57 protein-coding genes (1 of these 57 only partly in view) are annotated in these 56,673 nt (G+C 60.3%); 28 read left to right on the top strand and 29 right to left on the bottom strand.

Going from position 1 to position 56,673, the window contains the following annotated elements:
• A protein-coding gene (locus tag AC27VO_RS13160; RefSeq protein ID WP_488667167.1) for a superoxide dismutase crosses the window boundary here: on the bottom strand, positions 1–572 show its 5' portion. The gene continues 13 nt to the left of window position 1, outside the view; 572 of the gene's 585 nt are visible here — the first part of the coding sequence; the start codon lies at positions 570–572; its stop codon lies beyond the left edge, outside the window.
• A gap of 223 nt (positions 573–795) precedes the next feature.
• Positions 796–2,112 (bottom strand): exodeoxyribonuclease VII large subunit, encoded by a 1,317-nt coding sequence (gene xseA / locus AC27VO_RS13155; protein ID WP_488667166.1) that lies wholly within the window; start codon positions 2,110–2,112, stop codon positions 796–798.
• Positions 2,113–2,290: 178 nt separating this feature from the next.
• Between xseA and AC27VO_RS13150 the strand changes: the two genes are divergently transcribed.
• The 6 genes from AC27VO_RS13150 to adk all read left to right on the top strand — a co-directional run bounded on the left by AC27VO_RS13150 (position 2,291) and on the right by adk (position 6,440).
• A complete protein-coding gene (locus AC27VO_RS13150; protein WP_488667165.1) occupies positions 2,291–2,923 on the top strand; it encodes a MotA/TolQ/ExbB proton channel family protein in 633 nt (210 codons plus the stop codon).
• Between the two features lie 21 nt (positions 2,924–2,944).
• Positions 2,945–3,373: an ExbD/TolR family protein gene (locus AC27VO_RS13145; protein ID WP_488667209.1), complete on the top strand. Its 429-nt coding sequence runs from the start codon at positions 2,945–2,947 to the stop codon at positions 3,371–3,373.
• Positions 3,374–3,382: 9 nt separating this feature from the next.
• A complete protein-coding gene (lpxK, locus tag AC27VO_RS13140) occupies positions 3,383–4,408 on the top strand; it encodes a tetraacyldisaccharide 4'-kinase (protein WP_488667164.1) in 1,026 nt (341 codons plus the stop codon).
• A 22-nt stretch (positions 4,409–4,430) separates the two neighbouring features.
• Positions 4,431–4,613, top strand: coding sequence for a Trm112 family protein (locus tag AC27VO_RS13135; protein ID WP_488667163.1), 183 nt, complete (start codon positions 4,431–4,433; stop codon positions 4,611–4,613).
• A gap of 5 nt (positions 4,614–4,618) precedes the next feature.
• On the top strand, positions 4,619–5,380 hold the full coding sequence (gene kdsB, locus AC27VO_RS13130) for a 3-deoxy-manno-octulosonate cytidylyltransferase (protein ID WP_488667162.1): 762 nt from the start codon (positions 4,619–4,621) through the stop codon (positions 5,378–5,380).
• A 403-nt stretch (positions 5,381–5,783) separates the two neighbouring features.
• Positions 5,784–6,440, top strand: a complete 657-nt coding sequence (gene adk / locus AC27VO_RS13125; RefSeq protein WP_488667161.1) for an adenylate kinase — start codon at positions 5,784–5,786, stop codon at positions 6,438–6,440.
• A gap of 110 nt (positions 6,441–6,550) precedes the next feature.
• On the opposite strand, the gene AC27VO_RS13120 is transcribed toward adk, so the two are convergent.
• Positions 6,551–7,501 (bottom strand): asparaginase, encoded by a 951-nt coding sequence (locus AC27VO_RS13120; protein ID WP_488667160.1) that lies wholly within the window; start codon positions 7,499–7,501, stop codon positions 6,551–6,553.
• A gap of 79 nt (positions 7,502–7,580) precedes the next feature.
• On the opposite strand from AC27VO_RS13120, the gene lexA reads away from it, so the two are divergent.
• The 4 genes from lexA to AC27VO_RS13100 all read left to right on the top strand — a co-directional run bounded on the left by lexA (position 7,581) and on the right by AC27VO_RS13100 (position 10,161).
• On the top strand, positions 7,581–8,252 hold the full coding sequence (gene lexA / locus AC27VO_RS13115) for a transcriptional repressor LexA (RefSeq protein ID WP_488667159.1): 672 nt from the start codon (positions 7,581–7,583) through the stop codon (positions 8,250–8,252).
• A gap of 100 nt (positions 8,253–8,352) precedes the next feature.
• On the top strand, positions 8,353–8,619 hold the full coding sequence (locus AC27VO_RS13110) for a hypothetical protein (RefSeq protein WP_488667158.1): 267 nt from the start codon (positions 8,353–8,355) through the stop codon (positions 8,617–8,619).
• A 90-nt stretch (positions 8,620–8,709) separates the two neighbouring features.
• Positions 8,710–8,928: a hypothetical protein gene (locus AC27VO_RS13105; RefSeq protein WP_488667157.1), complete on the top strand. Its 219-nt coding sequence runs from the start codon at positions 8,710–8,712 to the stop codon at positions 8,926–8,928.
• Between the two features lie 231 nt (positions 8,929–9,159).
• A complete protein-coding gene (locus AC27VO_RS13100) occupies positions 9,160–10,161 on the top strand; it encodes a D-2-hydroxyacid dehydrogenase family protein (RefSeq protein WP_488667156.1) in 1,002 nt (333 codons plus the stop codon).
• 32 nt (positions 10,162–10,193) lie between these two features.
• On the opposite strand, the gene AC27VO_RS13095 is transcribed toward AC27VO_RS13100, so the two are convergent.
• From AC27VO_RS13095 to AC27VO_RS13085, 3 genes are read right to left on the bottom strand one after another with little or no spacing between them, the layout of a single operon-like run.
• Positions 10,194–10,649 carry a hypothetical protein gene (locus tag AC27VO_RS13095; RefSeq protein WP_488667155.1) on the bottom strand — a complete coding sequence of 152 codons (456 nt, stop codon included), beginning with the start codon at positions 10,647–10,649 and terminating at the stop codon, positions 10,194–10,196.
• A gap of 3 nt (positions 10,650–10,652) precedes the next feature.
• Entirely contained in the window at positions 10,653–11,087 is a 435-nt protein-coding gene (locus AC27VO_RS13090) for a DNA polymerase III subunit chi (protein WP_488667208.1), read from the bottom strand.
• Positions 11,088–11,098: 11 nt separating this feature from the next.
• Entirely contained in the window at positions 11,099–12,661 is a 1,563-nt protein-coding gene (locus AC27VO_RS13085; protein WP_488667154.1) for a leucyl aminopeptidase, read from the bottom strand.
• Between the two features lie 24 nt (positions 12,662–12,685).
• Between AC27VO_RS13085 and lptF the strand changes: the two genes are divergently transcribed.
• From lptF to AC27VO_RS13050, 7 genes are all read left to right on the top strand, one after another.
• Positions 12,686–13,780, top strand: a complete 1,095-nt coding sequence (gene lptF / locus AC27VO_RS13080) for an LPS export ABC transporter permease LptF (protein WP_488667153.1) — start codon at positions 12,686–12,688, stop codon at positions 13,778–13,780.
• Complete coding sequence (gene lptG / locus AC27VO_RS13075; protein WP_488667152.1) at positions 13,777–14,907, top strand: LPS export ABC transporter permease LptG; 1,131 nt, start codon at positions 13,777–13,779, stop codon at positions 14,905–14,907. Before lptF ends, lptG begins: the two co-directional genes overlap by 4 nt.
• Before the next feature lie 5 nt (positions 14,908–14,912).
• Positions 14,913–15,287, top strand: a complete 375-nt coding sequence (locus AC27VO_RS13070) for a sirohydrochlorin chelatase (RefSeq protein WP_488667151.1) — start codon at positions 14,913–14,915, stop codon at positions 15,285–15,287.
• 61 nt (positions 15,288–15,348) lie between these two features.
• The gene (locus AC27VO_RS13065) at positions 15,349–16,290 is read left to right on the top strand and encodes a CysB family HTH-type transcriptional regulator (RefSeq protein WP_488667150.1); all 942 of its coding nucleotides are present in this window, start codon (positions 15,349–15,351) and stop codon (positions 16,288–16,290) included.
• Positions 16,291–16,339: 49 nt separating this feature from the next.
• Entirely contained in the window at positions 16,340–17,500 is a 1,161-nt protein-coding gene (locus AC27VO_RS13060; RefSeq protein ID WP_488667149.1) for a pyridoxal phosphate-dependent aminotransferase, read from the top strand.
• Between the two features lie 344 nt (positions 17,501–17,844).
• Positions 17,845–19,179, top strand: a complete 1,335-nt coding sequence (locus tag AC27VO_RS13055) for a GntP family permease (protein ID WP_488667148.1) — start codon at positions 17,845–17,847, stop codon at positions 19,177–19,179.
• A gap of 25 nt (positions 19,180–19,204) precedes the next feature.
• Positions 19,205–20,347, top strand: a complete 1,143-nt coding sequence (locus tag AC27VO_RS13050) for a glycerate kinase (protein ID WP_488667147.1) — start codon at positions 19,205–19,207, stop codon at positions 20,345–20,347.
• Between the two features lie 237 nt (positions 20,348–20,584).
• Here the strand turns inward: AC27VO_RS13050 and AC27VO_RS13045 are convergent, their stop codons facing one another.
• Genes AC27VO_RS13045 through AC27VO_RS13035 form a run of 3 tightly spaced genes read right to left on the bottom strand, consistent with a single transcriptional unit; the run spans position 20,585 to position 24,883 of the window.
• On the bottom strand, positions 20,585–22,135 hold the full coding sequence (locus AC27VO_RS13045; protein ID WP_488667146.1) for a DHA2 family efflux MFS transporter permease subunit: 1,551 nt from the start codon (positions 22,133–22,135) through the stop codon (positions 20,585–20,587).
• A gap of 7 nt (positions 22,136–22,142) precedes the next feature.
• On the bottom strand, positions 22,143–23,333 hold the full coding sequence (locus AC27VO_RS13040) for an EmrA/EmrK family multidrug efflux transporter periplasmic adaptor subunit (protein WP_488667145.1): 1,191 nt from the start codon (positions 23,331–23,333) through the stop codon (positions 22,143–22,145).
• Between the two features lie 56 nt (positions 23,334–23,389).
• Positions 23,390–24,883, bottom strand: a complete 1,494-nt coding sequence (locus tag AC27VO_RS13035; RefSeq protein ID WP_488667144.1) for an efflux transporter outer membrane subunit — start codon at positions 24,881–24,883, stop codon at positions 23,390–23,392.
• Between the two features lie 109 nt (positions 24,884–24,992).
• On the opposite strand from AC27VO_RS13035, the gene AC27VO_RS13030 reads away from it, so the two are divergent.
• On the top strand, positions 24,993–25,631 hold the full coding sequence (locus tag AC27VO_RS13030; RefSeq protein ID WP_488667143.1) for a TetR/AcrR family transcriptional regulator: 639 nt from the start codon (positions 24,993–24,995) through the stop codon (positions 25,629–25,631).
• A 129-nt stretch (positions 25,632–25,760) separates the two neighbouring features.
• Here AC27VO_RS13030 and rng read toward each other — a convergent pair whose 3' ends face one another.
• From rng to AC27VO_RS12995, 7 genes are all read right to left on the bottom strand, one after another.
• Positions 25,761–27,248 carry a ribonuclease G gene (gene rng / locus AC27VO_RS13025; protein ID WP_488667142.1) on the bottom strand — a complete coding sequence of 496 codons (1,488 nt, stop codon included), beginning with the start codon at positions 27,246–27,248 and terminating at the stop codon, positions 25,761–25,763.
• Between the two features lie 64 nt (positions 27,249–27,312).
• On the bottom strand, positions 27,313–27,927 hold the full coding sequence (locus AC27VO_RS13020; protein WP_488667141.1) for a Maf family protein: 615 nt from the start codon (positions 27,925–27,927) through the stop codon (positions 27,313–27,315).
• A 161-nt stretch (positions 27,928–28,088) separates the two neighbouring features.
• Entirely contained in the window at positions 28,089–28,556 is a 468-nt protein-coding gene (rlmH, locus tag AC27VO_RS13015) for a 23S rRNA (pseudouridine(1915)-N(3))-methyltransferase RlmH (RefSeq protein ID WP_219161980.1), read from the bottom strand.
• A 6-nt stretch (positions 28,557–28,562) separates the two neighbouring features.
• Positions 28,563–29,249, bottom strand: a complete 687-nt coding sequence (gene rsfS / locus AC27VO_RS13010; protein WP_488667140.1) for a ribosome silencing factor — start codon at positions 29,247–29,249, stop codon at positions 28,563–28,565.
• Positions 29,250–29,442: 193 nt separating this feature from the next.
• Positions 29,443–30,384, bottom strand: coding sequence for an oxygen-dependent coproporphyrinogen oxidase (hemF, locus tag AC27VO_RS13005; protein ID WP_488667139.1), 942 nt, complete (start codon positions 30,382–30,384; stop codon positions 29,443–29,445).
• Between the two features lie 10 nt (positions 30,385–30,394).
• Entirely contained in the window at positions 30,395–31,681 is a 1,287-nt protein-coding gene (gene purD / locus AC27VO_RS13000; RefSeq protein ID WP_488667138.1) for a phosphoribosylamine--glycine ligase, read from the bottom strand.
• The gene (locus AC27VO_RS12995) at positions 31,678–32,397 is read right to left on the bottom strand and encodes a YebC/PmpR family DNA-binding transcriptional regulator (RefSeq protein ID WP_488667137.1); all 720 of its coding nucleotides are present in this window, start codon (positions 32,395–32,397) and stop codon (positions 31,678–31,680) included. Before AC27VO_RS12995 ends, purD begins: the two co-directional genes overlap by 4 nt.
• A gap of 81 nt (positions 32,398–32,478) precedes the next feature.
• Here AC27VO_RS12995 and AC27VO_RS12990 point away from each other — a divergent pair, with 81 nt between their 5' ends.
• From AC27VO_RS12990 to upp, 3 genes are all read left to right on the top strand, one after another.
• Positions 32,479–33,990 carry a helicase HerA-like C-terminal domain-containing protein gene (locus AC27VO_RS12990; protein ID WP_488667136.1) on the top strand — a complete coding sequence of 504 codons (1,512 nt, stop codon included), beginning with the start codon at positions 32,479–32,481 and terminating at the stop codon, positions 33,988–33,990.
• A 79-nt stretch (positions 33,991–34,069) separates the two neighbouring features.
• Positions 34,070–34,930: an enoyl-CoA hydratase-related protein gene (locus tag AC27VO_RS12985; protein WP_488667135.1), complete on the top strand. Its 861-nt coding sequence runs from the start codon at positions 34,070–34,072 to the stop codon at positions 34,928–34,930.
• 232 nt (positions 34,931–35,162) lie between these two features.
• Positions 35,163–35,795, top strand: a complete 633-nt coding sequence (gene upp, locus AC27VO_RS12980; RefSeq protein ID WP_488667134.1) for a uracil phosphoribosyltransferase — start codon at positions 35,163–35,165, stop codon at positions 35,793–35,795.
• A gap of 260 nt (positions 35,796–36,055) precedes the next feature.
• Here the strand turns inward: upp and AC27VO_RS12975 are convergent, their stop codons facing one another.
• Complete coding sequence (locus AC27VO_RS12975) at positions 36,056–37,972, bottom strand: tetratricopeptide repeat protein (protein WP_488667133.1); 1,917 nt, start codon at positions 37,970–37,972, stop codon at positions 36,056–36,058.
• Positions 37,973–38,252: 280 nt separating this feature from the next.
• Between AC27VO_RS12975 and AC27VO_RS12970 the strand changes: the two genes are divergently transcribed.
• The 3 genes from AC27VO_RS12970 (at position 38,253) to AC27VO_RS12960 (ending at position 43,713) form a co-directional block, all read left to right on the top strand.
• Positions 38,253–38,957: a response regulator transcription factor gene (locus AC27VO_RS12970; RefSeq protein WP_488667132.1), complete on the top strand. Its 705-nt coding sequence runs from the start codon at positions 38,253–38,255 to the stop codon at positions 38,955–38,957.
• The gene (locus AC27VO_RS12965) at positions 38,954–40,858 is read left to right on the top strand and encodes a sensor histidine kinase (protein WP_488667131.1); all 1,905 of its coding nucleotides are present in this window, start codon (positions 38,954–38,956) and stop codon (positions 40,856–40,858) included. The genes AC27VO_RS12970 and AC27VO_RS12965 overlap by 4 nt, the downstream gene beginning before the upstream one ends.
• 200 nt (positions 40,859–41,058) lie before the next feature.
• The gene (locus AC27VO_RS12960; protein ID WP_488667130.1) at positions 41,059–43,713 is read left to right on the top strand and encodes a bifunctional diguanylate cyclase/phosphodiesterase; all 2,655 of its coding nucleotides are present in this window, start codon (positions 41,059–41,061) and stop codon (positions 43,711–43,713) included.
• A gap of 162 nt (positions 43,714–43,875) precedes the next feature.
• Here AC27VO_RS12960 and AC27VO_RS12955 read toward each other — a convergent pair whose 3' ends face one another.
• Positions 43,876–44,580: a YebC/PmpR family DNA-binding transcriptional regulator gene (locus AC27VO_RS12955; RefSeq protein WP_488667129.1), complete on the bottom strand. Its 705-nt coding sequence runs from the start codon at positions 44,578–44,580 to the stop codon at positions 43,876–43,878.
• 171 nt (positions 44,581–44,751) lie between these two features.
• Here AC27VO_RS12955 and AC27VO_RS12950 point away from each other — a divergent pair, with 171 nt between their 5' ends.
• Positions 44,752–45,861 carry a PQQ-dependent sugar dehydrogenase gene (locus AC27VO_RS12950; RefSeq protein WP_488667128.1) on the top strand — a complete coding sequence of 370 codons (1,110 nt, stop codon included), beginning with the start codon at positions 44,752–44,754 and terminating at the stop codon, positions 45,859–45,861.
• A 573-nt stretch (positions 45,862–46,434) separates the two neighbouring features.
• Here the strand turns inward: AC27VO_RS12950 and AC27VO_RS12945 are convergent.
• From AC27VO_RS12945 to rpiA, 4 genes are all read right to left on the bottom strand, one after another.
• Complete coding sequence (locus tag AC27VO_RS12945; RefSeq protein ID WP_488667207.1) at positions 46,435–47,007, bottom strand: RES family NAD+ phosphorylase; 573 nt, start codon at positions 47,005–47,007, stop codon at positions 46,435–46,437.
• A 15-nt stretch (positions 47,008–47,022) separates the two neighbouring features.
• On the bottom strand, positions 47,023–47,484 hold the full coding sequence (locus tag AC27VO_RS12940) for a hypothetical protein (RefSeq protein WP_488667127.1): 462 nt from the start codon (positions 47,482–47,484) through the stop codon (positions 47,023–47,025).
• Positions 47,485–47,703: 219 nt separating this feature from the next.
• On the bottom strand, positions 47,704–48,933 hold the full coding sequence (locus AC27VO_RS12935) for a nucleoside recognition domain-containing protein (RefSeq protein ID WP_488667126.1): 1,230 nt from the start codon (positions 48,931–48,933) through the stop codon (positions 47,704–47,706).
• 173 nt (positions 48,934–49,106) lie between these two features.
• A complete protein-coding gene (rpiA, locus tag AC27VO_RS12930) occupies positions 49,107–49,799 on the bottom strand; it encodes a ribose-5-phosphate isomerase RpiA (RefSeq protein WP_488667125.1) in 693 nt (230 codons plus the stop codon).
• A gap of 36 nt (positions 49,800–49,835) precedes the next feature.
• Between rpiA and AC27VO_RS12925 the strand changes: the two genes are divergently transcribed.
• On the top strand, positions 49,836–50,882 hold the full coding sequence (locus AC27VO_RS12925; RefSeq protein ID WP_488667124.1) for a quinone-dependent dihydroorotate dehydrogenase: 1,047 nt from the start codon (positions 49,836–49,838) through the stop codon (positions 50,880–50,882).
• A 145-nt stretch (positions 50,883–51,027) separates the two neighbouring features.
• Here the strand turns inward: AC27VO_RS12925 and AC27VO_RS12920 are convergent, their stop codons facing one another.
• From AC27VO_RS12920 to AC27VO_RS12905, 4 genes are all read right to left on the bottom strand, one after another.
• The gene (locus AC27VO_RS12920; protein ID WP_488667123.1) at positions 51,028–51,405 is read right to left on the bottom strand and encodes a hypothetical protein; all 378 of its coding nucleotides are present in this window, start codon (positions 51,403–51,405) and stop codon (positions 51,028–51,030) included.
• Positions 51,402–51,797 (bottom strand): phage holin family protein, encoded by a 396-nt coding sequence (locus AC27VO_RS12915; protein WP_488667122.1) that lies wholly within the window; start codon positions 51,795–51,797, stop codon positions 51,402–51,404. The genes AC27VO_RS12920 and AC27VO_RS12915 overlap by 4 nt, the downstream gene beginning before the upstream one ends.
• 51 nt (positions 51,798–51,848) lie before the next feature.
• On the bottom strand, positions 51,849–52,154 hold the full coding sequence (locus AC27VO_RS12910; RefSeq protein ID WP_488667121.1) for a glycine zipper domain-containing protein: 306 nt from the start codon (positions 52,152–52,154) through the stop codon (positions 51,849–51,851).
• Positions 52,155–52,281: 127 nt separating this feature from the next.
• Positions 52,282–53,391, bottom strand: coding sequence for an NAD(P)/FAD-dependent oxidoreductase (locus AC27VO_RS12905; RefSeq protein ID WP_488667120.1), 1,110 nt, complete (start codon positions 53,389–53,391; stop codon positions 52,282–52,284).
• A gap of 704 nt (positions 53,392–54,095) precedes the next feature.
• Between AC27VO_RS12905 and AC27VO_RS12900 the strand changes: the two genes are divergently transcribed.
• Positions 54,096–54,272 (top strand): hypothetical protein, encoded by a 177-nt coding sequence (locus AC27VO_RS12900; RefSeq protein WP_488667119.1) that lies wholly within the window; start codon positions 54,096–54,098, stop codon positions 54,270–54,272.
• Between the two features lie 272 nt (positions 54,273–54,544).
• On the opposite strand, the gene AC27VO_RS12895 is transcribed toward AC27VO_RS12900, so the two are convergent.
• Both AC27VO_RS12895 and AC27VO_RS12890 read right to left on the bottom strand, forming a co-directional pair.
• Positions 54,545–54,706, bottom strand: coding sequence for a hypothetical protein (locus AC27VO_RS12895; RefSeq protein WP_488667118.1), 162 nt, complete (start codon positions 54,704–54,706; stop codon positions 54,545–54,547).
• A gap of 13 nt (positions 54,707–54,719) precedes the next feature.
• Positions 54,720–54,881 carry a hypothetical protein gene (locus AC27VO_RS12890; RefSeq protein ID WP_488667117.1) on the bottom strand — a complete coding sequence of 54 codons (162 nt, stop codon included), beginning with the start codon at positions 54,879–54,881 and terminating at the stop codon, positions 54,720–54,722.
• A gap of 634 nt (positions 54,882–55,515) precedes the next feature.
• Between AC27VO_RS12890 and AC27VO_RS12885 the strand changes: the two genes are divergently transcribed.
• The gene (locus AC27VO_RS12885; RefSeq protein ID WP_488667206.1) at positions 55,516–55,731 is read left to right on the top strand and encodes a helix-turn-helix transcriptional regulator; all 216 of its coding nucleotides are present in this window, start codon (positions 55,516–55,518) and stop codon (positions 55,729–55,731) included.
• A gap of 122 nt (positions 55,732–55,853) precedes the next feature.
• On the opposite strand, the gene AC27VO_RS12880 is transcribed toward AC27VO_RS12885, so the two are convergent.
• A partial coding sequence (locus tag AC27VO_RS12880) for an HNH endonuclease family protein (RefSeq protein WP_488667116.1) occupies positions 55,854–56,673 on the bottom strand: 820 nt, incomplete at its 5' end.

Below are 56,673 nucleotides of genomic sequence, written 5' to 3'. Positions count from 1 at the left end.
TTGCTTTCGGCAAACTTCCAGTTCACCAGCTTGTCAAAGAATGTTTCGACAAACTTGGGACGTGCATTGCGGTAGTCGATGTAGTACGCGTGTTCCCACACGTCCACAGTCAGCAGGGCCTTGTCGGCGGTGGTCAGGGGGGTGCCAGCAGCGCCCATGTTGACGATGTCCACCGAGCCATCGGCCTTCTTGACCAGCCATGTCCAGCCGGAGCCAAAGTTGCCCACGGCGGAAGCCACGAACGCCTTCTTGAACTCGGCGTAGGAGCCCCACTTCTTGTTGATGGCGTCCGCCAGCGCGCCTGTAGGTTCTGCGCCGCCGTTGGGGGTCATGCAGTTCCAGAAGAAGGTGTGGTTCCAGATCTGTGCAGCCTGGTTGTAGATGCCACCGGAAGACTTCTTGATGACATCTTCCAGTTCCATGTTTTCGAATTCGGTACCCACTTGCAGCTCATTGAGCTTGACCACGTATGCGTTGTGGTGCTTGCCGTGGTGGAACTCCAGCGTTTCTTGGCTGTAGTGGGGAGCCAGCGCGTCGATGGCATAAGGCAATGCAGGCAGAGTGCGTTCCATGATGAATCCTCGTGGGTGGGTATAAAAATAGTTAGAAGCCCCGCACCGCACCGTGGCGGCGTGGCTGGCCATCCAAGCGTGTAGTTTGACGTGGCGCAAACCCCATGCTGTGTCAGCCATTGTAGGAAGAACGCAGGCAGATTGCAGCTAAAAACCTCAAGCCTTTTGCTATCAAAGGCAAAGCAACTGCGCAAAACGCTGCGGCCATCCGCCGCACGCCCGGCTACAGCAGCTTGGGCTGCGTCACGCTCACATCCAGCTGGCCGTCAGCCAGCACCGCTTTCAACGGGGTGCCCACGGGTGCCTGCCGGGCGCTGGTGACCACCTGCCCGTTGGGCGTGGTCAGCACGCTGTAGCCACGCTCGAGCACGCGCTGCGGATTCAGCAGCTCCAGGCGTACCCGCCACTGCTGCAGGCTTTGCTGCTGCTGGCTCAAGCGCCGCTGGGTTTTTTGAACGAAATCAGCCTGTAGCGCTTGATACACCTGCGCTTGCCGCTGCATTTTCATGAGTAATCCGTGCCGCGCTTGCTGACCCAGCTGTGCCAGGTGCAAACGCTGCTGCGCCATCTGCTGGCTGGGGCGCCCCAGGCGGTTGGCCGCCGCATCCAGGCGCTGACCTTGCCGATCCACCTGGCGCAGCAACGCATCCTGGATGCGGGAGTGCATGGCATCCAGACCGTCGAGCCACGCCTGGCGCGGCTGCGCCACCAGTTCAGCGGCCGCCGTGGGCGTGGGCGCGCGCAGGTCGGCACAAAAATCGGCAATGGTGAAATCGGTCTCGTGCCCCACCCCGCTGATCAGCGGCACCGGGCTTTGCACGATGGTGCGCGCAACCTGCTCGTCATTGAAGGCCCACAGGTCTTCCATGGAGCCGCCACCGCGCACCAGCAAGATCACGTCCACCGCAGGCACACCGGGCTCGCCCTGGCGCGCGGCCATGCCATACAGCTGCTGCAGCGCACGCACGATGGATGCCGGCGCCTCTGCGCCCTGCACCAACGCTGGCGCAATCAGCACCGGAATGTGCGGCACACGGCGGCGCAGTGCGGTGGCCACATCGTGCAAGGCGGCAGCCCCCAGCGACGTCACCACGCCAATGCCGCGCGGCATGACGGGCAGCGCGCGCTTGCGCTCGGGATCAAACAGCCCCTCGCCCTCGAGCTGCGCCTTCAGGCGCAAAAACTGCTCAAACCAGGCCCCTTGCCCGGCGCGCTGCAGGCTCTCCACAATCAGTTGCAGATCACCGCGCTGCTCATACACCCCCAGCTTGCCGCGCACTTCCACCAGCTCGCCGTCGCGCGGCGTGAAGTCCATGGCCATGGCAGCGCGGCGAAACATGGCACAGCGCAACTGGCCCGCGGCATCCTTGATGCTGAAGTAACAGTGGCCGCTGCCCGCACGGGAAAAGCCCGTGATCTCGCCGCGCACCGTCACTGGGTTGAAGCGCGCCTCCAGGCTGTCGGCAATGGCACGGCACAGCGCGCCGACATCCCACACGCGGGGTTTGCCCATGGAGGGGGTGGAATCAAAAAAAGACATGGATCAATAGCGCCACTCAAACAAGCACAGAAAGCCACAGCGCCCCACCAGCGCCTGCGCTGAAGCTGTGCCGCAGGCCGATTGCGCGCAAATCCAACGGTACAAACCGGGCGCAGCGCAGGCGCTGCGTAATAATGCGAGGCTGCAGACTCACAACACAAGCACGGGAGAAACGAAGTTGCTGTCGATCATACAGGCCGCTGGCTGGCCCATCTGGCCCCTTATTGCATGTTCCATCTTCGCTCTGGCACTGATTTTTGAGCGTTTTATTTCCCTCAAGACAGCCCGTGTTGCCCCACCCAAGTTGCTCGACGAAGCCATCTCTGTCTCCAAAGACCGCCTGCCCGGCAACGATGTGATTCAGCAGCTGGCCCAAAACAGCGCCCTGGGCGAAGTGCTGGCCAGCGGCATGCAACAGCTGACGGCCTACCCCCAAAGCAGCGAAGAAGACCTGCGCGCACGCATGGAGTCCACCGGCCGCGCCGTGGCCCACCGTCTGGAGAAATACCTGAGCGCCCTGGCCACCATCGCCTCGGCCGCCCCCTTGCTGGGGCTGCTGGGCACGGTGATCGGCATGATCGAGATTTTCGGCTCCCAGTCGGGCGCTGGTGCCATGGGCACGGGCAACCCCGGTCAGCTGGCGCACGGTATCTCGATTGCGCTGTACAACACCGCGTTTGGCCTGATCGTGGCCATTCCGGCGCTGATCTTCTGGAAGTACTTCCGCGCCCGTGTGGATGCCTATTTGCTGCAACTGGAGCTGGCCGGTGAGCAGTTTGTGCGCCACCTCAGCCGTCTGCGCAGCAAATAAAAAGCAAGGCGCACCATGGCCATGAATTTTCGCCCCCGCCGCGCTGAAGAGCCCGAGATCAATCTGATCCCGTTCATCGACGTGCTGCTGGTGGTGCTCATCTTCCTGATGCTCAGCACCACCTACAGCAAGTTCACCGAGCTGCAGCTGACACTGCCCACGGCCGATGCCGAGCAGATGCGCGATCGCCCCAAAGAGGTGATCGTCTCCATCGCGGCCGATGGCCGCTATGCGATCGATAAAAACCCGCTGGATGACCGCTCGGTCGATGCGATTGCCAGCGCACTGTCGGGCGCAGCACCCGCTGGTGGCAACAGCATTGTCATCATCAGCGCCGATGCCGCCGCCCCGCACCAGTCTGTGGTCTCGGCCATGGAAGCCGCGCGCCGCGCCGGGCTGACGCAAATCACCTTTGCCACGCAGTCTGCCGCCACCGCTGGCAAGAAATAAAGACCGCCCATGAGCAGCGCCCCCGCCCACCAGGGCACCGGCTCTGACCGCTTTCGCCAGCTCTGGCGCAGCCGCAGCCCCGCCGCTTGCGCCCTGCTGCCGTTGGCGGCGCTGTATGGCGCACTGTCCGGGCTGCAGCGCAAGCTCTACCAGTGGGGCCTGAAAAAAGCCCAGCACCCGGGCGTGCCCGTCATCGTGGTGGGCAATGTGATTGCTGGCGGCGCGGGCAAAACCCCGGTCACGCTGGCCACGGTGGCCCACCTGCAGGCACGCGGGCTGCAAGTGGGCATCATCTCGCGCGGCTACGGCCGCAGCAGCGACGATTGCCGGCAAGCCACACCCCAATCGCTGCCGCAAGATGTGGGCGACGAGCCCCTGCTCATGGCCCGCGCCAGCGGCGTGCCCGTGTTTGTGGCGCGCCAGCGCATCGATGCCGCGCGCGCCCTGCTGGCCGCCTACCCCGCCACCAATGTCCTGGTCTGCGACGACGGCCTGCAGCACCACGCCCTGGCACGCGATCTGGAGATTTGCGTTTTCAACAACGAAGGCATTGGCAACGGCTGGCTGCTGCCCGCCGGCCCGCTGCGCGAGGCGTGGCCTCGCCCGGTCACCGCCGTGCTGCACTCCGCCACCCAGCCACCTGCAGGCACGCCCGCCAGCACCCCCAGCTTTCAGCTCCAGCGCCAGCTGGCGCCGTACGCCGTCAACCGCGACGGGCAGCGCCTGCCCCTGCAGGATTTGCAGAGCCAGCCGCTGCACGCACTGGCGGCCATTGCCCGCCCCGAAGATTTTTTTGCCATGCTGCGCGCCCAGTCTCTGCAGCTGCAGAGCACGGAAGCCCTGCCCGATCACTACAATTTTGCAAGCTGGAAGCGCCCACTGGATAAGCGCTTGCAAGTGATTTGCACCGAAAAAGACGCCGCCAAACTCTGGCAAGTCATGCCCGAAGCCTGGGCCGTGCCCCTGCAACTGCAAGTGGATCCAGGCTATTTTGATCTGCTGGATGCGCGGCTGTGCCTATCATCCCCCCATTGAAGAACACCACCGGTACACCGTTATGGACCCCAAACTGCTTGAACTCTTGGTCTGCCCCGTCACCAAAGGCCCGCTGCGCTTTGACAAAGAGCGCCAAGAACTGATTTCCCACAGCGCCCGTCTGGCCTACCCCGTGCGCGACGGCATGCCCATCCTGCTGGAAAACGAAGCCCGCCCTCTGGAAAACAGCGAACTGGAAGGCTGATTGCCGTGCGCTTCACCGTCCTGATTCCCGCGCGCCTGGCCTCCAGCCGCCTGCCCAACAAGCCGCTGGCCGACATTGCGGGCCTGCCCATGGTGGTTCGCGTGGCGCAGCAAGCGCGCAAGAGCGCTGCCACCCACGTGGTGGTGGCCGCTGACAGCGCCGCCATCGTCGAGGCTTGCGCCGCGCACGGCATTGAGGCCGTGCTCACCCGTGTTGACCATCCCAGCGGCAGCGACCGCCTGGCCGAGGCCTGCACCCAACTGGGCCTGGATGGTGAGGACATGGTGGTCAATGTGCAGGGTGACGAGCCTTTGATTGACCCGGCACTGATCGACGCCGTCGCTGGCGTGCTGGCCAATGCGCCCAGCGCCAGCATGGGCACCGCCGCCCACCCAATTGCCAGCCGCGAAGACTATCTGAACCCCAATGTGGTCAAGGTGGTGTGCAACGCTGCCGGGCTGGCGCACTACTTCAGCCGCGCCCCCATTCCGTTTCACCGCGACCGCGCCAGCGAACAGTGGTGGAGTGAAAACAGCGACTTTGCGCCGCTGCGCCACGTGGGTATATACGCGTACAAAGCGGGGTTTTTGCGCAGCTTTCCGCAGCTCAGCCCCGCCCCGACGGAGCAGGTGGAATCGCTGGAACAGCTGCGTGCGCTGTGGCATGGCCACCAGATTGCCGTGCACATCACACAACACGCACCCGGCGCGGGCGTGGATACACCGCAAGATCTGCAACGCGTGCGCGCCCTCTTTGGGCAGCCATAAAGCCTTGAATTTCAGTAATTTCTGAAAATTGCAAGAAAAATAAGAGCAGTTAGCGCTTGATTTCGCTGGGTTTCAATGGCCTTCGACATTGAACCGTAGCAAATACAAGCGCTAGCTGCTCTTTTTTTAGCAATGCGCTGCGCACAGTCTTGTACAAGAGATGCCGCAGTCTTATCAGCACCACCCGTTTTGCGCATAACGGGCAAGCACTCTGAGCCGCCGCTGTCAAGCGACCCACGTCGCAATAAAAAAACTGCGGCGCTACCATGTGCTGCGCGCGTTGTAAGTCCAAAACAAGGGCGTGCATGCTATCCTTGAACGGATATCGAGCGGTTGCCGCCTGCTTTTTCTCTCGCAAGAAAAGCCCCGCTCCGCCAAGAATTTCTACATTTCGAGGATCTCCATGAAACTGATTTTGTTGGGCGCTCCCGGCGCCGGCAAAGGCACGCAAGCCACTTTCATCTGCCAGAAGTTCGGCATTCCCCAAATCTCCACCGGCGACATGCTGCGCGCAGCCGTCAAGGCTGGCACGCCCCTGGGCCTGCAAGCCAAGGCCGTGATGGATGCGGGCCAGCTGGTCAGCGACGACCTGATCATCAACCTGGTCAAGGAACGCATTGCCCAGCCCGACTGCGCACAAGGCTTCCTGTTTGACGGCTTCCCCCGCACCATCCCCCAAGCCGACGCCATGAAGGCCGCCGGCGTGGATCTGGACTATGTGCTGGAAATCGACGTGCCGTTCGATGCCATCATCGAACGCATGAGCGGCCGCCGCAGCCACCCCGCTTCGGGCCGCACCTACCACGTCAAGTTCAACCCACCCAAGGTGGAAGGCAAGGACGACGTGACCGGTGAAGAGCTGGTGCAGCGCGCTGACGACCAAGAAGAAACCGTCAAGAAGCGCCTGGACGTCTACAGCAACCAGACACGCCCTCTGGTCGACTACTACCAAGCCTGGGCGCAGCAAGAGCCCGCCAAGGCCCCCAAGTACCGCGCTATCAGCGGCATGGGTTCGGTGGACGAAATCACTGCACGTGCTTTCCAGGCTTTGAGCGCATAAACACTGCGGTCATAGCTCACAAAAAAGCTGCCCTCGAGGCAGCTTTTTTTATGAGCATCGGCAGCGCAGCCGCTGCACACACGCCCTACGCCCCCAGCGCACCCAAGCGTTCAGGCGCTCTGAGCCAGCAGCGCCAGTATCAGGCTGATACGCGCCTTGACCGGGCTGAGCGTGCTGACGCTGGCATCCTCCTGGCCATCGGCCTGCACAATCTGCCCCTGCTCACAGCGCGTGGTGCGCCACACCACCACACCTTGCACCACCGCACGGTGCAGCGCCTGCATCAGCGCCTGGTGCACCGATCCATTGCCGGTGCCGGCCACCACCAGCCCCTTCACCCCAGCGGTCACCAGCACATCCACCAGCTCCGACCGGGCAGCGGCCGTGCTGGTCACCAGCTCCACCCAGGGCCACTGCGCCGCATCGGCCTGCCACAGCGCTGCAGGCAAGGCTTCGCTGGCAGGCATACCCGCCAGCGTCTGTGCCCAGCGCACCCGCCCTTCTTCCACCCACGCAGCAGGCCCCTGGGCACCGGAAGAAAATGCGTTCACACGATAAGGATGCACCTTGCGCAGCCATTGCGCGCTGTGCACCTCGCCCGCGGCTACCACCCACACCCCGGCTGCACCTTGCGCCACAGCCATCACCGCATCGCGCAGATTGGCGGGCCCATCGGCCGACAAGGCGGTCGCCGGGCGCATGGCACACGTCAGCACCACCGGCTTGGTCGGCTGCAGCACGCATTGCAAAAACCAGGCGGTTTCTTCCAGCGTGTCTGTGCCGTGCGTCACCACCAGCCCCGCCACCTCGTCCTGTGCCAGCCACTGGCTGCAGGCCAAGGCCAGTTGCTGCCAGGTGGCAATGTCCATGTCCTTGCTGTCCAGCTGGGCCACCTGCTCAGCCTCCAGCGCAAAGTCCCCCTGCAGGCCCATGTGCGCCATGGGCTGTAGCAACTGCGCCACGCTGATCTGGGCGGCTTTGTAACCCACGCTTCCTCCCTGCGCGCTCCCCTGCCCGGCAATCGTGCCCCCGGTTCCCAAGATCACAATTTTTCTTGTCATAGGTACTTGCAGCCCTCACGAAACTGGTTAAAAATACAGGTACTGGATAAACAAACAGTTATCCCTAGCAAGGACAGGCATGGAGCACACCAACCTCACCCCCAGACAGCAGCAGATTCTGGATCTGATCCAGGAGGCCATCTCGCGCACCGGCGCACCGCCCACGCGCGCAGAAATTGCCCGCACCCTGGGCTTCAAATCCGCCAATGCCGCCGAAGAACACCTCAAGGCCCTGGCACGCAAAGGCGTGCTGGAGCTGGTCAGTGGCACTTCGCGCGGCATTCGCTTGGTCAGCGATACCGTGCGCCACATCAACGCAGCGCGCGGCACCCACTTTGACCTGCCAATGGCAGCCATGCAACCCCTTTTGCTGCCCCTGGTGGGCCGCGTGGCGGCTGGCTCTCCCATTTTGGCGCAAGAGCACATTGATCAAAGCTTTGCCGTCGAAACCAGCATGTTCGCCAGCAAGCCCGACTACCTGTTGCGCGTGCGCGGCATGTCCATGCGTGATGCCGGCATTCTGGATGGCGACCTGCTGGCCGTGCAATCCACACGTGAAGCGCGCAACGGCCAAATCGTTGTAGCCCGCCTAGGCGACGAAGTTACGGTCAAACGTCTGCGCAAGACCCCTGCAGGCATTGAACTGCTACCTGAAAACCCGGACTACCCGGTCATTGAAGTCAGCGATAGCGAGAATTTTGCGATTGAAGGCCTGGCCGTTGGCCTGATTCGCAACACCTTCCAGCTCTAAGCCACCCCACCCTCACCCACCTTGCCAATGCAGCCTTTTGTGCTGCAGGGATTGCTGTCGCCTTTTTTTGCTGCAATTTTTCATCCCGGAGGAAAAAGCCATGCGCCTTCTGCACTGCCCCCTGCCTTTGCCACAGATTGAGTCCACTGGCACGGTTCAAGCCAGCAACCAGACACCGTTCATCACACGCGCCCTGCAGCAGCACTGCCATGCAGTCAGCACAGGCAATGTACGCCTGATGCGCCGCCCCAAAGACGTGGACAGCCAGCGCTTTGCCCTGTCCGGCAAGTTGGCCGATGTGTGCGCTGCACTGGATGAGCTAGCAGCCCAGGAAACCCGCAATGCCCGTCGCGTGGCCATGCACTGACCGCCTGAGCGCACCACGCACCCGACTCAGCCTTTGGCTGACAAGAAATAGCGTCAACACAGCGGAATCACCTCCGCCATTTGCGGCACGATGCAAACAACAGAGCCCACCCACACCATCAGCGACACCACACCGGCAGGAGGATTTATGAGCGCAACGCCCAACTCCACATCACGCCAACCCACCTTGCCCAGCAGCGGCGGCCTGCTAGGACGCGGCTTTACCTATCGCACCGCAGAAAAAACCGATGTCCGCCTGACCTGGGAGCGCGCTAAAGCCACCTTGCCCCAGCTACCCAAGCCGGCTTGACCTTCAAAATGAGAGCTGTCCACGTAGCTCCCACAAGGCTTAGGGCGCCAAAAAATCCCCAATGTGGTGCATATCCATGCTGCACGGTTGCAACTGTCGCAGTTGCACACAACGATATGTGTAGAACCACATCCCATTCGCTTGCACGTATAGGACAATAGCTGCCAGGCTGCAGCACACACCCAGCATCTGGCACCTTTTTCTTGGCTGCAGCCAGCACGCTTAATGCCCATGAACATTGTCATCCTGGACGACTACCAAGACGCCGTCCGCAAACTGCAATGCGCCACGCAGCTGGACGGCTTCAATGCCAAAGTTTTTACCAACACCGTCAAAGGTGTGGGCCAGCTGGCTGTTCGCCTGCGGGATGCAGAAATCATTGTGCTGATCCGAGAACGTACCCCCATCCCGCGCCAGCTGATTGAAAAGCTTCCCAAGCTGCGCCTGATTGCACAAGTCGGCCGGGTTGGGCCACACATTGATGTGCAGGCCTGCACCGACCACGGAGTTGCGGTGGCAGAAGGTATCGGCTCACCCGTGGCTCCTGCAGAGCTGACCTGGGCACTCATCATGGCGGCCATGCGCCGTCTGCCACAGTACATTGCCAACCTCAAGCACGGCGCCTGGCAGCAGTCTGGCTTTAAAGCGGCGTCCATGCCACCCAACTTTGCCCTGGGCAGCGCATTGCGTGGCCGTACGCTGGGCATTTGGGGCTATGGCCGCATTGGGCAAATCGTTGCGGGCTATGGCCGCGCTTTCGGGATGCAGGTCATGATCTGGGGCAGCGAAGCTTCACGCCTGAAGGCGCAGCAAGATGGCTACCAGGCCGCCGAAAGCCAAGCCGCTTTCTTCACCCACAGCGACGTTCTGTCACTGCACCTGCGCCTGAACGAACACACCCAGCACATTGTGCAAAGCGCGGACCTGGCTTTGATGAAACCCACAGCCCTGCTGGTCAACACGGCACGCGCAGAATTGATTGCCCCGGATGCGCTGGCTGCCGGTTTGCAACAAGGTCGCCCGGGCCTAGCTGCCGTAGATGTCTTCGAGAGCGAGCCTATTTTGCAAGGCCAATCTCTGCTGCGTATGGAAAACTGCATCTGCACCCCGCATATCGGCTATGTGGAGCAAGACAGCTATGAGCTGTACTTTGGTGCAGCTTTTGACAACATCCACAGCTTTGTGGAAGGCACACCGCGCAACATCGTGAACCCACAGGCTCTGCAGCGCTAAAAGCCAGCGCTGTCGGCCTGCAGCGCTGGCTTTTAGGTCTGAGGGTTCTTGCGCATGTGTGCCAGCTCTTGCGCAATGGCTTCATGCACCGAAGTGCTGACCAGGTTTTCAACATCCTGGCGGATTGCCAGATACATGGCTTGGCTGTGCAGCTGCACCATGTCCGCCAAGGCATAGCGCAGGCGTTCCTCCAGCGCATCATCCAGACGTGCCATCACCCGGGTTTGAAGGGACTGTGCCATCGCGGACCAGTCCTGCAGCTCGGGCTGCGATGGCGACTGGGGTGCACAAGGAAGCACTACGGCAGGACTCACGACCTCTTCGTGCTCCGCTGCCTGCACGGCAGGCACATCGTCCTCCACAAGCTGCACAGGCAATGCAGTGGGACTGCTGGCAACCGCTTGTGCGGGCGCCGCCTCCGACTCTGGGACCACATCGGTCAATGTGGGCACAAAGCGCGGCGGTTGGCGCGTATCCATGGCTGACATGGCCTAGCCCTCCTTCAACACCAAATCAAAACGCTCAATCACATGACCCGCACTTTGGTAGCTGCGCCAGCGCGCGCGTGCCAAGGCTCGGTCCTGTTCATCAAAGCTGGAAACAACCTCCACCACCTTGGCGAAGGATGTATAGCCCTGTGGCATCTCGGTGCCCAGATTGAGCAATACCTCATGGTGCGCGCTGTCCTCGGCAGATTCCAGTAAGACAACTGGCGCCAGCGCCAGCAGCTCTGCATCATCACCTTGCACCGCATGCGCCAGAAAGTCATGCCCTGTCAGCTGCCACAACCGCGCAGACAGCTGACGCAAGCGTGCCATGGGCGCCACCACCGTCACGCGCGCATCATGGCGCAGCGCTTTGCGGATAAAACGGCATGCGTACTCCAGCTTATCTGGCGCATTGAAGTGAAAAGCCACATAGGGCATAACAGCGTCCATCATCCAATCCGGGGCGCCTTCACGGGAGCTTTGGCTTTCAAACCTGTCTGCTTCACAGCGCGGGGCTTGACGGCACGCTTGGCGACAAGCGCCGCCTTGGCTGCGCGTGCTGCAGGTTGCTTGGCCACATCCAGCAGGTACTGCACCAGCAAAGGCACAGGGCGGCCGGTAGCACCCTTGGCGCCGCCTTCCTTCCAGGCTGTGCCAGCAATGTCCAGGTGGGCCCAGGGCATGTCGCCCACGAAACGCTGCAAGAACTTGGCCGCCGTGATCGAACCACCGGCACGGCCTGCCACGTTGCCCATGTCAGCAAAATTGCTCTTCAGGCCTTCGGCATAGTCTTCATCCAAAGGCATGCGCCAGCACAGGTCCATGCTCTTGTCGCCCGCTTGCTGCAACGCTAAGCCCAAGGCATCTTGGTTGGCATACATGCCCGAGCGCACACCGCCCAAGGCGATCACGCATGCGCCCGTCAGCGTCGCGATATCCACCACCGCAGCTGGCTTGAAGCGGGCAGCATAGGTCAGTGCATCGCACAACACCAAGCGGCCTTCCGCGTCGGTATTCAGAATCTCGATGGTTTGACCGCTCATGCTGGTCACCACATCACCCGGCTTGACCGCGGCACCATCCGGCATGTTTTCACATGCGGGAATCAAACCCACCACATTGATGGCAGGCTTGAGTTGCGCCAGGGCCTGGAACACGCCCAACACGCTGGCAGCACCGCACATGTCGAACTTCATCTCGTCCATGGCTGCCGCCGGCTTGAGCGAGATGCCACCGGTATCAAACGTAATACCTTTGCCCACCAGTACAACCGGTGGGGTCGACTTGGCCGCACCGCTGTAGCTCAGCTCAATCAGCTGCAAGGGCTCTTTGGAGCCCTGTGCCACGGCCATGAAAGCGCCCATCCCCAACTTGGCCACCTCTTTTGGACCATGCACCTTGCACTGGATGGCGGCGTTTTTCGCCAGCTCTTGCGCGGCTTTGGACAGCATGGTTGGCGTGGCATGGTTGGCAGGGCGATTGCCCCACTCCTTGGCCAGAACTTGCCCCAGCGCCACCGCCACTGCCTGTTCAAACGCAGCGTTGGCCGCACGCTTGTCTGCCACACCAATGGTGACCTTATTCAGTGCGGGCGCCTTCGCTTGCGATTTGGTCAGCGTGTAGACGTAGGCTGCATCGGCCGCACACTGCACCGCCAGCTGCACAGCAGTCTGCGCTTCATCGCCGAGCGCACTCAGGCACACCACGGCATGCTTGACCCCTTCCGCCTTGAACACACTGGCCACGCCAGCCAATGCGGCACGAACTTCGCGCGCCGATCCCTGACCTACACCCAGCAACACAACACGGCGTGCATGCACGCCTTGGGGCTGGTACAAATGCAACTGTTTGCCCGACGCAGCGGACCAGTCGCCATGGCGCACGGCACTTTGCACCAATGCAGACAAAGGCTCTTTTTGTGCCTTGAATGACTCAGGCACCAATAACAGGAGAAGATCGCACTTTGCTGCAGCAGCGCTGGGCAGGTTCAAAGCCTTCAGTTCAAAGTTCATAATCGGCGTTTTCCTTTTCAGCCAATGTTATTCGATTCATCCATACGCAAGGAGCTGGGCCGCAGCTTCGGTGCCACCTTGGTGGTACTTGTCACCGTGGTCATGACCATGATGTTAATCCGCACGCTGGGCCAAGCCACCAAAGGCTCGGTCAGCCCTTCGGACGTCATGCTGGTCATGGGTTTCACCGTGCTCGGGCAACTGTCCACCATTTTGACGCTCAGCCTGTTCGTTGCCGTGGTGGGTGTCCTCTCGCGCATGTACCGCGACAGCGAAATGGCCATCTGGTTTGCCAGCGGCCAAGGCCTGGCCAGCCAGCTCAAGCCCATCTTGCGATTTGCATGGCCCATTGTGGCAGTGATTGCCGTGCTGGGCCTGCTGGTATGGCCCTGGAGCAACCAGCAAGTACAAGAATTGCGCAACCAGTTTGAGCAGCGCAGTGATATTGACCGGATTGCGCCGGGTGAGTTCCAAGAATCATCCGACGGCACACGCGTCATCTTTATCGACAAGGACAGCGTGGCGGAAGAATCCGCCAGCAATATTTTCCTGGTTGAGCAGCGTCAAGGCCGTGAATTTGTCACCTCCTCCAAAACTGCACAAATCCAAACCGTCAACGGCGTGCGCAACGCCGTCCTGACGGAAGGCCAGCGCGTGGAAACCGACAAAGCCACCGATCAGATCAAGCTGACCCACTTTGACACCTATACCTTGCGCCTGGAAGATGCCAGCCCCACCCAGGCCAGCTTGACGGCGCGCGCTATTTCGACACCCGCCCTGCTCCAGAAACCCAGCCCGGTGAACCTTGCCGAAGCAGGATGGCGCATGGGCTTGCCACTGGCCGCTTTAAACCTGCTGGTGCTGGCCCTGGCCATTACCATCGTCAACCCGCGCGCCGGTCAAAGCACCAGTCTGGTCATCGCTTTGCTGGCTTTCGTGGTGTATTACAACCTGATGAGCATGGGCCAAAGCTGGGTGGCCTCCGGCCGCATTTCGTTGGTCACCTACCTTCTGGGCATTCATGGCAGCATTTTTGCCATTGCCCTGCTGGGGCTGGCCATGCGCCATAACCGCTGGCACCTCAAAGACCTCTGGCAGCGCCGTGGAGCAACCGCATGAAAACACTGCGCAGACTGATTTACCTCGACACCATCAGCGCGATTGGCTTTGTCGTCCTGGCTTTCTTGGCCATGTTCTTTTTCTTCGACCTGCTCGATGAAATGGGGGATGTCGGCCGTAAATATGGAGATGTCACCTACAGCGTCTGGCATGCCTTGCTGGCGGTCAGCCTGGCCATTCCCAAGCACCTGTATGAGCTGCTGCCCATTGCCGTGCTGATTGGCAGCATTTTTGTGATGGCCCGCTTTGCGCAAAGCTCCGAATTCACCATCATGCGCACCAGCGGTCTGGGCCCATGGCTGGCCCTGCGCACCATGTTGATGTTGGGTGCCGGATTTGTCGTGCTGACTGTAGCTGTGGGTGACTACATTACCCCTGCTGCAGAACGCCTTGCCATGGCCGCCCAGGCCAAGTACCTGGGCAAGACTTCGACATCTGGCGCCACGGGTGCCTGGCTCAAAGAGAAAACCAAAACCGGCACCCTGGCCGTCAACGTGCGCACAGTACGTGCCGATGGTGCATTGACGGGCATTCGCATTTTTGAGTTTGACAACACCGGCCGCATGACGCTGCAACTACACGCTGACAAAGGCCAGGTGCAAGAAGCAGTCGATCGCTGGAGCCTCACCAACGCGCGCATGACGCGTTTTGCCTACGGCAAAGAGGACGCCGGCGACCAGCCGGCCCCAGAACTCACCCGCACCCAGAATCCGCAGCTGGACTGGGACACCAGCATCACCAGCGAAATGCTGGTGGCGGCTGTCCACAAGCCCGATCGCATGCCCACGCTGGAGCTGTTTCAGTTCATTCAGCACTTGAAGGCCAACGAGCAGTCTGCGCAGAAGTACGAAATTGAGTTCTGGCGCAAGCTGTTCTACCCCTTGAGCTGCCTGGTGATGGTGGTGCTGGCGCTGCCGTTTGCGTACCTGCACTTTCGCTCTGGCGGTATCACGGGCTACGTGTTTGGTGGCGTCATGGCGGGCATCAGCTTTTTCTTGCTCAACAACGTCTTTGGCTATGCCGGTAATTTGCAGAACTGGTCCCCCATGCTGACGGCGGCGGCGCCCGGGCTGATCTACTCGCTGCTCTCACTGGGTGCGTTTGCATGGCTGGTGGTGCGCCGTTGACCAGGATGCCGCAGCAACGCGGCATCATTTTCTTTGCCCATGGCTCGCGCGACCCGCTGTGGCGCGCTCCCATTGAGGCCGTAGCCCACGTCCTCAAGCAGCAGCACCCCAAGGCGCTGTGCGCCTGTGCCTATCTGGAGCTGACCGAACCAGACCTGCCCCACGCCTGCCAGCAATTGGTGCAGCAGGGCTGCACGCAGCTGACCATCCTGCCGATGTTTCTGGGCACAGGCCGTCATGCGCGCAATGACCTGCCTGTGCTGGTCGATGCGCTGCGCCTTGCCCACCCACAGGTGCAATTCACCGTGGCCACGGCCGTGGGCGAAGACCCACGCGTGACTGCGTTGCTGGCCACAATGGCAGCGCAGCACATTGCATAAAGCAGGACATCTTTATATATTTCATTCATAATGATGAAAGCATCGTTGCTGACATCCTCTTATGAACCTCCACCAATTCCGTTTTGTCCAAGAAGCTGCCCGCCGCAACCTCAATCTGACCGAAGCGGCCAAAGCCCTGCACACGTCGCAGCCCGGCGTCTCCAAAGCCATCATTGAGCTGGAAGAGGAATTGGGGGTGGACATCTTTGCCCGCCACGGCAAGCGCCTCAAGCGCATCACGGAGCCCGGGCAGCACGTCCTCAAAAGCATTGAACTGATCATGCGTGAGGTCGGCAACCTCAAGCGCATTGGCGAGCAGTTCAGCGCACAAGACAGCGGCACACTCAGCATTGCCACCACCCACACACAGGCGCGCTATGTGCTGCCTCAGGCGGTGGCCAAGCTGCGCAGCAGCTACCCCAAGGTCAACATCAGCCTGCACCAGGCCACCCCCCACGAGGTGGCACGCATGGTGCTCGATGAAGTCGCCGAAGTGGGCATGGCCACCGAATCCCTGGCCGACTACCCGGATCTGGTCACCCTGCCCTGCTATGAATGGCAGCACGTGCTGGTTGTGCCTACGGGCCACCCCCTGGCCACCAAGGAGCGCATTGGCCTGGACGACCTGGCCAATGAGCCGCTGATCACCTACCACCCCTCCTTCACTGGGCGTGGCAAGGTGGACTCCGCTTTCGCCACCCGCAAGATTGCGCCGCGCATCGTGCTGGAGGCCATTGACTCCGACGTGATCAAGACCTATGTGCGCCTGGGCCTGGGCATCGGCATCGTGGCTGAGATGGCCATGCGCGATGACCATGGCCAGGACTTGGTTTCGCGTCCCATGGGACATTTGTTTGGCCAAAACGTGGCCCGTGTAGCTTTCAAGCGCGGCGCTTATATGCGCAACTTTGTCTATAAGTTTGCCGAAACCCTCAGTGACCGCCTCTCGCGCGACTTGATTTTGCGCGCCATGAGCGGCCACGTGAACGACTACGAACTGTAATTTTCCTTCGCTCAAAACCGGGATGCAGGCTTGCATCCCTTTTTTTGCCATGACCACCACTGTCACTCCTACCTTCCCCAGCAAGCTGCCCAATGTGGGCACCACCATTTTTTCCGTCATGTCAGCGCTGGCCAGCCAGCACCAGGCTGTCAACCTGGGACAAGGCTTCCCGGATTTTGGCTGCGACCCCAAGCTGCTTGACGCTGTCACCGCAGCCATGCAAGCGGGCTACAACCAGTACCCCCCCATGCCCGGCATGCCCCAGCTGCGCGAAGCCGTGGCCGCCAAGATCGAAGCGCTGCATGGCAAACGCTACGATGCGGGCAGTGAGATCACCATCACCGCCGGTGCCACACAGGCCATCCTGACCGCCATTTTGGCCACCGTGCATGCGGGCGATGAAGTCATCGTGCTCGACCCCTGCTACGACAGCTACGCCCCCAATATTGAGCTGGCGGGCGGTGTGATCGTGCGCGTGCCCCTGACACCTGGCACCTTCCGCCCTGACTTTGCCAAGATCGCTGCGGCCATCACCCCCAAAACGCGGCTAATTATCGTCAACACCCCGCACAACCCCAGCGCTACCATCTGGACGGCCGATGAAATGCGCCAGCTGGAAGCGCTGCTGGCCCCCACCAATGTGCTGCTTATCAGCGACGAGGTGTACGAGCACATGGTGTTTGACGGCGCCCAGCACGAGTGCGCTGCCCGCTTTCCCGGCCTGGCTGCCCGCGCTTTCATCGTGAGCAGCTTTGGCAAGACCTACCACGTCACCGGCTGGAAAGTCGGCACCGTGGCCGCGCCTGCGGCCTTGATGGCGGAATTTCGCAAGGTGCACCAGTTCAACGTGTTCACGGTGAATACGCCCATGCAAGTGGGTCTGACCAGCTATATGGCCGACCCACGCCCCTATCTGGAACTGCCCGCCTTCTACCAGCGCAAGCGCGATCTGTTTGTGGAAGGCCTGCGCCAGACCCGCTTCAAGCTGCTGCCCACCGCCGGTACCTACTTTCAGTGCGTGGACATTTCGCCCGTCACCGACATGAACGAGTCCGACTTTTGCCAGTGGCTGGTCAAGGAAGTGGGCGTGGCCGCCATTCCGCTGTCGGCCTTCTACGGCGATGGTTTTGACCAGAAGGTGGTGCGCTTTTGCTTCGCCAAGCAAGACGACACCCTGCGCGCGGCGCTGGAGCGACTGCGCCGCTTGTAAGCCAGCGCGCTGATGGATCAAGTAAAAAAGGGAGCAGCTAGCGCGCTCCCTTCTTTGTTTTCAGATGGAGTCAATTATCAAATCCATCAAGCACAAGCGCTAGCAGCTATGCAATTTGATAGCTTCAGCGTACGCTGCGCACGGTGCAGCAGCTCCATTTCTGCCCTGCTTCCAGCAGGCTGAGTGCGTGCTCCCTATAATCGCACCCCGATGGCACACGCATGCACCCACAGAGTGCATCCCCCCAGAATGCCGCCTGGCAGCGCATCGCCCAGCCCGCATTCTGACGAAAGACGCAAGCCGACCTCTGCGCACGATTCCCCCAAAATCAGGTACTTTCCCTTATGAGCAGCATTGCTATCTCGTCCCTTTTGGTGGCCCTCAGTATTGTGGCCATTGTCTACCTTACGGCGAAGGTCAAATTCAGCGTATTCGGCTCGCTGTTTGCCGTGTCCATCGTGCTGGCCCTGGCCACCAATGTGCCGGTTGAAAAGGTCATTGACCTGCTCAAATCCAGCTTTGGCAACACCCTGGGCGGTATCTCCTTCATCATCATCTTCGGTGCAGCCATTGCCGTGTGCATGGAGCGCAGCGGTGGTGCCCTCAGCATTGCCACCCATATCCTGAAAAAAGCCGGTGAGCGCAATGCCAAGCCAGCCTTGGCATGGACCGGCTTTATCCCCGGGCTGACCATTTTCTGTGACACCGGTTACATCATCTTGAGTGGCATTGCCCGCAGCATCAGCGCCAAGTCCAAGACGCCCATGCCTTTGATGGCAGCCATCTTGGGCACCTCGCTGTTTGCCGTGCACTGCTTGGTGCCTACGCACCCTGGCGCCCTGGCCGCAGCCAACACACTGGGCGCCAATCTGGGCCTGTTTATTTTGGCGGGTGTGGTGTTTGCCATTCCTGGCCTGCTGGCTGCCTACTACTGGGCCAACTTCATGAGCAAGGGCCAAAACTATGAACCCGCTGCCATGGAAGTCAGCGAGCAACAAAACGACCGCCCCCTGCCTCCCTTCTCGCACGCTTTGCTGCCCGTGATCTTGCCCTTGGTGCTGATCTCGATTTCTACCTTGCTCACCACACTGGGCATGAAAACCGGCTTTGCCGTGTACCTGCACTTCCTGGGCAACCCCGTGGTGGCTTTGCTGGTCGGCATGCTGTGCGGGCTGTGGCTGCTGAGCAAAAACGGTGGCCAAAAAGGTGATTTCACCCAAGTGCTGGAAGAAGCTATTGTCAAAGCCGGCCCGATCCTGATCATTACCGCCGCTGGCGGCATGTTTGGCGCCGTCATCAAAGAAACTGGCGTTGGTGCTGCGCTAGGCGAAGTGCTGGGCAATGCGTCCGTTGGTTTGCTGGTGCCCTTCATCATTGCCGCACTGCTGAAAACAGCCCAGGGCTCTTCGACTGTGGCCGCACTGACCACCGCCGCCATCATCAACCCCAGCCTGGCCAGCTTCGGCCTGGATTCGGAAGCAGGCCGCCTGTTTGCGGTACTGGCCATTGGCGCAGGCTCTATCGTGGCCTCACACGCCAACGACTCCTACTTCTGGGTCGTGACCAAGTTCTCCAACATTGACATGCAGCAAGCGCTGCGTGTGTTCACCACATCGACCATCGTGATGGGTCTGGTGACATTTGCATGCATCTGGGCCACCAGCGCTTTTGTGCTCTAAGCAGTGCGCACCACTGGTATTTCTCATGAAAATTGTCATTGCCCCGGACTCCTACAAAGAAAGCCTGTCTGCACTGGAAGTTGCCACGCAGATTGAGCTGGGCTTCCAGGAAATTTTTCCGCAGGCACAGTACGTCAAAGTACCCATGGCCGATGGCGGCGAAGGCACCGTGCAAGCCATGGTGGAAGCCACGGGCGGGCGCCGCATCGAAGTCACTGTGACTGACCCACTGGGCCAACCCACCACCGGTTTTTATGGCCTGACAGGTGATGGCCGCACGGCCATGATCGAGATGGCCGCTGCCAGCGGACTGGCCTTGGTGCCCGCAGCCCAGCGCAATCCGGAAGTCACCACCAGCTACGGCACGGGTGAGCTGATCACCGCAGCGCTGGACGCTGGCGCGCGCCACCTCATCCTCGGCATTGGCGGCAGCGCCACCAATGACGGTGGAGCCGGCATGCTGCAGGCGCTGGGCGTGAAGCTGCTGGACGCGGCCGGCCAGGACATCGGCCGTGGCGGCGCCCCGCTGGCGCAACTGGCGCGCATTGATGCTTCCGGCATGGACGCGCGCTTGCTGCAATGCCGCATCGAGGTGGCCTGTGACGTCGACAACCCCCTGACTGGTGCACGCGGTGCCTCGGCCATCTTTGGCCCGCAAAAAGGCGCCACCCCTGCCATGGTGCAGGCGCTGGATGCCAATTTGCGTCACTTTGCCCAGCTCATCCAGCGCGATCTGGGTGTGGACGTGGACCAGGTGGCCGGTGCCGGTGCTGCAGGTGGCATGGGCGCTGCGATGCTGGCTTTCCTGCGCGGCCAGCTGCGCCCGGGCTGCGAGATCATCGCCAAGGCCGTGGGCCTGGAAGACGCCGTACGCGGCGCCAGCCTGGTGGTGACCGGTGAAGGCCGTATCGACCAGCAGACCATCTTTGGCAAGACCCCCTTTGGCGTTGCCACTGTGGCGCGCCAGCACGGTGTGCCCGTGGTGGGTATTGCGGGCAGCCTGGGCGCCAACGCCCATGTGGTGCACGCACACGGCATTGATGCCATTTTCAGCGTGCTCAGCCGCCCCTGCACCATTGAAGAAGCGGTGGCCGAAGCCGCCCACAATGTGCGCACCAGCGCGCGCAATGTGGCTGCTATGCTGGCCCTGGGCCAACGCATGGCTTAAAACGTGCCGCAGGCCCGCACCACGGTGGTGGAGCCTGCAACCACATCAAAAAAAGGGAGCTGCTTGCGCGCTCCCTTTTTTATTTTCCGTATGTTTGATCGCTCAAAGCCTTGAATCAAAAGCGCAGGCAGCTATCAAAATCAAGATTCCGCCCTCTGCGCACTGACTTGCAGCATCAATGCGGCAAGCGGTCCAAGCAGGCGCTGACCACGCAGGGGCAGCCCCTGCTCTTGGCTCTTAATGCCCGCCAGCGCCGGGCTCCACCACCCGCGTAGGTTTGGGCGCCAGCCAGATCACACAGGCCGCCAACACAAAGCACACGGCAATCACCCACATGATCTGGTTGGTGGCCAGCATCACACTCTGACTGGTGAGCACCTGGTCGAGCGCCGCCAGCGCGCCGCTGGGTGACATGCCCGAGGCCTTCAGGCCTTCGAGCACCTCGCCCGTGCGGTCGGTCAGCCCCACCAGCTCTGCGTGCTGGCGTGTGGTGCCGTCTTCCCAGGCCGTGTTGACCAGCGACACCGCCGCCGCCCCGGAGAGCGTGCGCAAGAAGTTCATAAGACCTGCCGCGTTGTCCATCTCATGCGGCTGCACGCTGGCCAAGGCCAGACCCGTGGTCGGAATGAAAAAGAACGGCAGCCCAAAGCCCATGAACATCAGTGGCAAGGCAATGTCCCAGTAGCCCATGTCCGTGGTGGCCACGGTGCGCCACATCGTCATCAGGCCCAGCCACAGCACCCCGGCAAACACCAGGCGGCGCGGATCCACCTTGGCCGACAGGCCTGCCGCCAGCGGCGCCACAAACAGCGCGAACAATCCCGTCCACGCCGTGACCATGCCCGAATGGGTGGCCGTGTACCCCATGAAGCTTTGCAGCCACAGCGGGGTGAGCACATTCGCGGCAAAGAACGCGGCAAACGTCAGGCTGATGGTGAGCACACTCATGGTGAAGCCGCGGTGACGGAACACGCGCAAATCCACAATCGGGTGCGTCTCGTGCAGCTCCCAGATCAGAAAGGCCACAAAACCCACGGCCGAAACTGCCGCCAGCGCAATGATCAGCGGCGAGGCAAACCAGTCCAGGTTTTTGCCTTCGTCGAGCATCAGCTGCAATGCACCCACCCACACAAACAGCAGCAGCAGCCCCACCTTGTCGATGGGGTTCTTGAGCAACGGCAGTTCATAGCGCTTGAGCAAGCGCCACGCTGCAAACGCGCAGCCCAGGGCCACCGGGATGTTGATCAGGAAGATCCAGTGCCAGCTGTAGTTGTCGCAAATCCAGCCGCCCACAATGGGGCCCAACACCGGCGCAATCAGCGTGGTCATCGACCACAGGCCAATGGCCGCAGGCGCCATCCGTGGCGGGAAAATGCGCAGCAGCAGTGTCTGCGACAAGGGCATCAGCGGGCCGCCTGCAAAGCCTTGCAAAATGCGCGCGAACACCAGAAAGCCCAGCGAATTGGCCAGGCCGCACAGCAGCGAGGCCGCACCAAACAGCCCCATGGCCGTGGCAAACACGCGCACCGCCCCAAAGCGGGACGCAAACCAGCCGGTCAGTGGCACCGTAATCGCTTCGGCCACTGCGTAGCTGGTGATCACCCAGGTGCCCTGGCTGGTCGTCGCCCCCAGATTGCCGGCAATGCTGGGCACGGAGACGTTGGCAATCGTCATGTCCAGCACGGCCACAAAGTTGGCTGCCGCCAGCACCAGGGCGGCCAGCCACAACATGCCGCCGGTCAGCGGCTTACCGCCGATGGTCAACGGCGCAGAATGAGCATCTGCCATGAGGGGCTCACTGTGCAGCCGGCGCGTTGGCCGCTGGGGTGGAAGTCACGCGTGCTGCAGCAGCGTCGCCGGTGCGGGTGTCCACCGTGGCGTTCATCGACAGGCCCACACGCAGGGGGTGGGCTGCCAGCTCCTGGGCATCCAGCGCAATGCGCACGGGCAGGCGCTGCACCACCTTGATCCAGTTGCCGGTTGCATTCTGCGCGGGAATGGCCGCAAATGCCGCACCCGAGCCACCACCCAACCCTGCCACGGTACCGTGGTAGACCACCTTGCTGCCGTACAGGTCAGCGTACAGCTCCACGCTCTGGCCCACACGCACCTTGCCCAGCTGGCCTTCCTTGAAATTGGCATCCACATACATCTGCTGCAGCGGCACCACCGACATCAGCGGCGCGCCAGCGGCCACGCGCTGGCCCAGTTGCACGCTGCGCTTGGCGATCACACCATCCATGGGCGCACGCACCACCGTGCGATCCAGGTCCACCTGGGCCTGATCACGGCGGGCCATGGCCAGCAACACCTCGGGGTTGGTTTCGGCGGTGGTGCCTTCAATCAGTGTGGCGTTGACCTGCTTGGCCCCTTCGGCAGCCTGGCGGTTGGCTTGCGCCTGCGCCTGCGCAGCCTCCGCTGAAGCCAAGCGTGCCTTGGCTGCGGCAAAGGCATTTTGCGCGTGGGTCAGCTCATCGCCCGAGACAGAGCCGCTCTTGGCCAGCGCTTCGCGGCGTTGCAAGTCAATGGTGGCACGGGCCATATCGGCCTGGGCCGATACCAGCTGGGCCGCTGCACTCTTTTGGTCCGCCTCACGGGCTGCCACTTGGGCCTTCAGGCCGCCATCATTGGCCACATAGCCTTTGACGCGACGCACCGCGCGCGCCAGCTCGGCTTCGGCCTGGGCCAGCGCCAGCTTGGCATCGGTGGGGTCAATCTGCACCAGCACATCGCCCTTTTGGACGGTCTGGGTGTCTCGCACCAGCACCTGCAGCACCGTGCCACCTACAGAAGGCGTCACCTGCGCCACTTCAACGGCCGCATAGGCATTGTCGGTAGAGACGAAGTTGGAGGCATGCAGCCACCAGTACGCGCCACCGGCCACGGCAGCGACGACCACTACACCAGCCAGACCCACCAGCATCTTGTTGCGGCGCTGTTCACGCACCACAGGATTTGCGCTCACGGAAGAAGCGTTGTCAGTCATACAAACTTTCGGAAATTCGATTCGAGAAACTCAAAATGCACCCAGCGTGGGGGCGCTCAGGCCTGCGGTGCAGCAGCAGCGTTGTGGGGCTGTGCCTGCCAGCCACCGCCCAGGGCGCGGTGCAGGGCCACATCCAGCGTCAGCGCGCGCGCCTGCACATCCACCAGCTGGCGCACATTGGCCAGCAACTGGTCTTCGGCGCTCAGCACATCGATGTGCGTGGCCAGACCACCTTCATAGCGGTTGCGGGCCACGCGGTGTGCTTCCGCGGCGGCTTGCACGGCCTGCTGCATGGCCTGCAGCTGTTGCTGCAAGGCACGCTGGCTGATGGCGTTGTCGGCCACTTCATGCAAGGCATGGTTCAAGGTGCTGCGATACAGCGCCACGGCCTCGTCGTACTGGGCACGTGCGGCGCCCAGCTCGGAGCGCAAGCGCCCGCCGTTGAAAATGGGCAAGCTGATGGCCGGCCCAATGCTGGCAACGCCAGAGCCGCCCTTACCCAGCATGTCGATGCCCAGAGACTGCACGCCGACAAAGGCACTCAGATTGATATCCGGATAGAACTCTGCCTGCTTGGCTGCTACGCGCGATTCCAGCGCTTGCGCTTGCAGACGCGCGGCCACCACATCGGGGCGGCGCCCCAGAAGATTGGCGGGCAGGTTCTCAGGCAGCGCCCACTGCTGCTGCCAAGGCTGCTGCAAGGTGGCCTCAGGAATGGTGATGGCCGTGCCACGATCGGGGGTTGCCCCCAGCAAGGCCGCAATGCGATGGCGCTGCAAGGCCACCTGTTCCTGCGCTTGCAGCAGTTCCGCCTGGGCGGCTGCGGCACGTGCTTTGGCACCCTGCACACTGCCCTGGTTCTCCAGGCCGTTGGCCAGGCGCTCGCCAAACAGCTGCGCCGTGGTCGTGCGCACTTTCAGGGACTGGACCAAGGTCTGCTCGGTCACGCTCAGGCGCACCAGCTCCGCGTAAGCCGCCGCCACGCTGCTAGCCAGCACCAGGCGGGCCTGTGCGGCATCGGCCTCACGGGCTTGCAGTTCACCCGAGGCAGCTGCCACGGCTGCGCGGTGCTTGCCCCACAGGTCCAGCGACCAGCGCAGATCCAGCGTGGCACGCCCCGTGTCGTTGAGCCCATCAGGCACCATGGACGATGGGGTCAGATAGTTATGGCTGAATTTGTCGCCCGCCAAGGACACATTGGCAGACAGCTGCGGCGCTGTGGCCGCATTGCGCAGCCCCAGCATGGCCTGCGCTTGGCGCACCCGGGCCGCAGCGGCGGCCATGTCTGGCGCACTGGCCAGTGCCTCCTCAATCAGCACCGTGAGCTGGCTGTCTCCATAACGTTGCCACCAGCGGTCTTGGGGCCAGGCTGCAGCAGATGCCGAAGCCGTTGCTGTCAGCGCAGCAGGCACTGAGGGTTCCAGCTGCGCCTTGCCTTGCCAATCGGGCACCTGGGCACAGGCGGTCAGCAGCAATGGCAACCCCCAAGCCAGCCATGCTCCACGCACAGGGCCACCATGGCCGTGTGCACAAGCTTTGCGTGTTCTCATGAAATACTTTTTAATAATGAACTGTACGGTACAGTATAAATTTTAAACGTGCGAAAATCCACGTGCGGAATGAAAAGACAACACGCAACAACAAGGACATTGCGACCCCATGCGGACAAAAACGGAAGAAAAGCGCCAAGCCATCCTGGATGTAGCTGCAGCCACCTTCGGCGAGCTGGGGTTTGAGCGCGCCTCCATGTCCGAGATCTGCCAGCGCCTGGGCGGCTCCAAGGCCACGATCTACAACTACTTCCCCTCCAAAGAAGCACTGTTTCTGGAGGTAATGTTTCAGGCCTCAGAGGCAGACTTTCGCAACACCATGCACGCGCTGCAGGATGAAGGCCAGTCCATGGAGCTGGCGCTGCGCAACTTCGGGCGACGTTTTCTGGGCCTGCTGTATGCCCCTGCAGTAGTGTCTGTGCGGCGCTTGCTGGTGGCGGAAAGCGAGCGCTCTCAAATCGGTGCATCCTGCTACCAACAAGGCCCGGGGCGAGGCAACGCCTTGATTGCAGCCTTTTTGCGCCAAGCCATGGCCCAGGGCAAGTTGCGCGCAGCCGCGCCCGAGCTGGCCACGCGGCAATTGCTGGCTTTGCTGGAAGCCGAGCTGCTGGAGCGCTTTATGTTCCAGCACCTGCCTCTGCCAAACAGCGATGAAATCGCACAATGCGCTGACCGCGCCATTGATGCCTATTTGCTGCTGTACAAGGTCCAGCCCACCAGCACCGCGCCCCACTCCGCAGCCAACTAAGCCGTGCCATTGCGCGAAGCGGCTCGCAAAAAAGGATGAGTTTCGATGGGTTGAGCGGCATCAGGCTGCACGCCTGATGCAACCCCCTTCCTCACCTGAAGCAGTGAGGGCGAAACACCGTCCCTGGTGCTACAGCAGCACGATGTCGTACTGCTCTTGCGCCAGCGTACCCTCGGCCTTCAAGGAGATAGGCTTGCCAATGAAGTCACTCAGCCCCGCCAGGTGCTGGTTCTCTTCGTCGAGCAGCAGGTCAATCACATCGGGATTGGCCACCACACGGAACTCCTTGGGATTGAACTGACGGGCCTCGCGCAAAATTTCACGCAGGATTTCGTAGGCCACGCTGCGCACGGTTTTGACGCTGCCCTTACCCTGGCAAATGGGACACGATTCACACAGCATGTGCGCCAGCGACTCACGCGTGCGCTTGCGGGTCATCTCCACCAGGCCCAGCTGCGAGAACGTACCCGCCATGGTTTTGACCCGGTCCCGCTGCAGCTGTTTGTGCAGCTCTTCCAGCACCTGCGTGCGGTGCTCTTCATGCGCCATGTCGATGAAGTCGGCAATGATGATGCCGCCCAGATTGCGCAGGCGCAGCTGGCGCGCAATGGCCTGCGCGGCCTCCAGGTTGGTCTTGAAGATGGTGTCGTCGAAATTGCGCGCACCCACGTAGCCGCCCGTATTCACGTCCACCGTGGTCAGTGCTTCGGTCTGGTCGATGATCAGGTAACCACCGGACTTCAGATCCACGCGCTTACCCAGTGCCCGGGCAATTTCCTCGTCGATTGAGTACAGGTCAAAAATCGGGCGCTCGCCCTTGTACAGCTGCAGCTTGGGGGCGGCGCTGGGCATGAACTCCTTGCCAAAGGCCATGAGCTTGGCAAATTGCTCTTTGGAGTCAAGGCGAATGCTCTGGGTACCCTCCCCCACCAGATCGCGCAGCACACGCTGCAGCAGGTTCAAATCCTGGTGCAGCACCGACAAAGGAGGCAGCGTCACCGTTGCATTTTTCACGCGGGCCCAGGTTTTTCGCAGATAGGCAATGTCTTCTGCCAGCTCTTCATCACTCGCGTCTTCGCCATTGGTACGCAAGATGAAACCGCCACCGCCGCCGTTTTCTTTCAGCCCCACCAACTGCTGCAAACGCCCACGCAGGGCATCGCGCTCCTCGGGCGTGATTTTCTGCGACACCCCAATGTGCTCATCCTGCGGCAGATGCACCAGCAAGCGCCCGGCAATGCTGATTTGCGTGGACAGGCGCGCGCCCTTGGTGCCAATCGGGTCCTTGATGACCTGCACCACGATGGACTGGCCTTCAAATACCTGGTGCTCAATCGGCTTGAGCGGCTCGTTCTTGCGCGCAATCATGGGCGCATCACCGCTTTCGTGGCGCTGCCAGACATCGGCCACATGCAGGAACGCCGCGCGCTCCAGGCCAATATCGATAAAAGCCGACTGCATGCCCGGCAACACGCGCGAGACCTTGCCCAGGTAAATATTGCCCACCAAGCCACGCTCAAGCGTGCGCTCAATGTGCAACTCCTGCACGGCGCCCTGCTCCACCACGGCCACACGCGTCTCCTGCGGTGACCAGTTGATCAAAATATCTTGCTGCATATTGTCTGTTCTTATGAATGAATCGCGTGCGATGGTGGCTGGCATGCAAGGCGCATGCCGTGGCTTAGAGTTTCCAGCCGATTTGGCGCAGCAACTGCGCCGTTTCAAACACGGGCAACCCCATGATGCCTGAATAACTGCCTTCGATATGGGCAATCATGGCCGCCGCCAGGCCTTGCACGCCATAGGCGCCCGCCTTGCCAAAAGGCTCACCCGAAGCCACATAGGCATCGATCTGCGCGTCGCTCATCGCCATGAAACGCACGTGCGACACACACAGCGCCTGCAAGCGCTGCGCGCCGTGCTGCAGTGCCACGGCGGTCAGCACTTCGTGCGTCTGACCCGACAGCTGCCGCAGCATGGCGCTGGCCTGTGCGGCATCTGCTGGCTTACCCAAAATCTCAGCACCCAGCGCCACAGTGGTGTCAGACGTCAGCACTGGCGCTGCGGCTAGGCCACGGCGGGCCATGCGCGCTACGGCGGCATCCAGCTTCAAGCCGGTCACGCGTTGCACATAGTCGCGTGGCGCTTCACCGGCCAGCACCACCTCAATGGCTTCCGCATCTTCATGGATATCCCCATCGGCGTTCGCCACCAGAATTTCGTGGCGCACCTGCATTTGTTGCAGTAATTGGCTGCGGCGCGGGCTTTGCGAGGCCAGGTAAATAAAGTCAGACATATCGATTTCAAATAAAAATGGCATCCAACGCAGACACAGCAAGCACTAGAAGCTACTAAAAAAATAGTACCACGCTCCCTGGAGCGAGGCAATGCGCACCATACCCACCAAAAACAAAGCCCTGTGACAGGCACAGGGCTGGCAGGTGGGCAATCCCGAACTTACTCGCGGTGGTACGGGTGCCCGGCGTTGACCGACCAGGCGCGGTACAGCTGCTCAATCAGCAGCACACGCACCATGGCGTGGGGCAGCGTCATGTCCGACAAACGAATCTTCTCGTGCGCCAGCTGTTTGAAGGCCGGGTCCAGACCGTCTGGCCCACCAATGATCAGCGCCACATCATCGCCTTCCAGCTGCCAGTTTTGCAGGCGTGCAGCCAGGGCCTTGGTGGTCAGATTCGTTCCGCGTTCATCCAGCACCACAATGCGGGTGCCACGGGGAATGGCGGCTTCGATGCGCTTGCGCTCTGCGGCATACAGCGTCTCCACCGTCTTGGAGCCGCGAGGCTCCGTCTTGACGGCCTTGAGCTCCACCTTCAACTCTGGCGGGAAGCGCTTGGCGTAATCGTCGTAGGCGGTCTGCGCCCAATCGGGCACATGCTGGCCTACGGCCACAATCAGCAACTTCATGCCAGATTATTTCTTGGCAGCCGCGGCCTTCTTGGCACCACCGCGAGGTGCCGTGGGCTTGACCACCACGGTCTTCACGGCAGAAGACTTCTTGGCCGCTGGTTTTTTCACTGCGGGCTTCTTAGCCGCTGGCTTTTTGGCAGCGGGCTTGTCCGCAGCAGCCGTCTTGGCAGCGGCCGATTGCTTGGCTGCAGCCTTCTTCACCACGGTCTTGCCATCCACGGCAGCCACGGCCTTCTTGGCTGCAGGCTTCTTGGCAGGCTTGGCCGCAGCCGAAGCATCTTCCGAAGCAAAAATCTTCGAAGGCTTGGCACCGCCCAGCTTCATGCGCACAGGCTTGTCGCCCCAGATTTCTTCCAAGCGGTAGTACTGGCGAATCGTGGGTTGCATGATGTGCACGACACACTGGCCGCAGTCCACAATGATCCACTCGCCGTTTTCTTCGCCTTCGTGGCGAGGCACGGCAAAACCAGCCTTCTTGACGGAATCACGCACGCTCGAGGCCAGTGCTTTGGTCTGGCGGTTGGAGGTGCCCGAAGCCACGATCACGCGCTCAAACAGCGGCGACAGGTGCTCGGTATTGAAAACCTGAATATCTTGGGCCTTGACGTCCTCCAGACCATCGACGATGGCACGTTGGAGTTTGGTCACGTCTTTCTTGGCTGCGGAATCCGATTGTGTGGAAGTGCTCATCAGGCGATGTCTGGTTGGAAAGTACCGGTCAATATAGCGCGGTGGTTGACTGGGCTTCAATGCCCATTCATATGCTGCCCCACGCTGACAGGGCTTTTATTGTGTTTGTCAAAAAGAAGGCCGACCACAGACAGTCTGAGGCCGGCAGCTATGGAAATTATAGTTTTCCTGGTCCGATAGTGCTTTAGTTGGCTCAAAGCCAGTCGCGGCGCACCAAGTATTGGCTTAGCAAATCGGCTTCTGGTGTACCCGGCGCATCGCTGCGCTGGTAGCTCCAGTCCGCGTGTGGCGGCATGGACAGCAAGATCGATTCGGTGCGCCCACCGGACTGCAAGCCGAAGTGCGTCCCCCGGTCCCACACCAGATTGAACTCCACATACCGGCCACGACGGTAGCGCTGGAAATCCACCTGGTCCGGGCCGTAATGGCTGGCTTTGCGCTTTTCCACGATCGGCAGATACGCTTTCAGGAACGCATCCCCCACCGAGCGCATCATGGCAAAACCTTGGTCTTGCCCCAGCTCACTGAAGTCGTCATAGAAAATGCCGCCAATGCCGCGCTGCTCATCGCGGTGCTTCAAATAAAAATATTCGTCGCACCATTTTTTAAAGCGCGGGTACAGATCGCCACCAAACGGCGCCAGCGCATCCTTGCAGGTCTGGTGAAAGTGCACGGCATCGTCTTCAAAGCCGTACACCGGCGTCAAATCCATGCCGCCCCCAAACCAGCAGGTTTTCGCCTGGCCTTCGTGACCGGCCGCAATCATGCGCACATTCATGTGCACCGTAGGCACATAGGGGTTGCGCGGATGAAACACGAGCGATACACCCATGGCCTCAAACGGCGCACCAGCCAGCTCAGGCCGGTGCTGCGTGGCCGAAGGCGGCAACTGCCCGCCCTTCACATGGGAAAAGCCGCAGCCTGCGCGCTCAAACACCAGACCGTTTTCCATGATCTTGGTGATGCCGTCGCCTTGCAACCGCTCATCGGCACCTTTCTTCCAGGGGTCGGCCAGAAAATGACCAGCCCCCACGCCTGCCGCAGATTCCACGGCCTCCAGCGCTTGGGTAATGCTGGTTTGCAGACCTATCAGATAGGCCCGAACGTTGTCCACGGTGGCTTGGGGTGCTTGCACGAATGACTCCTTAGCCCTTGATGGCGCGGAAACCGATGTCGCGGCGGTATTGCATACCGTCAAAGTGAATGCCACGTGTGACGTCGTACACACGCTGCTGCGCTTGGCGCACGCTGTCGGCCAGCACGGTCACGCACAACACGCGGCCACCAGTCGTCACGGGCACACCCGCGTCATTGAGCTGCGTGCCCGCATGGAACACCACGGCATCGTCGGCCTCGGCGGGCAAGCCGCTGATGGCATCGCCCTTGCGGGGTGCTTCCGGGTAGCCATGGGCAGCCATCACCACGCCCAGCGCAGTGCGGCGATCCCACTCCAGCTCCACGCTATCGAGCTTGCCGTCCACGGCCGCCAGCATCACGTCCACAAAATCACTCTTGAGGCGCATCATGATGGGCTGGGTTTCAGGGTCACCCATGCGGGTGTTGAACTCCAGCGTCTTGGGGTAACCATTGCCGTCAATCATCAAGCCCGCATACAGAAAGCCGGTGAACGGCACGCCGTCTTTTTCCATGCCACGGATGGTGGGCGAAATAATTTCGCGCATGGCGCGGGCGTGCACGTCGGCTGTGACTACGGGGGCTGGCGAGTAAGCGCCCATGCCACCGGTGTTCGGGCCTTCGTCGTTGTCTTTGAGGCGCTTGTGATCCTGGCTGGTGGCCATGGCGACCACGTTCTTGCCATCGCACAGCACGATGAAAGAAGCTTCCTCACCCGAGAGGAACTCTTCAATCACCACGCGCGCACCACCTTCGTTGTGCTGCACGCCGTACTTGTTGTCCACCAGCATGAAGTCCACGGCATCGTGGGCTTCTTGCAGCGTCATGGCGACCACCACGCCCTTGCCTGCGGCCAAGCCGTCCGCCTTGATCACAATCGGCGCACCCAGACGATCCACAAATGCGTGGGCCGCGACAGGGTCGGTGAACGTGTCGTAATCGGCCGTTGGAATGCCGTGACGGCGCATGAACGCCTTGGAAAACGCCTTGGACGACTCCAGCTGCGCAGCCGCCTTGGTCGGGCCAAACACCTTCAGGCCATGGGCGCGGAATTCATCCACCACACCGGCTGCCAGCGGTGCCTCGGGGCCCACCACGGCCAGGCCCACGTTTTCTGCCTGCGCCCACTCGCGCAGCTTGACGACATCGGTGATGTCCAAATTTTGAATTTTTCCACCCGCCAGGGCTGTGCCACCGTTGCCGGGGGCCACAAACACCTTGGTCGCCTTAGGCGACTGGGCCAATTTCCACGCCAGAGCGTGCTCACGGCCACCGCCGCCAATCACAAGAATTTTCATAAGTCCGCGTTGTGGTAAACGTCTTGAACGTCGTCCAGGTCTTCCAGAACGTCCAACAGCTTTTGCATGCGCTCTGCGTCGTCGCCCTGCAGTTCAATGGTGTTTTCAGCGCGCATGGTCACTTCTGCCACTTCGGGCTTCAGGCCTGCAGCTTCCAGCGCATTCTTCACCGCTTCAAAATCGCCGGGTGCAGTCAGCACTTCGATCGCACCATCTTCGTCCGTGATGACATCTTCGGCTCCCGCTTCGAGTGCCACTTCCATCACCTGATCTTCCGAGACACCTGGCGCGAAAACGATTTGCCCACAGTGCTTGAACTGAAAGGCCACCGAGCCTTCCGTGCCCATATTGCCGCCGTGCTTGTTGAACGCATGGCGCACATCGGCCACGGTACGCACCTTGTTGTCGGTCATGGTGTCAACAATGATGGCCGCGCCACCAATGCCATAGCCTTCGTAACGAATTTCTTCGTAGGTCACGCCTTCCAAGGCACCCGTGGCCTTGTCGATATTGCGCTTGATGTTGTCGGCAGGCATATTGGCAGCCTTGGCCTTGTCGACCGCCAGGCGCAGACGGGGATTGGCGGTCAGATCACCGCCGCCTTGGCGGGCGGCCACCATGATTTCACGAATGATTCGGGTCCAGATACGGCCGCGCTTCTCATCCTGGCGACCTTTGCGGTGCTGGATGTTGGCCCATTTGCTATGTCCTGCCACAGGAAATCCTTTGGTCTTGATTTAATCTACTAGGCACGGATTCTACTTTTGACTGCGCACCTTGACGGAGGAAACCCGAACATGGCCCCAGCATTGCCCATTGCCCAACGCGGCGAGATCGTTTGTTCCATCTTGCCCGGCATGGCAAACCGACACGGCTTGATTACCGGCGCCACCGGCACCGGCAAAACCGTTACTTTGCAAAAGATTGCAGAAAGCTTCTCTTTAGCCGGTGTTCCCGTCTTTTTGGCCGACATCAAAGGCGACCTGACAGGCATCAGCCAGGCCGGCAAGATCGGTGACAAGCTGGCTGCTTCGCTGCAAGAGCGCGGCATTGATTTGCCAGAAGCTGTGACATGCCCGAGTACGCTGTGGGATGTTTTCGGCCAGCAAGGCCACCCCGTTCGTGCCACGATTTCAGACATGGGGCCGCTGCTCATCGGCCGCATGTTAGGTTTGAACGACACGCAAATGGGCGTGCTCAATATCGTTTTCAAGATTGCCGATGACAACGGCATGCTGCTGCTCGACCTCAAGGACTTGCGCGCCATGCTCCAGCACGTGGGAGACAACGCCAAGCAGTTCACCACGGCGTACGGCAACATCTCGGCGGCCAGCGTGGGCGCCATCCAGCGTGGCCTGCTGCAAATCGAAAGCGAAGGCGGCGACCAATTCTTTGGCGAGCCCATGCTCAACATCAACGACCTGATGCAGACCGATGCGCAAGGCCGTGGCGTCGTCAATATTTTGGCGGCCGACAAGCTGATGCAGTCGCCGCGTCTGTACTCCACCTTCTTGCTGTGGATGCTGTCTGAGCTGTTCGAGCAACTGCCTGAAATTGGCGACCCCGAAAAACCCAAGCTGGCCTTTTTCTTTGACGAAGCGCACTTGCTGTTCAACGATGCCCCCAAGGTACTGGTCGAGCGCATTGAGCTGGTGGTGCGCCTGGTGCGCTCCAAGGGCGTGGGCGTGTACTTTGTCACGCAAAACCCCATGGACATCCCCGACAGCGTGCTCGCCCAGCTGGGCAACCGCGTGCAGCACGCGCTGCGCGCCTTCACGCCCAAGGACCAAAAAGCCGTCAAGGCTACCGCGCAAACCATGCGCCCCAACCCCGAGGTGGACATTGAAGCGGCCATCACCGAGCTGGCCGTGGGCGAGGCGCTGATCAGCTTCCTCGACGAAAAAGGCCGGCCCAGCATCACGCAGCGTGTGTATGTGATTCCCCCGGGCAGCCAGATTGGCCCCATCGAAGACAGCCAACGCCGCAGTCTGCTGGCCAACTCCATCGTGGCGGGCGTGTATGAGCAAGCAGTGGACCGCGAATCCGCCTACGAAGTGCTGCAAGCACGCGCCACCGAAGCACCTGCGGCCACAGGCGGCATCAGCGGCAACCCGACAGCAGCTGCCGACAGCGGCCTGATGGGGGGTCTCAATGACTTTCTGTTTGGCAGCACCGGCCCGCGTGGTGGTAAGAAAGATGGACTGGTGCAAAGCCTGGTCAAATCCACCGCACGCAACATGACCAACCAGATCGGCCGTGAGTTGCTGCGCGGTGTGCTGGGCAGTTTGACCGGCAGCAAAAAACGCTGAAAGAAGCGCGCAGCACGCACCCACTCAGGGAATATGCGACTTCTCTTGGGCCCGGTAGCTCTCTAGAGTGCCGGGCCATATGTCCTCTAGCCACACCCTCCCCTCTCTGTCTGTCATGCACCTGCAGGTGCATGCACACATCGCCCACCTGCAGCTGAGCCAGCCCGAGCGCCTGAACACCATGTCCCCGGCCTTCTGGCGGGATCTGGATGCAGCGCTCACCCACATCCAGACCCAGGACGACGTGCGCGTGCTGGTGATCAGCAGCACAGGCAAGCACTTCAGCGCAGGCATGGCGCTGGAGACCTTTGCCGACCCGCAATTTGCCCCGCAAGACACCACACCTGAAGGGCGCGCCGCCCTGTCGGCGTTTCTGTGGGATATGCAGCATGTCTTCACCCGCATCGAGCAATTGCGCATTCCCGTCATCACGGCCATTCAGGGCGGCTGCATTGGCGGCGCACTGGACATGGTGTGCTGCGCCTGTATGCGCTACGCCACGCAAGACGCGTTCTTTTGCGTGCAGGAAATCAACATTGGCATGGTGGCCGACCTGGGCAGCCTGCAGCGCCTGCCCAAGCTGCTGCCCACGGGGCTGGTCAAGGAGCTGGCCTACACCGGCCGCCGCTGGCCCGCCCAGGCCGCGCTGGCGCATGGCTTTGTGAACGCCACTTTCGAGACACAAGAAGCCATGCTAGCTGCTGCCATGCAGTGCGCCCAAGAGATTGCCGCCAAGCCCCCTGTCGCCATCTGGGGCAGCAAGCAGGCGCTGGACTTTGCGCGGGACCACAGCGTGCAAGACAGCTTGCGCCAGATGGGCTGGCTGCAAGCGGGCATCTGGAGCAACCGCCACGTCATGGAATCGGTACAGGCCACGCAGCAAAAGCGCAGCGGTGACTTCCCGGCGCTGCAGCCCCAGCGCGCCTTTGGGCAGATGTAGGCGAACGCCTCACCCCGCGCAACACGGGCGCCGGTGCGTGTGCGCAAGGTCAAAGAAAACACCCTTGCGCACACAGACAAGCTGCGTGGTTTCCACATGGCTGCCAAGAAATAAGCACAATGCAGGGCATCGCCATATGCCGTGGCACGCCCCGTGCTTGAGACAGAAAGTACAGCTACATCCCTCAAGCCCGGCGTGCTGGCGGCTGTTTTACCCATTACAGATACCGACTATGAGCACCGTCCACCTCATCGACCATCCCCTGATTCAGCACAAACTGACCCTGATGCGCCGCAAGGAAGCCAGCACCAACAGCTTCCGCCGCATGCTGGGCGAGCTGTCCACGCTGATGGCCTACGAAATCACCCGCGACTTCCCGCTGCAAGACCTGGAAATCGAGACCCCCATGGAAAAAATGGTGGGCAAGGTCATCGACGGCAAGAAGCTGGCCCTGGTGTCCATCCTGCGTGCAGGCAATGGTTTCCTGGACGGCATGCTCAACGTGGTGCCCGGCGCGCGCATCGGCCACATTGGCCTGTACCGTGACCCCGAGACCCTGCAGCCCGTCGAGTACTACTTCAAGATGCCCGAGAACATGGCCGAGCGCGATGTGATCGTGGTGGACCCCATGCTGGCGACCGGTAACTCCGCTGCCGCGGCGGTGCAGCAACTCAAGGACAAGTGCTCACCCAAGTCCATCAAGTTCATGTGCCTGCTGGCAGCGCCCGAAGGCATCAAGACCATGCAAGCGGCCCACCCTGATGTGGAAATTTTCACTGCCGCCATTGACCGCGAGCTGGACAGCCACGGCTACATCCTGCCTGGTCTGGGTGATGCAGGCGACCGTATCTTCGGCACCAAGTAAAAAAGCACTGCGGTGTTGAAAAAAGGCTTCCTGCGGGAAGCCTTTTTTTATAGCCACTGCAGCGGCGCGCAGACCTTGGATGTGCTTGCCATTAAAAATTTAATAGCTGCTTGCGCTTGTTGAATATTGAATTCCCTATGTTTTCTATGTAAAACACTGAGATATCAAGCGCAAGCCGCTATCAAATAGAAGAACTGACTGCAGTACCTGGCAGCCGCAGCAAGCACCTCTGCATCGCAGCAGCGCAGCACCTGCCACCACTACCAGCGCAGTGCCTCCGCCAGTTGCTGCGCCTGGAGCGCCTGCTGTGCATTCGTGACCGAGGCGCGCAAGATAGCGCGGGATTCGCCCTGGTCCACCAACCACAGCAGCACCTGGCGCACGGGCGCGCCCTGGCTGGCCGGGGCATCGGCGGCCGGTTGCACCTCAAACACCCAGTACTGTCCTTGGCGGGCGGGCTGGCCCGCTGCAGCCTGTTTGGCCACAAAACGCTGCTTGCGCAAAGCGCCAGGCTGCAGCTGAAACTGCTGCGTCAGCGCCTTGCGCAGCAACGCCTCCTGCTGCGCATCGGACTCGGGAATGCGCTGCCCGCTCGTCAGCCCCAGCGTGAACTCCGTGGCCAAATCCCGGTAGTGAATGCGACGCCAGTCTTGCGGCTCCTGCAGCACAAAGCCTGCGGCCTGCATCGGCAGCCCCATGCCCGTGCGGCGGTTGTCCAGCCACGCCTGCTGCACATCCTCGGGCGCATACCAGATGCGGTCCAAGCCCCCCGCATTGCGCAAATACTGCCGCAGCAAGGCAGCAGCCTGCGCCTGGTCGCCCCGGCGCAGCGCCAGCAAAGCACCGTACTGCTGGGCGTTGTCGATCAACGTGCTGTCAAACACCTTGGCATAGGGCCAGGCCTGCAAGGCCGTCTGCAGCGCTGCATCGGCCTGCGCGTACTGCCCCGCTTTGAAGGCCGCAATACCCACCACGGTGTTCAGCCGCGCTACTTCCGAAGGGAAACGCGCATCACCCACCGCCGCACGCGCCAGCTGGGCAGCACGCGGCCAGTCTTGTGCACCGCGCCATGCGCTGGTGACGGCGCTTTCACGGCTGGGCAGCAAGGACTGGCCTGCGCTGCGCGGCAAATCCGGGCCTTGGGGGCCATCCACCGCCTTCCACCACGCTTGCAGCGCTTGCAAGCCCTGGGCCTGCTGAGACTGCAGCATCTGCACTTCCAGCTGCAAGAACCAATTGCCACGCAGCGCCACCCAGTCCAGGTGCACCGCGTCTGGCTGCTGCCTGGAAGTGACGCGCAGCGCCCGGTGCAACGATGGAGTATCGGCCGGCATGCGCAGATCCACCTGCGGCCAAGCGATGGGCACCCCATCGCTGGCAGCACCGGTGTACGCTAAAAGCTCAGTCAGACGCTGCTCGCGCACAGCTTGCGTCTGCGCGTTTGGCGCATCCTCGTAGCGCAGGCGCAGCGTGGCAAACATGCGTTTGCCGTCGGGCAGGACATACATATAGCGCAGGCTGCTGTCGTCGGTACGGTCTTGCGCGGGCTCCACCGCCATCAACACCCAGCGCTCCAGGGCGGTGGGCACGGACAGGCCTGCGCTTTGAAAAGCCAGGCGCTGGGCCTGACGGTCCCACGTCCACTGCGCAGGAAACAGTGAGGCTTTGGCCAGCAGCACTTGCTGGTAGCGCACCACCGCTGCCGCATCACCGGCCATGACAGCAGCCATCAGACCGCGCTGCGCCAGCGCTTCGACCTGGCCCGACACGGCTTCATCCGGCCTGCGTTCTGCCGCAGCCAGCATGCGGTCGGCCAGCGCCATGTTGTCGCTGTACAAACCTTGCTGGTGCTGCAGCACAGACAACAGCTCCGAAGCATCAAGTTGCTCATAAGGGTTGCCGTCGGGCAGTGTCATGGTCACCAGGGCCCGCGCCTGGGTCAATGCGTCGTCCCAGCGCTTGGCCTTGGCGGCTTGCACCGCCGCCTGGCGCAGCTGCATAAAGGGTGAAGGTGTGGCCTGCGCCTCGGCTTCATCGGGCACGGCCTGCGCTGTAGAGACGGCGGGAGCGGTAGGTACGGTGGGCGCCGCGGCATGCGAAGGGGCCAGTGCCATGCAGGCCCAGGACAGACAAGTCAGAGAAAACACACGGTACACAACCACCTCCAGGGACAGCACAACGCAATCCAAAAAGCATAGCGAAAAATATCCACCCAGCGCCCGCAGGCCGCCTTTCTCCCGTGAAAAGCCGCCCTCAAACTGTCACCAACTGTGTATGCACCGTCCCATCCACCAGTCTCATGGTTGTGCGGCATATGGGGGCACAGAATCCTTGCAATTTGGCGCAGCAGTGACTACGAGTGAGCGAAAATCACCACTTTCAGCGATAGCCAAAGCCCAGGGCTTGCGTTTCAATCACGTCAGTTTCGCTTTGTGCGCCTACGCTTGCTGCCTTCCTATGGATTTACTGACGCCCCCCTCCCCACTCCCCCTGCTTGCTGCCCCTGTGTTGGTGGTGGAAGACGACCCGACGGTGACCCGGCGGCTGCGCAGCCTGCTGCTGGGAATGGGCTACGACGCCTCGGCCCTGCTCTGGGCCCGCAGCGTGCAGGAAGCACGCCAGATTTACGCACAGGAAGCCATTGCACTGGCCTTGGTGGATCTGGGCTTGCCCGATGGCTCTGGCCACACCGTGATTGCCGAGCTGCGTGCACATGATGCTTCGCTCATGATTTTGGTCATCTCTGCCTGGAGCACCGAAGACGCCATCCTGGGCGCGCTGCGTGCGGGTGCCACAGGCTATCTGCTCAAGGAGCGCGATGATTTGGAGCTGCGTCTGGGCATTGCCAGCACACTGCGCGGTGGTGCCCCGATCGATCCGTTCATCGCCAAACGCATCATGCAAGAGTTCGCAGCTGTGTCAGCACCGCCTTCTGCCAGCCACCAGCCTGACACGCCAGCTATGGTGCCACTGACCGCACGCGAGCAAGAGATCCTGCAATGGGTGGCCCAAGGCATGACCAACCGCGAGATTGCCGAAACCCTGCACCTCTCACGCTTTACCGTGGAGTGCCATGTGCGCAAAATCTATCAAAAGATGGAAGTCTCTTCCCGCACCCGCGCCATCCACATGGCGCGCCTGCACGGATTGATCGATTCATGAGCGCCTGGGCCCGGTGCTGGCACCGCTGGTGGCGGCACCTGGCGGTGCTGCTGTGCTGTGTGCCCACGCTGGCATGGGCACAGACGGCGCCGGACACCGCACAGGCCCTGTGCGTGCCGCAGCACCTGGGCAGCTGGGCCGCCAAAGAACTCACACCACAGCAGCGCCCCACTGCGGGTTGGGAGCGCGTCGACCTCCCCGACACATGGCAAGACCGATGGCCCGATTGGACCGGCGCCACCTGGTACCGCATTGAATGGCTGCTGCCCTGCCCGCAGCAACACCATGGCCTGTCCATTTCCGCCATTCGCACTGCGGGCACCGTCTTTTGGGGTGATGAGCTGCTGTGGAGCGACCGTTTTACCAGCGCCCCCTTCTCACGCAGCAGCAATGTGCCGCGCTGGTGGCCCTTGTCCACCCAGGGGCGTGACGGTGTGCAAACCGTCTGGGTCCGCGTCGCGGCCAACCATTTCACCTCACCGGGACTGGGCCGTGTCTTCCTGGGAGCCGCCAATGCCATTCGCGACGCGGTGGACTACAGCACTTTCCGCCAGCGCACCAGCTACACGCTGACCGCAGCCATGTCAGCCGCCATTGGCTGCGTGGCCTTGTTTGTCTGGCTGTGGCGCCGCTCAGAGTCAGGCTATCTGTGGTTTGCCGGCATGCAGCTGATGTGGATGCTGTACCTCACACTTTTGCTGCAAAACGAGCCGGTACTGGCGCTCTCCAGCCCCGCCCAGTCCAAGATCCATTTGCTCAGCTTTTTGCTCTACGCCCAGTGCTTCTGGCTTTTTTCGCTGCGTTTTGTGGGGTTGCGGCTTCCAAAAATAGAGATCCTCAGCTGGTTGGCCATTTTGGCGTGGGCCTGTCTGCTGATCATCTCCCAAGGCATCGGTGATCTGGTGCACACCGCATGGCTGTTCCGCTGGGGATCGCTGCTGGTGCAGTGCAGCTGCCTGATCGTGATCGCTAGGGCGCTCTACACCCGACACACCCCCCATCTCTGGCTGGCCCTGTGCTGGCTGGGCATTTTGTTTGTGGCCGGACACGACATCGTCGTGGCCATGCGGGTGTGGGATTACGACCAGACCTGGTCAGCCATCTTCAGCCCTGTCTCCACCATTTTTCTGGCCGGCATGCTGGGCTGGCAGCTGGCAGCGCGCATGCGCCGGGTCGACATCTTCAACGCCGAGCTGCAGCAGCGCGTGGATACGGCGCGCAGCGAGCTGGCCCAGGTATTGGCCCAACGACACGCCCAGGAGCTGGAGCACGCCCAACTCCAGGTGCGCGTGCACCTGGCCCATGACCTGCACGATGGCCTGGGCGGCAGCCTGGTGCGCTCGCTGGCGCTGGTCGAGCAAGCCACACCGCAGCTGGACAAAGACCGCGTGCTGTCCATGCTCAAGGTGCTGCGCGACGATTTGCGGCAAGTGATTGATGTCGGTTCCAGCCGCGATGTGGCCGTGCCCACCACGCCGGTGCTGTGGCTGGCCCCCCTGCGCCACCGCTTCACACTGATTTTGGATGAACTCCAGCTGCACGCCGATTGGCAGGTGGACGCGCAATGGCGCATTCCCCCCAGCACCTTGCAATGCATGGCCATGTCACGCGTGCTGGAAGAAGCCTTCGCCAATGTGCTCAAACACAGCCGCGCCCACCACCTGAGCATCAGCTGCACCCAGCCCAGCCCCTCTCTGTGGCGCGTGGTGCTGGAAGATGATGGGGTGGGTTTTGATGTGGAGGCCGTACAAAGCGCGGGCATGGGCATTGGCGTGCACAGCATGTACAACCGCCTGGCCCGTGTGAACGGGCAGCTCACCATCCGCTCATCGGCCAGCGGCACCACACTGATTGCAGAGATCGTGACCACCGATACGACCCGCCCGGCAGCGCAGCCTTGATCCGCTGATAGCGCCCTCCACCGCCGCACCCGCCCTGCTGCGCTCAACCCAGGGCTGGCTGGCAGATGCTGCCTGCCGATTTCCAGACCAACGGTAGCTCAGATGCACGCTGCTCCAGCCGTAAGCATCTTCTTACTTGCGTTGTCTGAATTTTGATCAACCATTGTTCAAGCGCGCCTAATTTGCAACAAGGAGTGAACATGGAAGATGCCTCTGCGTTTGTTGATCCCCCCTACACATTCGAGCTGGCACACCTGCAGGCACTGGACCGGGTCATGGCCATGGCCAGCTTTGAGCCCAATGGCATGCTCAGCCATGCCAATGCCAATTACTTGCAATTGTTTGGTTTGTCTTACAAGCAGGCTTTGGGCCGCATGCATCGCAGTTTCTGCCCGCCCGACCTGTCAGGCAGCGAGCACTACGCCGCCACCTGGGCCAGCCTGTGTGAGGGGCACTCTTTCTCGGGCGTGGTGGAGCGCGTGCGCAGCGATGGCAGCAGCTGCTGGCTGGAAGCCACCTACAGCCCGGTGCTGGATGTGCAGGGCAAGGTGCTGCACATTCTCAAGATTGCCGCCGACATCACGCAGCGTTACGCCGCCGAACAGGCCCAGCAAGAACACCTGCGCCGCCTGTCCCTGGTGGCCGATGCTTCTGACACGGCCATCATCATCAGCGACAACCACTCGCGCATCCTGCATGTGAATGGTGGCTTCACCCGCATGTTTGACTGGCGCAACGAGGAAGTGATTGGCCAGCCGCCGATTGTCCTGCTGTCTCCGCACCTGCTGCACGATTTCTCAGAAACCGTGCATGCGCAACTGCGCACCGGGCAATCGGTCGAGCGCGAAGAAATCGTGACGGGCAAGAACGGCCAGCGCTACTGGGTCAAAACCATCAGCAACCCGGTGCGAGACGAACAGGGGCAGTGGAGCCACACGGTCTCCACACTCACGGACATCACCAGCTCCAAGATGCACGAAGCCTTGCAGCACCGTGTACTGGAGGCGTTGGCCTGCGAGCAACCGCTGACTGATGTGCTGAATCTGGTCTGCCAGGAAGTCGAGCGCATTGCCCCTGAAGTGACGGCATCCATTTTGGAGGTCGATGCCAAAGGGCTGCTGCACCCTTTGGCGGGGCCCAGCCTGCCTGCGGCCTACTCCGCCCTACTGGAAGGCCAGTCGATTGGCCCCATGGCAGGCTCGTGCGGCACGGCGGCATGGAGCAATGCCCCCGTGATTGCCGACGACATCGCCACCGACCCGCTGTGGAGCGGCTATCAGCATTGGATATTGCCGCTGGGCTTCAACGCCTGCTGGTCCACACCCATCTGCAACAGCAAAAACAAGCCCATTGGCACTTTTGCGTTTTACTACCGCGAACCTCGCATTCAGGCCTCCTACGCCTTTCACCAAAAACTGATCGATGCATGTACACACCTGTGTGCGCTGGCGCTCGAGCGTGAATCCGACCGCGCACGCATTCGCCAGCTGGCGTTCTACGACGGGCTCACCGGCGTGCCCAACCGCACCTTGCTGAACGCCAAAACCGAGCAGGCCATTGCTTCCGCCACCCGCAACAACGAGCAATTGGCCGTACTTTTCATTGACCTGGACCGTTTCAAGCAGGTCAACGACTCGCTGGGCCACCGCGCAGGCGATGAGCTGCTGTGCAACATGGTGCGGCGCCTGCAGCAGGCCCTGCGCGCCAACGACATCGTGGGGCGGCTATCGGGCGATGAATTCTTGGTTGTGCTGCCGCAGTGTGATGTGGACCGCGCCACCCGCACCATTGAGCGCTTGCAGGACCTTCTGGTGCTGCCCATGACGATTGGCAAAAACTGCCTGTCCATCTCCGCCAGCATTGGCGCGGCCATGTTCCCCGCCGATGGGCAGAACCTGGAGACACTGCTGCAATACGCGGACATGGCCATGTACCAGGCCAAAAGCGCTGACCATGGTCAATTTCGCTTCTTCAGCCAGGAAATGAGCCACCTGGCCCAGGAGCGACTGAAGATGGAGGGGGCGCTGCGCAAGGCGCTGCAAGACCATCAGCTACACCTACTGTATCAACCGCAGATTGACTTGCGCACCGGTGACCTCTGCAGCGTTGAAGCACTGGCACGCTGGACACACCCGGAGCTGGGCGAGATTCCGCCCTCGCGCTTCATTGCACTGGCGGAAGAATGCGGCCTGACTGCCGAGCTGGGGCGCTGGGCAATCGATGAGGCATGCCACCAGCTGGCCGCCTGGCGCCACAGCGGCTGCCACGTACCCGCCATCTCGGTCAACCTCAGTCCCTCGAATTTCCACAATCTGGAGTTGCCGCAGCTGCTGGCCGATGCCCTGCAACGCAATGCCCTGCAGCCGCAGGACCTCACGCTGGAGCTGACGGAGCGCATCTTGCAAGACAGCAACCCCAACACCATGCAAACCATCCACCAAGTGCATGAACTGGGCATTCACCTGTCGATGGACGACTTTGGCACCGGCTATTCCAGCCTCAGCTGTTTGCGGCGCCTGCCCGTGCACGAGCTGAAACTGGACCAAAGCTTTGTCGCCGACATGGAGCACGATGAAGCCGCACGCTCACTCAGCCGCGCCATTTTGGGCGTCGGCAAAAGCCTGCAGCTGAACGTGGTGGCCGAGGGCGTAGAGACCGCGGTACAAAGCGCCATGCTCAAAGACCAGGGCTATCTGGCTGCGCAAGGCTATCTTTTTGCACAACCACTCACCCCCCAGGAGCTGCCGCAGTGGCTGGAAAACAGCAAACGGCTGCACCTGCCGCCCAGCGATCCCATCTCCATCTCCGGCCTACAGGTCGCACCCAAGCCACTACCGGCCAAGGGCGCGCTGTAAAAGGTGCACCACGCCACCTTCTGCGCTCCATATTATTTACATAAAAAAGCCTTCCAGGCCATACCCAGACTACGCTAACAGCTAGCTATTTTGATAATTCACGAACAAAAAAAGGACTGCCTCAGCAGTCCTTTTTGGGTGCGTCGTACCTGGCGCTGGCAATCAGTCCACCAAGCCGGCAAACACGTGTTGCACGTCGTCGTCATTGTCCAAACCGGCCAAAAATTCTTGCACTTCTTCTTGCTGCTCGGCCGACAGGCTGGACATGCTGATCGGGTTCTTGGCCTTGTAGCCCAGCTTGACCGACAGCACCTTGATGCCTTGCGCAGGCAATGCCTTGGAGACGGTGTCCAGGTCGGTGGGATCGGTAATGAACAAGGTCACGCCCTCTTCGTCGCCCGCTTCAAAGTCTTGTGCGCCCGCTTCAATGGCGGCCATTTCGGCATCGGCACCGTTTTCGGCTTCGCCTTCGATCATGCCCACGTGGTCAAAGTCCCACGCCACGGCGCTCATCTGGCCCTTGCGGAAGCACACACGCATATTGGGCGCAGTGCGGTTGGGGTTGTCGGTCAGGCATTCCACCATCACCGGCACGCGGTGGGGGGCGTAACCTTCAAAAATCACGCTGGTGTAGTTCACGGCTTCGGAGCCTACGCCCGAGCCCTTCTTGACCGCGCGGTCCAAAGTTTCTTTGGACATGGAAGCCTTGCGCGCCGCTTCAATCGCCATGCGCAGGCGTGCATTGCTCGATGGGTCACCACCGCCCAGACGGGCAGCGACGGTGATTTCTTTTACCAGCTTGCCAAACAGCTTGCCTTTGGCGTCTGCGGCCAGGGCCTTGCCCTTGGCTTTCCATTGCGCTCCCATGGAGGGCCTTTCTTCGAATCTGAACAAAAAATGCCGCGTACACGGGCGGCATAGAATAAATCAAGGCGTTTTATACACCTGCTCCATAGGCCACAGCGCCATCATTGCCAACTTTTTGTGCCTTCTGCGGCCCGCTTGCTTTGCCGCAACCCCACCCAAGGAGACAAGAGCATGCGCTTTCCCCCCCTTTCTTGCGCCGCCATCGCCGCTGGCATGCTGCTGGGCCAAGCCCACGCTTTGGAGGTGCAGCCCGAAGTGGTCGCCCAAAACTTGCAAAACCCATGGGCTGTGGCTTTTTTGCCCGACGGGCAGTTTCTGGTGACCGAGCGCCCGGGCCGCATGCGCGTGATTGCCGCCGATGGCACGCTGGGCCGCCCACTGCAAGGCTTACCCACCATTGCCGCAGGGGGCCAAGGCGGCTTGCTGGATGTGGTGCTGGATAGCGACTTTGCCCGCAACCGCACGCTGTACTTTTGCTACGCAGAACCCGGCCTGAACGCCAGCAACAGCACGGCACTGGCCAAAGCACAACTCTCTGCCGACCACACACAGCTTGAGAACCTGCAAGTGCTCTTTAGCCAGCGCCCCAAAAAAGCCAGCCAGCTGCACTTTGGCTGCCGCATCGTAGAGCGCCCCGATGGCACGCTGCTGCTGACCTTGGGCGAACGCTCGCACTTCAAAGAAGAAGCGCAGAACCTGCAAAGCCACCTGGGCAAAATCGTGCGCATCCACAAAGACGGCAGCGTGCCGAAAGACAACCCCTTTGTGGGCCGCAGCGACGCCCTGCCTGAAATCTGGAGCTGGGGCCACCGCAGCCCCCAAGGCGCCGCCCTCGCCCCCGATGGCACCTTTTGGATGAATGAGCACGGCCCCCAAGGCGGCGATGAAATCAACCGCCCCGAGCCCGGAAAAAACTACGGCTGGCCCGTGATTACCTATGGCGAGAACTACGGCGGCGGCAAGATCGGCGCAGGCATCACCCACCAAGACGGCATGGAGCAACCCGCGCACCAATGGACGCCGTCGATTGCCGTCTCTGGCATGGCTTTCATCACCTCAGATCGCTACCCCGGCTGGAAAGGCCAGATGGTCGTCGGCGCCCTCAAAGCCCTGCGGCTGGAGCGCATCACCTTGAATGGCAACAAGGTGGAGAAAGTGGAACCCCTGCTCCCCCACCTCGCCCAGCGCGTGCGCGATGTGCGTCAGGGGCCGGATGGGTGGCTGTATGTGCTGACGGATGCGAGCAAGGGGCAGTTGCTGCGGTTAAAGGCCCAGCCTTGAGGCCGCCAGCCGAGTGCCCAATGGGCGCTTGGCTGGTGCGAGGGTTTACGGCTGCTCTGAAAACAAGCACGACCGCACCAGCCACGGACGAAAAAAATAAGAGCTACTAGCGCTGCTGGAATAAGGGCTAGAAGCCAAAAAGACTAATTGCTAGCCTAACGACACACAACAGCCCACATGCGAACCTCGGCGAAAAACCAAACACCCAGCGAAACAACGCTTGAAAAGGTAAATGGCGCTTGAATATGCATGGGCTGAAATGGGCCGGAATAAAAGGCAGGCTAACGAATAAGCTAAGCCGACCGCCGAAGGCGGGTCGGCTTGAGCGCCGGGTTAGACCCAACGCGACAAAAACAACCATGACCGCACGGGCCACGGACTACGAAAACCAGAGCTACTAGCCCAGATGGAATAAGGGCTATAGGCCAAAAATACCAATAACTTGCCTAATGCCACCACAACTTCCCGCAAGCGAACCCCAAGTGAACGCCAAAACACCCAGCGAAAAAAAGTAAGTGGCTTTTGAATATGCATGGTATGAAATAAGCAAGAATAAAAGGCAGGCTAAATAAATTAGAAACTTGCGGGACCAAAGATATAGTTGTACTCTACACGAGTAAGGCTAATCTTATTTAAGAAAATTATTTTCATCAGGCTTGATTGAATTGGCCTATCAAAAATTGCAAGATTTGGAACAGAGAATGAATTTTCTTGATTGTGAAATTGGGGTATTTTCCGGTGTGAGATGCCTCTCATGTTTCTGAGTGGCATAACTCCGAGTCTTAAAAAGCTGAAGAAGGATGGATAAATTATCCCATCGAATCCATGTAATTTTGCGATTTTAGCGATATCTCTTGTTATTTCATAGGAATGCTTGCCGGCCATGAAAAGCATGTGCACTGCAATATCCAGGCTTTCGAATTCTGAGATATTTTCAGCTTCTTCCAAAACTACAGATAGATCCAAAACTTTAAGTGGGCGGCTGGGGGACAGTGTTGCTACATAGAGATCGTCTTCTGCGGTAACCCTGCATTCGTGCAAGCACACTTCAAGGTCTTCCGATGTATAAAGTATTGGTGCGCCATTGAAGTCAAATCGTCCTCCACCGAGGAATTCATCGGGTGGGCTGTCATATTCACTGTGCAGATCTGGTTTCTCTGGTTATTTTCTGACTCTGCAAAACTTTTTGTCGCATTCTATTATTCGTGTTGGGTATTGTTTGATTATTTTTTTGATAATACTTTTGCGTGTTGATTTTTTTACTAACTTTTTAATGGGCTCAACCTCTCCCAAAAACCACAATCTTGGCCCATAGTGAAAGAAGCCTACGCCTAATTTAGATCCAATAATTGATGCATCTTGATTTAAGTTTGAATAAAAATCGATGCTGGTTTCTTGAAATTCGTTAAATTGAATAAGTGGGGATCCGCCGAAATCAGTTTTCAGAAATGATCCCAAAACAAAAAATCTATAGGTCAATTCATATAGCTGTTGCTCTTTTAATTTAAAACCAGATTCGGATCCACATGTTTGGCACTTGCAATTTGATTGCTCCCCCAATTTTTGGGCATCGATTATTAATCCTTCGTCTTTAAAACAATCTGAGCAAGCCAAATAATCCATTTAATGTACTTTCGAAACCTAACTTAATTTAGACAACAGAACCGTCTTGAATAGCAGTTCCCTAAAACTTTGCCCCCTGCATCATCCACAGAGAAAAAGCCACAAGCAAGCTATTTAGTCACGCATTAAAAACTACGGTTAAAACTGTGGCGTAACACCGAAAAGCGGTTGACGGTGTTTGAGTACAAGCGCTAAGCAGCGTCGGATAAGGATTTGGCTTTACCCAAAAAACCAATAAGTCACACCAATCGCCGCGACCACACCCGCCAGCTCCGCCAGCAACGCACACCCCACCGCATGGCGCGCACGTTGGATGCCGACTGCACCAAAGTAGACGGCCAGTACGTAGAAGGTGGTTTCGGTGCTCCCTTGAATGGTGGCGGCGGCCAGCGCGGCAAAGCTGTCCACACCCTGGGTTTGCATGGTCTCAATCAGCATGGCGCGTGCGGCACTGCCGGAGAACGGTTTGACCAGCGCCGTGGGCAGCGCATCGACAAAACGGCCATCCATGCCCAACCATTGCACGCACCAGCGGATGGCGTCCAGCACATAGTCCAGCGCGCCGGATGCGCGGAATACGCCGACGGCGCACAGCATGGCCACCAGATACGGCAGCAGGCCTTTGGCCACGTCAAAGCCTTCTTTGGCCCCGTCGATAAAGCTGTCGTACACGGGCACTTTCTTGTAAGCACCCAGGCAAACAAACAGCACGATCAAGGCAAACAGCGTGAGGTTGCCCAGCAAGGCAGAGAGTGACGCCAGCACTGCCGCACTCAAGGTGGTGAGCAGCGCCATAAACCCGGCCAGCCCCAGCGCCACGGGCAGCAAATACGCCAACACCACAGGGCTAAAGATGGGCAAGCGCTGCACCAGCGCCACGGCCAGCAGGCCCACCAGTGTGGAAGCTGACGTGGCCAGCAAGATGGGCAGAAACACCAGCGTAGGGTCTGCCGCGCCCTGCTGCATGCGGTACATAAAGATGGTGACGGGCAGCAGCGTGAGCGATGAGGCGTTGAGCACCAGGAACAGAATCTGCGCGTTGGTCGCAGTGTCAGGCTTGGGGTTCAGCGCTTGCAGCGCCTTCATGGCTTTGAGGCCCATAGGCGTGGCCGCGTTATCCAGCCCCAGGCCGTTGGCGGCAAAGTTCAGCGTAATCAAGCCCAGCGCCGGGTGGCCGCGCGGCACCTCGGGCATCAGCTTGGCAAACAGCGGGCCCAGCACTTTGGCCAGCCACTGCACCACGCCCGCCTCTTCCGCTATGCGCAAAAAACCCAGCCACAGCGTGAGCGTGCCAAACAGCAGCACCATGACTTCGACCGAGAGCTTGGCCATGGCAAACAGCGCTTGCACCATGGCGGCAAACACCTGGGGCTGCCCGCCGACCAGCCATTGCGCCAGCGCGGCCACGGCCGCCACCAAAAAAAAGCCCAACCAGAGCATGTTGAGCATAGGTCTTAAGCAGTACGTGGGTTGAAGAAGTGCACGGGGTCCCTGAAGCGGTGACATTGCAGACCACACTGTACGCCATGACACCCTGTGCAGCGCGCAAAAAAAACAGCGCCTCAAGGCGCTGTAAATATCGCGGCAGCCACACGGGGCGCCGCGTTGGGTATGGAACGTGTTTAGTACGTGGTGGTGCGCACACCGTCTGCGCAGCCCAGCAGGCAGACATTGGCCTTTTGGTGCGCAAACACGCCCACGGTGACCACGCCGGGCCACTGGTTGACCTGGCTTTCAAACGCCAGCGGGTCGGTAATTTGCAGGTCGCGCACGTCCAGAATGTGTTGGCCGTTGTCGGTCACCAAAGGCTGGCCGTCTTTTTGGCGAATGGTGGCGGTGCCGCCCATGGCTTCAAACTTGCGGGCGATCTGGCCTGCGGACATGGGAATCACTTCCACGGGCAGCGGGAAGTTGCCCAGCACGGGCACCAGCTTGGATTCGTCCGCAATGCAGACAAACTGCTTGGCCAGCGCCGCCACAATCTTCTCGCGCGTCAGGGCTGCACCGCCGCCTTTGACCATATAGCCTTGGCCGTCGATTTCATCGGCACCGTCAATGTAGACCGACAAGGCCTGCACTTCGTTGGCATCGAAAACCGTGATGCCCAGCGCCTTCAAACGCTCGGTGCTGGCCACCGAGCTAGAGACCGCGCCCTTGATCTGGTCCTTCATGGAGGCCAGCGCGTCAATGAATTTGTTGACTGTGGAGCCGGTGCCCACGCCCACAATTTCGCCCGGTACTACGTATTTCAGTGCGGCTTGGCCGACCAAAGTTTTCAGTTCATCTTGGGTAAGGGGTGCAGTCGATGTCGTCATGGGGGAAAATCCGGTTAATCCCTCGAATTATTCCCTATGTCGCTTATCCCTTACGCCCTTGTTCGCCCCTTCTTGTTTGGTATGGAGCCCGAAGCGGCCCACGACTTCACCATGAACGCTTTGGCTAAAGGCCAGGGCACGCTGCTGCAATGCGCGTGGTCGGCCCCCATGGTGGAAGACCCCATCACTCTGGCGGGGCTGAAGTTCCCCAACCGCGTGGGCATGGCCGCAGGCCTGGACAAGAACGCCCGCTGCATCGACGCGCTGGCCGCCATGGGCTTTGGTTTTGTGGAAGTGGGCACCGTCACGCCCAAGGGCCAGCCGGGCAACCCCAAGCCGCGCATGTTCCGCCTGCCTGCGGCCAAAGGGCTGATCAACCGCCTGGGCTTTAACAACGACGGGCTGGATGCCTTCATCGCCAACGTCAAAAAGTCCACCGTGCGCGCGCAAGGCAAGCCCATGCTGCTGGGCCTGAACATTGGCAAGAACGCGGCCACCCCCATCGAAGAGGCCACCAACGACTATCTGATCTGCCTGGAAGGCGTGTACCCGCATGCCGACTACGTGACGATCAACATCAGCTCGCCCAACACCAAGAACCTGCGCGCGCTGCAAAGCGATGAGGCGCTCGACAGCCTGCTGGGCGCGATTGCCGCCAAGCGCGAAGAACTGGCCGCGCAGCAAAACCGCCGCGTGCCCATCTTTGTGAAGATTGCGCCGGACTTGGATGAAGCCCAAGTCCAAGTGATTGCCGCCACCTTGCTGCGCCACGGCATGGATGGCGTGATTGCCACCAATACCACGCTCAACCGTGATGCCGTCAAGGGCCTGCCCCACGCCGAAGAAACCGGCGGCCTGAGCGGCGCGCCCGCCTTTGAAGCCAGCAACCGCGTGATTGCCCAGCTGCGCGCAGCCTTGGGCAAGGGCTACCCCATCATTGGCGTGGGCGGCATCATGCGCGGTGAAGACGCCGCCGCCAAAATTCGTGCGGGTGCCGACGTGGTGCAAATCTACAGCGGCCTGATCTATGCCGGCCCCGGCCTGGTCAGCGATGCGGCCAAGGCCATCCGCAACATGCGCTAAAAAAGTGAGCTGCCAGCGCTGATATTTCAATCCATTCAGGCTGTTTATTGCTTGAAATCTTCATTGATCCAGCGCTAGCCGCTATCAAAAACAAAGCCCGGCATGCCGGGCTTTGTTTTTTAGGGGCTGAGGGCCCGCTGCTGTACTAGCGCTTGAACTTGGCAATCAGCGGCAGCAGCAAGCCGCCGTAGCGCACCAATTTGCGCGGCCCCAGCATCAGCACCAGCCCGGCCAGCGCCGTGGTGGCCAGCGGGTGCAGCTTGGCAAACACGGCCAGGCGTTCCACAAACGGTGCATCGCTGGGCACCGTGTCCGGCGCTGCGCGCAGCGCCTGGGCCTGCAGTTGCGCCTGCTTGGCCGCACGCAGGCGGTCACGCTGCATGGCAATGCGCTTGAGCACCACGCGCTCGGCGTCGCTGGCCTGGTGCCAGCGCACATCTTGCTCCAGCACCGCCACAGCCGTCATGACCAATGGCGCTTGCGCCTGCTGCGGTGCAGCAGAGTTGGTGGCCGCAGTGTTCACAGCTTCTCCTTAATCAGCGCCCAGTCCTGGGCCAGCTCGGCGCGTGTCAGCGCGAAGGGACGGCTGGATTTGCGCAGTGCAGACAGCAGCACCAGCAATGCCGCCGCCCACACCAGCAACCACACACCGGCGATCACCCAAGCCACCACGGTGCGCTGGGGCGAATCCCAGAACTGCACCAGCACCGCCAGCGACAGCAGCCCCAAGGCCACAATCGTCAGCCCACCCAGTACCACCGCCAGCACCAGAATTGTTTGCAGGCGCGTTTTCTGCGCCGCCCACTCCAAGCGAGCCAGCGCCACACGGTCTTCTGCCGCAATGGCGCCTTCGTTGAGATTGGCACGCATGCGAGCAGACAAGTTTTCCAATCCAAGAATAGACATCCAATTCACGGCAGATTTCCTATACGTGTGCAGGTTGCAGAAGGTGTGCGCAGCAATGGCTTAGCGGCGTGCCAGCAAAAAGCCGAGCAAAGCACCCACTGCCAGCGCCGCACCGGCCACGCGCCAGGGTTCGTCGTGGGCGTAGCGGTCGGCCACATAGGCGGCTTCCTTGGCCTGGCGGGCGGCTTCATGCGCCGCGTTCAGCGCGGTTTCACGCGCCTGGTACACGCCGTCGTCCAGCTTCTGGCGCAGCACGCTGATTTGGGGGATGGAGTCCAGATCCTTGCTCGCCAGCAGACCGCGCACGTCGGTCACCAGTTTTTCCAGATCAGCCTGGGTAGAAGAAACAGTGTCAGAAAACGCCATGGTGAAAGCCTTTCTTGGGTATGGATGAACAAGAGATGCGCCGCAACACCAAGGCTGCAGCCGCGTTGATGGTTGGCATCTTAACGAATGCCACAGGGCTGACCAAGTCAGCGCACACCGCACAAGATCAAGAAGCTGGCGTTAATTGCTGCAAAACTTCTTCGGCAATCGCCAGGCAGCTGGTCAGTCCCGGCGATTCAATGCCAAACAGGTTCACCAGGCCCTGCACACCATGCGTGGCAGCGCCTTGAATCACAAAGTCTGCCGCCGCCGTACCAGGCCCCGAAATTTTGGGGCGAATGCCCGCGTAGCCCGGGGCCAGGCTGCCCGCCTGCAAGCCCGGCCAGTACTTGTGCACCTCGGCATAAAAGCCTTCGCAGCGCTGCGGATCTACCTGCAATTGCTGCGGGCTGTCCACCCATTCCACATCGGGACCAAACTTGGCCTGGCCGCCCAAATCCAGTGTCAGGTGCACGCCCAGCCCTGCCGCTTCGGGTACGGGGTAAATCAGGTGGGTGAACGGTGCACGGCCGCTGAGCGTGAAGTAATTGCCCTTGGCAAAAAAAGCCTGCGGCACATGCTCGGGCGCCAGGCCCTGCATCTGCGCGGCCACATGCGGCGCAAACAGGCCCGCCGCGTTCACCACTTCCTGCGCCAGCAACTCGGTGCCATCTGCCGTGCGCAGCAAGATGCCGTCGGCCTGCACCTGGGCCGTGGCCACGGGCGAAAGCAACGCCAGCGCGCCACCTGCATGCTCCATATCGCCTTGCAAGGCCAGCATCAGGCCATGGCTGTCCACAATGCCGGTGCTGGGCGACAGCAGCGCCGCGTGGCACTGCAGCGCGGGCTCCAGCGCCTGGGCCTGGGCCTGGCTGAGCAGCTGCAAATCGTGCACCCCATTGGCGGCCGCCTTCTGCTGAATCTGCTGCAGCTGGGCCACCTGCTCCGCGCTGGTGGCCACAATCAGCTTGCCGCAGCGGCGAAAATCCACGCCCTTTTCCGCGCAGTAGGCGTACAGCAGCTCCTTGCCCTGCACGCACAAGCGCGCTTTCAAAGAACCAGCGGGGTAATAGATGCCAGCGTGAATCACTTCGCTGTTGCGCGAGCTGGTGCCTGTGCCAATCGCATCGGCTGCCTCCAGCACCACCACTTCCCTGCCCGACTGCGCCAGCGCTCGCCCCACGGCCAGCCCCACCACGCCCGCGCCAATCACCACGCTCTGCACCTGATCTACCACGTTGAATCTCCCTGATTGATGTGTGCCCATCATGCTACGCGCATGCGCACAGCGGCACGGCAAAGCTTATTAAATGCTTACAGCGCCGCCACTGCGCAGGCAGCCCAGCAACCGTGCGATAGCCGCAGCCACCGTCACGCACAGACACATGGCCACCGTGCACGCAGCCGCACATGGGTAGCAAACAGCTTCGCCTCAAAAAATATTTTTTTATAGCTACTAGCGCTTTCTACACCTACGTAATCAGCACTTTTCATGCATATTTATGGACCATCCACTCAGGCTCTAGCTGGCGCAATCGTTGCGTGCCAAGGGCCCTTTAGCCTGCGCGCGGTGGGATACGGCATGCCTGCGGGCGCGCCACAGACTTTGTGCCTGGGTCGCCAGGCTGCTTCACGGCGGTACATGCAATGGCTTGTGCCTTCTCTTCTCACACCGCGTTGTTCACAGCAGGCTTTACTGTGCGCCACATGGCGTTGGGATTTCGTCTGCGGACAATTTGCAGCCTAGTGCATCACCAGCCGCCAGAAAGAAGCCATGCCTTTCAGTCACCCCACCGCGTGCATGGGGGCGTAATGAAATAGTGATGCCGCAAAAGTTGGTAAGGCCCCGCCTGTCCTACGTTGCACCAACCGTTCATCGCAGATGCTGGGAGCCAAGGTAAGCAATCCCTGCTTGCCTGCCAACCTGAAGGAGTTATGGACATGTCGCAACACAACCAGCCGCAGCATCCCGGCCAAAAGGAAAAGCAGCAGCAACAGCAAAGCCCCAACCAGCAGCAGCCGGGCCAAAATACCCAAAAGCCCCTGCAACAACAGCAGCAAGCACCGCATTCGCAGCGCCAACCCGGCCAGTCTCAGCAGCCCAGCAAACAGCAGTGACCACATGGAAAGAAACCAGGGCAAGCTTTGGGCTTGCCCTTTTCACAAGCGAAGAGACGTGCTGCACCAGCGTCTAGTTGTCAACGCATCTTTGAAAGTGCACATTTTTTAGCCCCATCCGCGGGCTTACTCGGGCGAGCTGCCTAGCAGCTATTCATCGCGTAGAGCAGACAGGCAATCCACCGCTGCGGCGAGTCGTTCTGCAGAAAACTAAACACCACCCCTTCCACATTACGGCCTAAGTCAGGTCTACGGCTGGCCAGCGTGTCCATCTACGGCAGCAAATCCGCATCAGAGCTGCCCGCCAGCGGTTGCCAATCACGTAAAGCCAAGTCAGATTTCGATGCGCCCTGGAACGCCGTCATACCTGCAGCCGATGTAATGGACGCAGCGGCACGCTGGCTGCGGGTAAATGGTTTGGTGTTGCGCCCCATGTCCCTACGCCAATTAGATGAGGCGACGGGTTAGGCCACCGCTGCGGCGGGCCTGCTCTTCATTCGCGGCAAGCAATTGCCATTCAATGTCTGCGTGGGTTTGACCAAACTTTACAGAGCGCTCCTCCCCACTGGCCGTGCTGGGCTGCGTCAGGCGCGCTTTCAGTGCAGACAAAAAATTGTCTGCGCTTAGCTTGGAGCTGTTTGGTGGCGAGGTGGCTGTAGATACCCATGCGCCAATGGTCGGCGGGGTGCTGCGAACAACCCAGACGAACTAGTTCTCTAAATTTTGTCGCAGGCTGCTGGGACCAACGATGGCGCGGCTGTCGTTGTTGTCGCCCTTGATGACGCGCAGGTCGGTGATGCGGGTTTGGGCGCTGCGCACCCAGTTGTAGACGCTTTGGGTTTGGTCGGATGAGTCGGTGTGAATACGGCACCACAAAGCACGACGAAACGGGCAAAAAATAAGGCCACACAGTGATTTCTCATTGTGTGGCCTTGTCGGGCTGGCGGCAATTTAAACACCTTTTAAAAACAAAGTCAAATATAAGTTTTTGTTATTTTAGTAACTTTGATATTCCCCATATTGTTCCCCATTAAATGAATGGCTGGAACTCAAGTTTATTGGACATATCTTATCGCAATATGTCTAAATGTTCAAAGAAAAATAATTCAACAAAAAGTTGCTTAAGAATCCATCATCTTCGTAATTCACGATTGATGTGTGAATAATTCGATGTCAAGGCAAGGTTTTTAGAACCTTGACGAGTTTTTCTCCGCACTTGGCCTGATGGCAAGTGTGCCACTTGATGATTACACACATGATGAAAACATATATTGCTCCAGATGATAGATTCTTGCGTTTGCCAGATGTTTTGGAACGTCTGGCTGTCTCACGATCTAGCTTCTATGCGGGGGTAAAGGCCGGTGTCTTCCCCGCGCCCAAGAAGCTCGGAGCCAGAACCTCCGTCTGGCTGGAGTCAGAGATCACAGGCTTCATCAGAAGCTTCTCTCAGCCCGGCTAAGAAATAGTCACCCTCAAGAAGAAGCTTGCAGATTTTTTCTTGAGGGAGTACGAAATATTCCTCAAAAACAAAAGACTTGGTTTAACTTGCAAACCATTCAAAATTTTCTTTTGGTTTTTCCCCTACCAAACATAACAAAATTCCATACTACCTGAACTAGTGGGCCTTTCTAATTTCTCAAGAATTCTTTGATTAACCATTTGATCTCGGATAGCACAAGTATTGGTGTAACCAGCTCTCAGTTTCCTTTGGGCCCATGCAACAGAAAACTGCTCGCCTTCATCAGCTTTTAGGAGCTGAATAATTTGAGCGATCGATTCAGATTGACTCATTTTTGAGAAATCCTTTTTCTCTACGCCAAGCATCTCCAGCATACGTTGCTCATGCAATATCACAGTAATTTGATTCCACTTTCCATTATTATTTTTATATGCATTTTTCATTTCTTGAATTTTTAAGCTTTGTGGAAAAGCACTGCCTAAAAGTTCACCAAACTTTGCATCTTCAGCACGATCACTAAGCTTAGAGTTCATGGACTGCGTCACCAGGCACAAATTGCCCAAGGCATGCAGGTGAGCTTCATGCCACTGATATGTTGAGCCGGAAATATCTTGGTTTTGGGGATGCAAGTGCTCCACTGAGCGCCGCGCGGTGGAGAACGCAAAATGCCGAGCTTTGTCAGCGCTGTTACGCCACAGCAGGTAGTCCAAATAATTCAACACAAAGGGATGCACATTAGGGTACTTCAGCTTTTCGGCGACTTGCCCTTGGCACAGGTCTGCTAGCTTTGCTGGCGCAAAGTTACCCAAGCGGTTCGCTACGTCCTCGTAATGCACCTCCCCCAGTAAGCCGGTGCCAACCTCTAGTGCAAAGCTCTGGGCCAAGCCCTCCAGGGCCTTCAAAAAGCTTGCTGCATCAACTTGCTCTCGGCAATTCGCATAC

The sequence above is a fragment of the Comamonas sp. 14P8.1.4 genome (assembly GCF_057799285.1).
Note: the sequence above shows the minus strand (reverse complement) of the source record. Positions and strands in the feature narration are given on the sequence as shown.

Coding starts and splice junctions, on each gene's coding strand:
- AC27VO_RS13085 (WP_488667154.1), bottom strand. CDS start 12,661: ATGAACTTTGAACTGAAGGCTTTGAACCTGCCCAGCGCTGCTGCAGCA.
- AC27VO_RS13135 (WP_488667163.1), top strand. CDS start 4,431: ATGGACCCCAAACTGCTTGAACTCTTGGTCTGCCCCGTCACCAAAGGC.
- rlmH (WP_219161980.1), bottom strand. CDS start 28,556: ATGAAGTTGCTGATTGTGGCCGTAGGCCAGCATGTGCCCGATTGGGCG.
- AC27VO_RS13090 (WP_488667208.1), bottom strand. CDS start 11,087: ATGCCCTATGTGGCTTTTCACTTCAATGCGCCAGATAAGCTGGAGTAC.
- AC27VO_RS12895 (WP_488667118.1), bottom strand. CDS start 54,706: ATGGGGCGCAACACCAAACCATTTACCCGCAGCCAGCGTGCCGCTGCG.
- AC27VO_RS12950 (WP_488667128.1), top strand. CDS start 44,752: ATGCGCTTTCCCCCCCTTTCTTGCGCCGCCATCGCCGCTGGCATGCTG.
- AC27VO_RS13055 (WP_488667148.1), top strand. CDS start 17,845: ATGAGCAGCATTGCTATCTCGTCCCTTTTGGTGGCCCTCAGTATTGTG.
- AC27VO_RS13065 (WP_488667150.1), top strand. CDS start 15,349: ATGAACCTCCACCAATTCCGTTTTGTCCAAGAAGCTGCCCGCCGCAAC.
- rsfS (WP_488667140.1), bottom strand. CDS start 29,249: ATGAGCACTTCCACACAATCGGATTCCGCAGCCAAGAAAGACGTGACC.
- AC27VO_RS13020 (WP_488667141.1), bottom strand. CDS start 27,927: ATGTCTGACTTTATTTACCTGGCCTCGCAAAGCCCGCGCCGCAGCCAA.
- AC27VO_RS13045 (WP_488667146.1), bottom strand. CDS start 22,135: ATGGCAGATGCTCATTCTGCGCCGTTGACCATCGGCGGTAAGCCGCTG.
- AC27VO_RS12965 (WP_488667131.1), top strand. CDS start 38,954: ATGAGCGCCTGGGCCCGGTGCTGGCACCGCTGGTGGCGGCACCTGGCG.
- rng (WP_488667142.1), bottom strand. CDS start 27,248: ATGCAGCAAGATATTTTGATCAACTGGTCACCGCAGGAGACGCGTGTG.
- AC27VO_RS12955 (WP_488667129.1), bottom strand. CDS start 44,580: ATGGGAGCGCAATGGAAAGCCAAGGGCAAGGCCCTGGCCGCAGACGCC.
- rpiA (WP_488667125.1), bottom strand. CDS start 49,799: ATGACGACATCGACTGCACCCCTTACCCAAGATGAACTGAAAACTTTG.
- lpxK (WP_488667164.1), top strand. CDS start 3,383: ATGAGCAGCGCCCCCGCCCACCAGGGCACCGGCTCTGACCGCTTTCGC.
- AC27VO_RS12925 (WP_488667124.1), top strand. CDS start 49,836: ATGTCGCTTATCCCTTACGCCCTTGTTCGCCCCTTCTTGTTTGGTATG.
- AC27VO_RS13060 (WP_488667149.1), top strand. CDS start 16,340: ATGACCACCACTGTCACTCCTACCTTCCCCAGCAAGCTGCCCAATGTG.
- xseA (WP_488667166.1), bottom strand. CDS start 2,112: ATGTCTTTTTTTGATTCCACCCCCTCCATGGGCAAACCCCGCGTGTGG.
- AC27VO_RS12970 (WP_488667132.1), top strand. CDS start 38,253: ATGGATTTACTGACGCCCCCCTCCCCACTCCCCCTGCTTGCTGCCCCT.
- AC27VO_RS13040 (WP_488667145.1), bottom strand. CDS start 23,333: ATGACTGACAACGCTTCTTCCGTGAGCGCAAATCCTGTGGTGCGTGAA.
- purD (WP_488667138.1), bottom strand. CDS start 31,681: ATGAAAATTCTTGTGATTGGCGGCGGTGGCCGTGAGCACGCTCTGGCG.
- AC27VO_RS13070 (WP_488667151.1), top strand. CDS start 14,913: ATGCCGCAGCAACGCGGCATCATTTTCTTTGCCCATGGCTCGCGCGAC.
- AC27VO_RS13145 (WP_488667209.1), top strand. CDS start 2,945: ATGAATTTTCGCCCCCGCCGCGCTGAAGAGCCCGAGATCAATCTGATC.
- AC27VO_RS12885 (WP_488667206.1), top strand. CDS start 55,516: ATGATTACACACATGATGAAAACATATATTGCTCCAGATGATAGATTC.
- AC27VO_RS13050 (WP_488667147.1), top strand. CDS start 19,205: ATGAAAATTGTCATTGCCCCGGACTCCTACAAAGAAAGCCTGTCTGCA.
- AC27VO_RS13030 (WP_488667143.1), top strand. CDS start 24,993: ATGCGGACAAAAACGGAAGAAAAGCGCCAAGCCATCCTGGATGTAGCT.
- AC27VO_RS13120 (WP_488667160.1), bottom strand. CDS start 7,501: ATGACAAGAAAAATTGTGATCTTGGGAACCGGGGGCACGATTGCCGGG.
- lptG (WP_488667152.1), top strand. CDS start 13,777: ATGAAAACACTGCGCAGACTGATTTACCTCGACACCATCAGCGCGATT.
- upp (WP_488667134.1), top strand. CDS start 35,163: ATGAGCACCGTCCACCTCATCGACCATCCCCTGATTCAGCACAAACTG.
- lptF (WP_488667153.1), top strand. CDS start 12,686: ATGTTATTCGATTCATCCATACGCAAGGAGCTGGGCCGCAGCTTCGGT.
- lexA (WP_488667159.1), top strand. CDS start 7,581: ATGGAGCACACCAACCTCACCCCCAGACAGCAGCAGATTCTGGATCTG.
- AC27VO_RS12900 (WP_488667119.1), top strand. CDS start 54,096: ATGTCGCAACACAACCAGCCGCAGCATCCCGGCCAAAAGGAAAAGCAG.
- AC27VO_RS13035 (WP_488667144.1), bottom strand. CDS start 24,883: ATGAGAACACGCAAAGCTTGTGCACACGGCCATGGTGGCCCTGTGCGT.
- AC27VO_RS12940 (WP_488667127.1), bottom strand. CDS start 47,484: ATGGATTATTTGGCTTGCTCAGATTGTTTTAAAGACGAAGGATTAATA.
- AC27VO_RS12985 (WP_488667135.1), top strand. CDS start 34,070: ATGTCCTCTAGCCACACCCTCCCCTCTCTGTCTGTCATGCACCTGCAG.
- AC27VO_RS12990 (WP_488667136.1), top strand. CDS start 32,479: ATGGCCCCAGCATTGCCCATTGCCCAACGCGGCGAGATCGTTTGTTCC.
- AC27VO_RS13105 (WP_488667157.1), top strand. CDS start 8,710: ATGCAAACAACAGAGCCCACCCACACCATCAGCGACACCACACCGGCA.
- AC27VO_RS13110 (WP_488667158.1), top strand. CDS start 8,353: ATGCGCCTTCTGCACTGCCCCCTGCCTTTGCCACAGATTGAGTCCACT.
- AC27VO_RS13100 (WP_488667156.1), top strand. CDS start 9,160: ATGAACATTGTCATCCTGGACGACTACCAAGACGCCGTCCGCAAACTG.
- adk (WP_488667161.1), top strand. CDS start 5,784: ATGAAACTGATTTTGTTGGGCGCTCCCGGCGCCGGCAAAGGCACGCAA.
- AC27VO_RS13095 (WP_488667155.1), bottom strand. CDS start 10,649: ATGTCAGCCATGGATACGCGCCAACCGCCGCGCTTTGTGCCCACATTG.
- AC27VO_RS12910 (WP_488667121.1), bottom strand. CDS start 52,154: ATGGCGTTTTCTGACACTGTTTCTTCTACCCAGGCTGATCTGGAAAAA.
- AC27VO_RS12960 (WP_488667130.1), top strand. CDS start 41,059: ATGGAAGATGCCTCTGCGTTTGTTGATCCCCCCTACACATTCGAGCTG.
- AC27VO_RS12935 (WP_488667126.1), bottom strand. CDS start 48,933: ATGCTCAACATGCTCTGGTTGGGCTTTTTTTTGGTGGCGGCCGTGGCC.